57 protein-coding genes and 1 pseudogene (1 of these 58 cut by a window edge) are annotated in these 54,970 nt (G+C 70.7%); 29 read left to right on the top strand and 29 right to left on the bottom strand.

Translation table 11 applies throughout. The features are described from left to right. Positions 1-382: the 5' portion of a class I SAM-dependent methyltransferase gene (locus tag ACFY9N_RS10740; protein WP_391478540.1), read on the bottom strand. Its footprint begins 350 nt before the window's first position; 382 of the gene's 732 nt are visible here — the first part of the coding sequence; it begins with the start codon at positions 380-382; the stop codon falls past the left edge of the window. A gap of 4 nt (positions 383-386) precedes the next feature. After that, a complete protein-coding gene (locus ACFY9N_RS10735; RefSeq protein WP_391478539.1) occupies positions 387-956 on the bottom strand; it encodes a hypothetical protein in 570 nt (189 codons plus the stop codon). A 36-nt stretch (positions 957-992) separates the two neighbouring features. On the opposite strand from ACFY9N_RS10735, the gene ACFY9N_RS10730 reads away from it, so the two are divergent. After that, a complete protein-coding gene (locus ACFY9N_RS10730) occupies positions 993-2,273 on the top strand; it encodes an isochorismate synthase MenF (protein ID WP_391478538.1) in 1,281 nt (426 codons plus the stop codon). Between the two features lie 27 nt (positions 2,274-2,300). Here the strand turns inward: ACFY9N_RS10730 and ACFY9N_RS10725 are convergent, their stop codons facing one another. The 3 genes from ACFY9N_RS10725 to ACFY9N_RS10715 are packed head-to-tail and all read right to left on the bottom strand — an operon-like array spanning position 2,301 to position 5,298. After that, positions 2,301-3,143: a PPK2 family polyphosphate kinase gene (locus ACFY9N_RS10725; RefSeq protein ID WP_391478537.1), complete on the bottom strand. Its 843-nt coding sequence runs from the start codon at positions 3,141-3,143 to the stop codon at positions 2,301-2,303. 38 nt (positions 3,144-3,181) lie between these two features. Beyond that, on the bottom strand, positions 3,182-4,900 hold the full coding sequence (menD, locus tag ACFY9N_RS10720) for a 2-succinyl-5-enolpyruvyl-6-hydroxy-3-cyclohexene-1-carboxylic-acid synthase (protein ID WP_391478536.1): 1,719 nt from the start codon (positions 4,898-4,900) through the stop codon (positions 3,182-3,184). Then, complete coding sequence (locus tag ACFY9N_RS10715) at positions 4,897-5,298, bottom strand: PLD nuclease N-terminal domain-containing protein (protein WP_391478535.1); 402 nt, start codon at positions 5,296-5,298, stop codon at positions 4,897-4,899. Before ACFY9N_RS10715 ends, menD begins: the two co-directional genes overlap by 4 nt. 74 nt (positions 5,299-5,372) lie before the next feature. On the opposite strand from ACFY9N_RS10715, the gene ACFY9N_RS10710 reads away from it, so the two are divergent. Both ACFY9N_RS10710 and ACFY9N_RS10705 read left to right on the top strand, forming a co-directional pair. Next, positions 5,373-5,771, top strand: a complete 399-nt coding sequence (locus tag ACFY9N_RS10710; protein WP_391478534.1) for a hypothetical protein — start codon at positions 5,373-5,375, stop codon at positions 5,769-5,771. Between the two features lie 78 nt (positions 5,772-5,849). Beyond that, on the top strand, positions 5,850-6,533 hold the full coding sequence (locus ACFY9N_RS10705) for a DsbA family protein (RefSeq protein WP_391478533.1): 684 nt from the start codon (positions 5,850-5,852) through the stop codon (positions 6,531-6,533). An 11-nt stretch (positions 6,534-6,544) separates the two neighbouring features. Here ACFY9N_RS10705 and ACFY9N_RS10700 read toward each other — a convergent pair whose 3' ends face one another. Next, a complete protein-coding gene (locus ACFY9N_RS10700; RefSeq protein WP_391478532.1) occupies positions 6,545-7,651 on the bottom strand; it encodes a PQQ-dependent sugar dehydrogenase in 1,107 nt (368 codons plus the stop codon). A gap of 86 nt (positions 7,652-7,737) precedes the next feature. Between ACFY9N_RS10700 and ACFY9N_RS10695 the strand changes: the two genes are divergently transcribed. Beyond that, a complete protein-coding gene (locus ACFY9N_RS10695) occupies positions 7,738-9,837 on the top strand; it encodes a bifunctional lysylphosphatidylglycerol flippase/synthetase MprF (RefSeq protein WP_391478531.1) in 2,100 nt (699 codons plus the stop codon). Positions 9,838-9,959: 122 nt separating this feature from the next. Further along, on the top strand, positions 9,960-11,129 hold the full coding sequence (locus ACFY9N_RS10690; RefSeq protein WP_391478530.1) for a Vms1/Ankzf1 family peptidyl-tRNA hydrolase: 1,170 nt from the start codon (positions 9,960-9,962) through the stop codon (positions 11,127-11,129). 3 nt (positions 11,130-11,132) lie between these two features. On the opposite strand, the gene ACFY9N_RS10685 is transcribed toward ACFY9N_RS10690, so the two are convergent. The 3 genes from ACFY9N_RS10685 to ACFY9N_RS10675 all read right to left on the bottom strand — a co-directional run bounded on the left by ACFY9N_RS10685 (position 11,133) and on the right by ACFY9N_RS10675 (position 13,697). Beyond that, on the bottom strand, positions 11,133-11,852 hold the full coding sequence (locus ACFY9N_RS10685) for a DUF4870 domain-containing protein (protein ID WP_391478529.1): 720 nt from the start codon (positions 11,850-11,852) through the stop codon (positions 11,133-11,135). Positions 11,853-11,958: 106 nt separating this feature from the next. Beyond that, positions 11,959-12,399, bottom strand: a complete 441-nt coding sequence (gene arfB / locus ACFY9N_RS10680; RefSeq protein ID WP_391478528.1) for an alternative ribosome rescue aminoacyl-tRNA hydrolase ArfB — start codon at positions 12,397-12,399, stop codon at positions 11,959-11,961. A gap of 8 nt (positions 12,400-12,407) precedes the next feature. Beyond that, complete coding sequence (locus tag ACFY9N_RS10675) at positions 12,408-13,697, bottom strand: MFS transporter (protein WP_391478527.1); 1,290 nt, start codon at positions 13,695-13,697, stop codon at positions 12,408-12,410. A 70-nt stretch (positions 13,698-13,767) separates the two neighbouring features. On the opposite strand from ACFY9N_RS10675, the gene ACFY9N_RS10670 reads away from it, so the two are divergent. Genes ACFY9N_RS10670 through ACFY9N_RS10655 form a run of 4 tightly spaced genes read left to right on the top strand, consistent with a single transcriptional unit; the run spans position 13,768 to position 16,814 of the window. Beyond that, positions 13,768-14,391 (top strand): TetR/AcrR family transcriptional regulator, encoded by a 624-nt coding sequence (locus ACFY9N_RS10670; RefSeq protein ID WP_391478526.1) that lies wholly within the window; start codon positions 13,768-13,770, stop codon positions 14,389-14,391. A 22-nt stretch (positions 14,392-14,413) separates the two neighbouring features. After that, positions 14,414-15,649: an alpha/beta hydrolase family protein gene (locus tag ACFY9N_RS10665; protein WP_391478525.1), complete on the top strand. Its 1,236-nt coding sequence runs from the start codon at positions 14,414-14,416 to the stop codon at positions 15,647-15,649. Positions 15,650-15,706: 57 nt separating this feature from the next. Continuing rightward, positions 15,707-16,189: a MarR family winged helix-turn-helix transcriptional regulator gene (locus tag ACFY9N_RS10660; RefSeq protein ID WP_391478524.1), complete on the top strand. Its 483-nt coding sequence runs from the start codon at positions 15,707-15,709 to the stop codon at positions 16,187-16,189. Continuing rightward, a complete protein-coding gene (locus tag ACFY9N_RS10655) occupies positions 16,182-16,814 on the top strand; it encodes a hypothetical protein (RefSeq protein ID WP_391478523.1) in 633 nt (210 codons plus the stop codon). The genes ACFY9N_RS10660 and ACFY9N_RS10655 overlap by 8 nt, the downstream gene beginning before the upstream one ends. 32 nt (positions 16,815-16,846) lie before the next feature. Here the strand turns inward: ACFY9N_RS10655 and ACFY9N_RS10650 are convergent. The 6 genes and pseudogenes from ACFY9N_RS10650 to ACFY9N_RS10625 form a co-directional block, all read right to left on the bottom strand. Next, a pseudogene (locus tag ACFY9N_RS10650) lies at positions 16,847-16,922 on the bottom strand. 110 nt (positions 16,923-17,032) lie between these two features. Beyond that, positions 17,033-18,463 carry a DUF6716 putative glycosyltransferase gene (locus ACFY9N_RS10645; protein WP_391478522.1) on the bottom strand — a complete coding sequence of 477 codons (1,431 nt, stop codon included), beginning with the start codon at positions 18,461-18,463 and terminating at the stop codon, positions 17,033-17,035. Continuing rightward, entirely contained in the window at positions 18,460-19,332 is an 873-nt protein-coding gene (locus ACFY9N_RS10640; protein ID WP_391478521.1) for an N-acetylneuraminate synthase family protein, read from the bottom strand. Before ACFY9N_RS10640 ends, ACFY9N_RS10645 begins: the two co-directional genes overlap by 4 nt. A 118-nt stretch (positions 19,333-19,450) precedes the next feature. Continuing rightward, positions 19,451-20,701, bottom strand: coding sequence for a cytidylyltransferase domain-containing protein (locus tag ACFY9N_RS10635; RefSeq protein WP_391478519.1), 1,251 nt, complete (start codon positions 20,699-20,701; stop codon positions 19,451-19,453). Between the two features lie 4 nt (positions 20,702-20,705). Next, the gene (locus tag ACFY9N_RS10630; RefSeq protein WP_391478518.1) at positions 20,706-22,064 is read right to left on the bottom strand and encodes a polysialyltransferase family glycosyltransferase; all 1,359 of its coding nucleotides are present in this window, start codon (positions 22,062-22,064) and stop codon (positions 20,706-20,708) included. Next, positions 22,061-23,041: a glycosyltransferase family 2 protein gene (locus ACFY9N_RS10625; RefSeq protein WP_391478517.1), complete on the bottom strand. Its 981-nt coding sequence runs from the start codon at positions 23,039-23,041 to the stop codon at positions 22,061-22,063. Before ACFY9N_RS10625 ends, ACFY9N_RS10630 begins: the two co-directional genes overlap by 4 nt. A 157-nt stretch (positions 23,042-23,198) precedes the next feature. On the opposite strand from ACFY9N_RS10625, the gene ACFY9N_RS10620 reads away from it, so the two are divergent. From ACFY9N_RS10620 to ACFY9N_RS10610, 3 genes are read left to right on the top strand one after another with little or no spacing between them, the layout of a single operon-like run. Further along, complete coding sequence (locus ACFY9N_RS10620; RefSeq protein ID WP_391478516.1) at positions 23,199-24,017, top strand: hypothetical protein; 819 nt, start codon at positions 23,199-23,201, stop codon at positions 24,015-24,017. A 47-nt stretch (positions 24,018-24,064) separates the two neighbouring features. Further along, positions 24,065-24,376: a DUF4229 domain-containing protein gene (locus tag ACFY9N_RS10615; RefSeq protein WP_391478515.1), complete on the top strand. Its 312-nt coding sequence runs from the start codon at positions 24,065-24,067 to the stop codon at positions 24,374-24,376. 4 nt (positions 24,377-24,380) lie between these two features. Further along, positions 24,381-24,683: a hypothetical protein gene (locus ACFY9N_RS10610; protein ID WP_391478514.1), complete on the top strand. Its 303-nt coding sequence runs from the start codon at positions 24,381-24,383 to the stop codon at positions 24,681-24,683. A gap of 27 nt (positions 24,684-24,710) precedes the next feature. Here ACFY9N_RS10610 and ACFY9N_RS10605 read toward each other — a convergent pair whose 3' ends face one another. The 3 genes from ACFY9N_RS10605 to ACFY9N_RS10595 form a co-directional block, all read right to left on the bottom strand. Further along, positions 24,711-25,706 (bottom strand): 1,4-dihydroxy-2-naphthoate polyprenyltransferase, encoded by a 996-nt coding sequence (locus ACFY9N_RS10605; protein WP_391478513.1) that lies wholly within the window; start codon positions 25,704-25,706, stop codon positions 24,711-24,713. Between the two features lie 66 nt (positions 25,707-25,772). Next, entirely contained in the window at positions 25,773-26,063 is a 291-nt protein-coding gene (locus ACFY9N_RS10600) for a DUF4287 domain-containing protein (protein WP_391478512.1), read from the bottom strand. Positions 26,064-26,097: 34 nt separating this feature from the next. Continuing rightward, positions 26,098-26,460, bottom strand: coding sequence for a cupin domain-containing protein (locus ACFY9N_RS10595; protein WP_391478511.1), 363 nt, complete (start codon positions 26,458-26,460; stop codon positions 26,098-26,100). Between the two features lie 45 nt (positions 26,461-26,505). Between ACFY9N_RS10595 and ACFY9N_RS10590 the strand changes: the two genes are divergently transcribed. Further along, positions 26,506-27,495, top strand: a complete 990-nt coding sequence (locus ACFY9N_RS10590; protein WP_391478510.1) for a DUF5937 family protein — start codon at positions 26,506-26,508, stop codon at positions 27,493-27,495. Between the two features lie 18 nt (positions 27,496-27,513). Here ACFY9N_RS10590 and ACFY9N_RS10585 read toward each other — a convergent pair whose 3' ends face one another. After that, a complete protein-coding gene (locus tag ACFY9N_RS10585; protein WP_391478509.1) occupies positions 27,514-27,969 on the bottom strand; it encodes an Lrp/AsnC family transcriptional regulator in 456 nt (151 codons plus the stop codon). Positions 27,970-28,041: 72 nt separating this feature from the next. Here ACFY9N_RS10585 and ACFY9N_RS10580 point away from each other — a divergent pair, with 72 nt between their 5' ends. Together ACFY9N_RS10580 and ACFY9N_RS10575 are read left to right on the top strand one after the other, a co-directional pair. Then, the gene (locus ACFY9N_RS10580; RefSeq protein ID WP_391478508.1) at positions 28,042-29,481 is read left to right on the top strand and encodes a DUF6421 family protein; all 1,440 of its coding nucleotides are present in this window, start codon (positions 28,042-28,044) and stop codon (positions 29,479-29,481) included. A 130-nt stretch (positions 29,482-29,611) separates the two neighbouring features. Then, entirely contained in the window at positions 29,612-30,253 is a 642-nt protein-coding gene (locus tag ACFY9N_RS10575; protein WP_391478507.1) for an SDR family NAD(P)-dependent oxidoreductase, read from the top strand. Between the two features lie 18 nt (positions 30,254-30,271). On the opposite strand, the gene ACFY9N_RS10570 is transcribed toward ACFY9N_RS10575, so the two are convergent. Beyond that, on the bottom strand, positions 30,272-31,753 hold the full coding sequence (locus tag ACFY9N_RS10570; RefSeq protein ID WP_391478506.1) for an MFS transporter: 1,482 nt from the start codon (positions 31,751-31,753) through the stop codon (positions 30,272-30,274). 62 nt (positions 31,754-31,815) lie between these two features. Here ACFY9N_RS10570 and ACFY9N_RS10565 point away from each other — a divergent pair, with 62 nt between their 5' ends. Continuing rightward, positions 31,816-32,880 (top strand): threonine aldolase family protein, encoded by a 1,065-nt coding sequence (locus tag ACFY9N_RS10565; RefSeq protein ID WP_391478505.1) that lies wholly within the window; start codon positions 31,816-31,818, stop codon positions 32,878-32,880. Positions 32,881-32,922: 42 nt separating this feature from the next. Here the strand turns inward: ACFY9N_RS10565 and ACFY9N_RS10560 are convergent, their stop codons facing one another. Further along, positions 32,923-33,534, bottom strand: coding sequence for a DUF4916 domain-containing protein (locus ACFY9N_RS10560; protein WP_391478504.1), 612 nt, complete (start codon positions 33,532-33,534; stop codon positions 32,923-32,925). A 106-nt stretch (positions 33,535-33,640) separates the two neighbouring features. Here ACFY9N_RS10560 and ACFY9N_RS10555 point away from each other — a divergent pair, with 106 nt between their 5' ends. Then, positions 33,641-34,327, top strand: a complete 687-nt coding sequence (locus ACFY9N_RS10555) for an alpha/beta hydrolase (protein WP_391478503.1) — start codon at positions 33,641-33,643, stop codon at positions 34,325-34,327. A 28-nt stretch (positions 34,328-34,355) separates the two neighbouring features. Here the strand turns inward: ACFY9N_RS10555 and yiaA are convergent, their stop codons facing one another. After that, complete coding sequence (gene yiaA, locus ACFY9N_RS10550) at positions 34,356-34,829, bottom strand: inner membrane protein YiaA (RefSeq protein ID WP_391478502.1); 474 nt, start codon at positions 34,827-34,829, stop codon at positions 34,356-34,358. 326 nt (positions 34,830-35,155) lie between these two features. Here yiaA and ACFY9N_RS10545 point away from each other — a divergent pair, with 326 nt between their 5' ends. Next, on the top strand, positions 35,156-36,757 hold the full coding sequence (locus tag ACFY9N_RS10545) for an ABC-F family ATP-binding cassette domain-containing protein (protein WP_391478501.1): 1,602 nt from the start codon (positions 35,156-35,158) through the stop codon (positions 36,755-36,757). A 6-nt stretch (positions 36,758-36,763) separates the two neighbouring features. Here the strand turns inward: ACFY9N_RS10545 and ACFY9N_RS10540 are convergent, their stop codons facing one another. Next, positions 36,764-37,171: a DUF6157 family protein gene (locus ACFY9N_RS10540; RefSeq protein WP_391478500.1), complete on the bottom strand. Its 408-nt coding sequence runs from the start codon at positions 37,169-37,171 to the stop codon at positions 36,764-36,766. Between the two features lie 70 nt (positions 37,172-37,241). Between ACFY9N_RS10540 and ACFY9N_RS10535 the strand changes: the two genes are divergently transcribed. The 6 genes from ACFY9N_RS10535 to ACFY9N_RS10510 all read left to right on the top strand — a co-directional run bounded on the left by ACFY9N_RS10535 (position 37,242) and on the right by ACFY9N_RS10510 (position 45,576). Beyond that, positions 37,242-41,951, top strand: a complete 4,710-nt coding sequence (locus ACFY9N_RS10535; RefSeq protein WP_391478499.1) for an ATP-dependent helicase — start codon at positions 37,242-37,244, stop codon at positions 41,949-41,951. 38 nt (positions 41,952-41,989) lie between these two features. Further along, positions 41,990-42,772, top strand: a complete 783-nt coding sequence (locus tag ACFY9N_RS10530) for an EI24 domain-containing protein (protein ID WP_391478498.1) — start codon at positions 41,990-41,992, stop codon at positions 42,770-42,772. After that, positions 42,772-43,545 (top strand): DNA-formamidopyrimidine glycosylase family protein, encoded by a 774-nt coding sequence (locus ACFY9N_RS10525; RefSeq protein WP_391478497.1) that lies wholly within the window; start codon positions 42,772-42,774, stop codon positions 43,543-43,545. Before ACFY9N_RS10530 ends, ACFY9N_RS10525 begins: the two co-directional genes overlap by 1 nt. A gap of 106 nt (positions 43,546-43,651) precedes the next feature. Continuing rightward, entirely contained in the window at positions 43,652-44,059 is a 408-nt protein-coding gene (locus tag ACFY9N_RS10520) for a DapH/DapD/GlmU-related protein (RefSeq protein WP_247625234.1), read from the top strand. Between the two features lie 47 nt (positions 44,060-44,106). Further along, positions 44,107-44,850 carry a LysR substrate-binding domain-containing protein gene (locus ACFY9N_RS10515; RefSeq protein ID WP_391478496.1) on the top strand — a complete coding sequence of 248 codons (744 nt, stop codon included), beginning with the start codon at positions 44,107-44,109 and terminating at the stop codon, positions 44,848-44,850. 9 nt (positions 44,851-44,859) lie between these two features. Continuing rightward, on the top strand, positions 44,860-45,576 hold the full coding sequence (locus ACFY9N_RS10510; RefSeq protein ID WP_391478495.1) for a GMP synthase: 717 nt from the start codon (positions 44,860-44,862) through the stop codon (positions 45,574-45,576). 24 nt (positions 45,577-45,600) lie between these two features. Here the strand turns inward: ACFY9N_RS10510 and ACFY9N_RS10505 are convergent, their stop codons facing one another. Then, entirely contained in the window at positions 45,601-46,068 is a 468-nt protein-coding gene (locus ACFY9N_RS10505) for a glutaminase (RefSeq protein WP_391478494.1), read from the bottom strand. 94 nt (positions 46,069-46,162) lie between these two features. Here ACFY9N_RS10505 and purU point away from each other — a divergent pair, with 94 nt between their 5' ends. Then, positions 46,163-47,014, top strand: a complete 852-nt coding sequence (purU, locus tag ACFY9N_RS10500; protein ID WP_391478493.1) for a formyltetrahydrofolate deformylase — start codon at positions 46,163-46,165, stop codon at positions 47,012-47,014. A 6-nt stretch (positions 47,015-47,020) separates the two neighbouring features. Here the strand turns inward: purU and ACFY9N_RS10495 are convergent, their stop codons facing one another. Continuing rightward, positions 47,021-48,088 carry an NAD(P)H-dependent flavin oxidoreductase gene (locus tag ACFY9N_RS10495; protein WP_391478492.1) on the bottom strand — a complete coding sequence of 356 codons (1,068 nt, stop codon included), beginning with the start codon at positions 48,086-48,088 and terminating at the stop codon, positions 47,021-47,023. Positions 48,089-48,153: 65 nt separating this feature from the next. Between ACFY9N_RS10495 and ACFY9N_RS10490 the strand changes: the two genes are divergently transcribed. Together ACFY9N_RS10490 and ACFY9N_RS10485 are read left to right on the top strand one after the other, a co-directional pair. Then, on the top strand, positions 48,154-48,426 hold the full coding sequence (locus ACFY9N_RS10490) for a DUF6412 domain-containing protein (RefSeq protein ID WP_391478491.1): 273 nt from the start codon (positions 48,154-48,156) through the stop codon (positions 48,424-48,426). A gap of 72 nt (positions 48,427-48,498) precedes the next feature. Beyond that, positions 48,499-49,308: a YidC/Oxa1 family membrane protein insertase gene (locus tag ACFY9N_RS10485; protein WP_391478490.1), complete on the top strand. Its 810-nt coding sequence runs from the start codon at positions 48,499-48,501 to the stop codon at positions 49,306-49,308. Here ACFY9N_RS10485 and ACFY9N_RS10480 read toward each other — a convergent pair. The 3 genes from ACFY9N_RS10480 to ACFY9N_RS10470 form a co-directional block, all read right to left on the bottom strand. Next, positions 49,280-50,221 (bottom strand): DMT family transporter, encoded by a 942-nt coding sequence (locus tag ACFY9N_RS10480; protein WP_391478489.1) that lies wholly within the window; start codon positions 50,219-50,221, stop codon positions 49,280-49,282. The genes ACFY9N_RS10485 and ACFY9N_RS10480 overlap by 29 nt on opposite strands. A gap of 57 nt (positions 50,222-50,278) precedes the next feature. Next, a complete protein-coding gene (locus tag ACFY9N_RS10475) occupies positions 50,279-51,163 on the bottom strand; it encodes an SDR family oxidoreductase (RefSeq protein ID WP_391478488.1) in 885 nt (294 codons plus the stop codon). Between the two features lie 111 nt (positions 51,164-51,274). Next, the gene (locus tag ACFY9N_RS10470; RefSeq protein ID WP_391478487.1) at positions 51,275-51,622 is read right to left on the bottom strand and encodes an ATP-dependent DNA ligase; all 348 of its coding nucleotides are present in this window, start codon (positions 51,620-51,622) and stop codon (positions 51,275-51,277) included. A 238-nt stretch (positions 51,623-51,860) separates the two neighbouring features. Between ACFY9N_RS10470 and ACFY9N_RS10465 the strand changes: the two genes are divergently transcribed. Continuing rightward, positions 51,861-52,409: an FHA domain-containing protein gene (locus ACFY9N_RS10465; protein WP_391478486.1), complete on the top strand. Its 549-nt coding sequence runs from the start codon at positions 51,861-51,863 to the stop codon at positions 52,407-52,409. Here the strand turns inward: ACFY9N_RS10465 and ACFY9N_RS10460 are convergent. Continuing rightward, entirely contained in the window at positions 52,395-53,495 is a 1,101-nt protein-coding gene (locus ACFY9N_RS10460; RefSeq protein WP_391478485.1) for an alcohol dehydrogenase catalytic domain-containing protein, read from the bottom strand. The two genes, ACFY9N_RS10465 and ACFY9N_RS10460, sit on opposite strands and share 15 nt — an antisense overlap. 395 nt (positions 53,496-53,890) lie before the next feature. Here ACFY9N_RS10460 and ACFY9N_RS10455 point away from each other — a divergent pair, with 395 nt between their 5' ends. Beyond that, positions 53,891-54,376, top strand: a complete 486-nt coding sequence (locus tag ACFY9N_RS10455) for a YfbM family protein (RefSeq protein ID WP_391478484.1) — start codon at positions 53,891-53,893, stop codon at positions 54,374-54,376. Positions 54,377-54,970: the final 594 nt, after the last annotated feature.

Genomic DNA, 54,970 nt, shown 5'->3' with positions numbered 1-54,970 from the left:
CGGCGTCGAACTCGTCGTCGCCGAACGGCAGCGCGGTCGCATCGGCCTGGACGAACGAGAGGTTGCGCATCGCGCCGTGGCGGCGCTCCCCCTCGGCGAGCATCCCCGGCGAGAAATCGGCGGCGACCACCTGCGCACCGCTGCGGGCGAGGGATGCCGATGACGACGCCGTTCCCGCCCCCAGATCGAGGATGCGCTCGCCCGGCTTCGGCGCGACGGCACGCGTCGTCGCCGCGCGCCACAGCACATCATTGCCGAACGTCATGGCGGTGTTCGTGCGGTCGTAGCCGGCGGCGACCTGGTCGAACATGCCGCTCACACGGGCGGGGTCCTTGCCGAGATCGGCGCGGTTGGGCTCGCTGCGGGAGTCGTTCGAGGTCACCCGATCAGTCTAGGCGTCGGGTCTGTGCATCGAATCCGAACGATTCGAGCAGGTCGAGCCACCGATCCGCCGTCACATCGTCGAACGGGGCGGCCTGCGCCCGCACCCGCTCCTCGAGGTCGAGCGCCAGCGCCTCCAGCCGCGCCACGATCTCGGGCGGGTACCCGTAGCGCGCGCTGTGCTCCGCCCACTCGTCGCGGTCGTCGACCCAGGTGCCGCGATCGCCCTCGACGCGCACGACGTCGAGGTCCATGTCGATGCCGGTCGCGAGCAGCGGATCGTCGGTCCAGCGCACGTCCCAGCCGAGGTCGATGTAGATGCGCATCCCCTTCGCGTGCCCGCGGTTCACGGTGAGGGCGAAGTCGCCCTCGTGCGGGATCAGCGTCACGTTGGGTCCGCCCGCGAGGTAGTCGCGGCCCGGACGGCTGCTGCGCCACCCGGCGGGTTGACCGACCCAGTCGCCCCAGGCATCCGCCCCGAGGTAGACGCTCTCGTGGCGCCAGTGCGGAGAGCCGTCCCACTTGCGCCACTGCACGATCATCGGTGTTCCCACGGCGGGACGGGCATCGCTCATGCGCTCAGCCTAGGACGCAGAGATTAGGCTGGAGCCGTGAGCAGCGCGCTGGTCGTGGAGACCCGAGAGATCGATCCGATCGAAGACCTCCTGGCCGCCGCCTCCCCTTCCCGCCCCCTCGCCTGGCTGCGTCGGGGCGACGGCATCGTCGCGGTCGGTGAGCCCCTGCGCGAGCTGCGAGCGTCGGCGGGAGGGAAGGGCGCGACCGCGACCGGCCTGCGCAGCACAGCCCTCGCCACCGCGTGGCGACGGCTCGCCTCGACCGCGCGCATCGACGACCCGGTCGGCCTCCCCGGCACCGGGCTCGTCGCCTTCGGCGCCCTCGCGTTCGACGAACGCTCGGCGAGCGACAGTGTGCTCGTCATCCCCTCGCAGGTGATCGGACGCCACGGCGACCGCTTCTGGCGCACGACCATCGGCTACCAGCGCTCGGAAGACGATACGGATGCCGCGGCCCCCGGCGCCGTCACCGACCACCCCTACGGACCGCACTGGGCCGGCACCGTCGGCCCCGGCGCGCAGACGCCCCAGGGCTACCAGGAGTCGGTGCGCCAGGCACTCGGCCGGATCGCCGCGGGCGAGCTGAGCAAGGTCGTGCTCGCGCGCGACCTCACGGGCAGCATCCCTGCGGGTTCCGACCTGCGCCGCCTCGTGCGCGCGCTGTCGACGGGCTATCCCGACACGTGGGCGTTCGCCGTCGACGGCCTGATCGGTGCGAGCCCCGAGACCCTCGTCACCGTGCACGAGCGCACGGTCACCGCGCGCGTGCTCGCCGGCACCGCGGGCCGGGGAGCGGATGCCGACGCCGACACCGCCGTCTCCGCGGCTCTCGCGTCCAGCACGAAGGACCTCGACGAGCACCAGTACGCGGTGCAGAGCGTGCTCGCCTCGCTGCGCCCGCACACCCGGGCGCTCGCGGCGAGCGAGCAGCCCTTCCTGTTGAAGCTCCCGAACCTCTTCCACCTCGCGACCGACGTCGAGGGAGAGCTCGCCGAGGGCGAATCCGCACTCGATCTGGTCGGGGCGCTGCATCCGACCGCCGCCGTGGCCGGCACCCCGACGACGATCGCGATCGGCGTCATCCGCGAGCTCGAGCCCTTCGACCGCGGCCGCTACGCCGGTCCCGTCGGGTGGGTGGATGCCGCGGGCAACGGCGAATGGGCGATCGCGCTGCGGTGTGCCCAGTTCGCCGCGACCGACGACGACATCGCCGTGACCGCCTACGCCGGTGCCGGGATCGTCGCGGGCTCCGACCCCGAGTCGGAACTGCTCGAGACCCGGGTGAAGTTCCGCCCGCTGGTCGACGCCCTGGCCTGATCGCGGACCCGTCCCGAGGAAGAGCCGCTAGCTGGCCGCGAGCCGCTTCTTCTCGACCTCGACGTCGAAATCGGCGACCGGCCACTGCGGATCTATGTCCTCGAGCGCCGCGAGCAGCAGCTCCTGCACCGCCAGGCGCGCGTACCACTTACGGTTCGCGGGCACGACGTGCCAGGGCGCGACCTCGGTGGAGGTGCGTTCGAAAACGGTCTGGTAGGCCCGCATGTACTCGTGCCAGACGAGGCGCTCGTCGACGTCGCCGGGGTTGTACTTCCAGTGCTTGTCGGGCCGCTCCAGTCGCTCCATCAGCCGCGCCTTCTGCTCCTCGGGAGAGATGTGCAGCATGACCTTGACGATGCGGATGCCGTTCGCCGCGGCATCCGCCTCGAAGGCGTTGATCGCGTCGTAGCGCCGCTCGATCTCCTCCGGAGGCGCGAGAGCGCGCACGCGCCCGATCAACACGTCCTCGTAGTGCGAGCGGTCGAAGACGCCGATGAACCCCGGTTCGGGCAACCGTTTCGCGATGCGCCACAGGAAGTCGTGCGCGCGCTCCTCATCGGTCGGGGCCTTGAACGCCGCGAGTGAGACGCCCTGCGGATCGACGCCGCCCACGACGTGCCGGACGATGCCGCCCTTGCCCGCCGAGTCCATGGCCTGCAGAACCAGCAGCACGGCATCCGTCGCGGTGCCGGTGCGACTCTCGGCGAACAGTCGCTCCTGCAGGTCGTTGAGCGCGACGAGCCCCTCGGCGAGATCGCGAGCGCCGTCGGCCTTGTGCCCGTGATAGCCGGGGGTGCTGTCGGCATCGACGTCGTCGAGACGGAAGCCGTCGCCGACGCGGAGGGACTCGGTCCACTGGTGAGCGTTCATGTGCTCATGATGCCGCACTGTGCGCGGGGAACCGCTTGTCAGCGCGCGAGCGGCACCTCGATCAATTGACGTCCGCCGACGGGACGGGTGAGGACCTGATCGAGCGCGGTGCGCGTCGTCACCCGCTGGTACTCCCAGCCGTAGGCGAGGGCGAGCTGCTCGAGACGCACCTGGTGCGGCGTGTAGAACGCGCGATCGAGGTCGGCGGCCGGGGCGACCTGCGCCACCTCGAGCCCGTCGAAGATCGTGCCGCCGCCGTCGTTTCCGACGATCACCTGCAGGCGCGGCTCGGTCTCGTCGGGCGGCAACAGCAGCGCGCCGACGTCGTGCAGGAGCGTGAGGTCGCCGAGCAGCACGCGGGTCACTCCCGGCGCTCCCCCGGCCTGACTCGCGAGAGCGATGCCGGTCGCGGTCGCGATCGTGCCGTCGATGCCGGCGAGGCCGCGGTTGGCGTGCACGGGCACCTTCTTACCCCCGAGCACCGTATCGGCGACCCGCACGAGGCGCGACGACCCGAACATCAACCGGTCGTGCGGCCAGGTCGCCCGCCACACCGCGTCCACGAGCAGTCGACGATCGAGCGGCCGTCGCACGGCATCGAGTTCGGCCTTCACGGCGTCGCGTCGTGTTGCGGAATCGGTGGAGGCCAGCCCGTCGTGATCGGGAGCCTGCTCGCTGAGATCGACGGCCTGCTCCGCCGAGGCGGTGAGCCACGCGCCGAGCCAGGCGCGTTCCGAGGCACGATCCGAGGCCCGATCGTCGCCTCCCGTCGGCGCGGCGACGACGACGGATGCCGCGGTATGCGAGCGGTGGTTCAGGTCAAGTTCCTCGCCGCCGCGCCGCACCGCGATCACCTCGACATCGGGTCGGGCGAGGAGCGCCGCGACCTCTCGGCTGAGGGTGGGATGGCCGAGCACCACCGCGCGCTCGACCGCGCCGCCGAGATCCGAGCGGCGCAGCAGCGTGCGATATCCGTGCACGAGCTGACGGCCGAAACGAGCGCCCGACACGATCTCGGCGATCAGCGGCCACGACCCGGCGTGGGCGATCTCCTCGGCGTCGGCCCCGGCATCCGCTCCGGCGATCACGACGGTGCGCGGACCGCGCGCGAGCACGACGGGCTCGCCCGGCGCCGGCACGGGAGCCGCGCCGGGAGTGACGTCGACGACGACCGGTTCGCCCGACAGCGGCTCGCGCGCGGGCAGGTTCAGATGCACGGGCCCGGCGACACCGGGAAGGCCGTGCGGGGCGTCCGCGCCGAGCGATATCGCAACCGCGCGCGCGGCGAGACCCGACCAGGCGTCCGGAACGGCATCACCCGGAACCGGGGCGTCGATCCCCTCGCGCACCCACGGCGCGAACATGTCGGGCTGGGCAGTCGCCTGGTTGGCGCCGATACCGCGGAGCTCGGGCGGACGATCGGCGGTCAGCAACAGCAGCGGGACGCCGGCGTGGAACGCCTCCATCGCTGCCGGCAGCAGGTTCGCGGCGGCTGTGCCCGAGGTGCACAGCACCGCCGCAGGCACGCCGGTCTCGCGACCGAGCCCGAGAGCCGTGAACCCGGCGACCCGCTCGTCGATGCGCACGTGCACACGGAGCACACCGGTTCCGGCCAGGCGCACCGCGGCGAGCGCGAGGGCCTGCGAGCGCGAGCCCGGCGAGAGCACGAGGTCGCGCACACCGTGAGCGACCAGCTCGGCGAGGAGGGATGCCGCGGCATCCGTCGCCGGTGAGGACGCCGGAGGGGGAAGGGTCACGGGCGGGGCTCGGGCGTCGCCCCGGGAGCGGAACCGCCGCCGTCGTTGTCGCGGTCGATCTTCGCGTCGTTCTCGGCATCCGTCTCGGCGTCGAGGCGCGCGAGCTCCTCTTCGAGACGGGCGATGCGGGCGTCCTGCTCGGTCTTGCTGATGCCGCGCAGGAACATCGGGTCGTCGTCGGGGGCGACCAAGCGCGTGGGGCCGGGATCGTTCTTACGGCGCCGGCCGATCACGAACCAGAGGATTCCCCCGATGACGGGCAGGAGAACGACGATCAGGATCCAGACGCCCTTGCGCACACCGCGGTGCCGCGTCGCCGGCTGCACTGCGCAGTCGACGATGCTGAACACCCAGAACACAGCGGCCAGGAAGCCGCCGATGATCAGTAGTCTCGCCACCCCTCCAGTGTAGGCGGGTCGGCGGACGCCCGGCCCGGCCGATGCAGAGGACCGCTTGTTAGACTGCGCGCACCATGACGTCGACCCGGTCGCTGGCCACCTTCTTCACCGCGCTGGGCCTCGCCCTGCTGCTGGTCGTGGGCGCCTGGTCGACCTCGCACGGCGAGGCCGACGTGCACGCGTCGCTCTGCCTGGCATCGGGGGCGTCGGGAGCGGATGCCGGAACCGGAGCGTCGCACCACGACGAAGTCGCCCCGCTCGATTCGCCCTCGACCGGGTCATCCTCTCCCCTCGCGCTGACGGGCTTCGTCGTGCTGTCGTTCCTCACGCTCCTGGTGCTGCTCGTCCGGATGCGCTGCGATCCCGGGCTCCTGCTCCCGCGCGCACTCCTGTCCGTGACCAGCCCGCGCGCCGGCCCTCGTCCGCCGCGCGCCGCTCTGACCCTCACCGAACTCTCGATCTCCCGCACCTGAGCGGCGACGCGTCGATCCGGCCGCTGCCCGCGGCATCCTCGTCCGTCATCCGTCCCTCTCTCGTGTCTGGAGACACCCATGTCCGCAACACCCTCCCGCAACACCCGTATGACCACCCCCGTCAAGGCGACCCTGATCGCCCTCGCCGTCGCCGTCGTACTCGCCGTCGTCGGCATCGTCTACGCGATCACGCAGCAGGCGCCCGCGCCCGACGTCGCCGACGATGGGACGCTGCAGACCACCCGCGCCGATTCGCACGTACTCGACGACGGCGGGACGGATGCCGTGACGGTCGTCGAGTTCCTCGACTTCGAATGCGAGGCGTGCGGCGCCTTCTACCCGATCGTCGAAGACCTGCGCGCCGACTTCGACGGCGACATCACCTACGTCGTGCGGTACTTCCCGCTCCCGGGACACATCAACTCGACGCAGGCGGCGCTCGCGGCCGAGGCCGCCGCACAGCAGGACCGCTTCGAGGACATGTACCACCGACTGTTCGAAACCCAGCAGGAGTGGAGCCACGCGACGGGCGAGACGCCCGCGGTCTTCCGCACGATGGCCGAATCGCTCGGACTCGACATGGCGGCCTACGATGCCGCGATCGCCGATCCCGCGACCCTCGCCCGCATCCAGGCCGACAAGACCGACGGCGAGTCGCTCGGCATCACCAGCACCCCGTCGTTCTTCGTCGAGGGTCGGTACGTGCAGCTGCAGGAGTGGGACGACCTCGAGGAGGCCGTGACCCGGGCGGTCGAGGGCTAGAGGTCGAGACGTCAGCCGAGATCGAGTCGGAGGATGCGGTCGTCGCCGTCCCGCGGATCACCCCGCCCGTCGGTGTTGTTCGTCAGCACCCACACAGATCCGTCGGGCGCGACCACCGCGTCGCGGAGGCGCCCGTACCCTTCGCCGTTCTCGCCGCCGTGCATCTCGAATGCGGTCGCCGTATCGGCGAGCGGAACGATCCGCAGCCGCTCGCCTCGCAGGTTGGCGATCACGATCCGGTCGCCCGCGACCGCGATCCCGCTGGGGCTCGCGGCCGACGGCGCCCACTGCTGCACGGGATCGACGAAGCCCTCGCGGCCGGAGATGCCCTCGACCTCCGGCCACCCGTAGTTCTCGCCCGCGACGATCGCGTTGAGTTCGTCCCACGTGTCCTGCCCGAACTCGCTCGCGTACATCGTGCCGTCGTCGGTCCAGGAGATGCCCTGCGGATTGCGATGGCCGAGCGTGTACACGGGCGACCCGGGGGTCGGATTGTCGTCGGGGACCGCACCCTCGGGCGTGAGCCGGAGGATCTTGCCCGAGAGCGCGTCGGGGTCCTGCGCGCTCTCGCGATCGCCGGCATCGCCGGTCGTGGCGTAGAGCATCCCGTCGGGGCCGAAGGCGATGCGGCCGCCGTTGTGGTTGCCGGCGGCGGGGATGCCGTCGATCACCGTCTCGGCGTCGCCCAGGGCGAGCGAACCCGGCTCTCCGAGGAGGTCGCGGCGCTCGATGCGGTTCTCGACCCCACCGCCGTCGTCCGCGGTGGCGTATGTGTAGAGCATCCCGTCGTGCACCGCGAGGCCGAGGAGACCGCCCTCGCCGCCGCCGCGGACACCGTCGATGCGTCCCACCTCGCGAACGCTCCCGGTCGGGGTGATCTCGACGATCCGCGCGCTGTCGCGCTCGCTCACCAGCGCCGTCTCGCCGTGGAAGGCTATCGACCAGGGCGCATCGAGGCCCGAGGCGACGACGGTCGTGAGGGTCGCCTGGACGTCGGATGCGGCGGACTCCGGTGTCGGGACGGGGGTCGCTGTCGGCCCGGAGGACGCGCATCCGGCGGCCACGAGGACGGACGCGATCAGCGCGGCGAGCGCGGTGGTCCTGGTGGGCTTCGGCATGCATCCATCCAACCCGCTCGCGCGGATCGGCGGAAGGCCCCGCACGAGGGGCAGCCCCGCAGCGCGCCGATCGCTACGCTGAGCGCATGCACGCAGAGCGAACCGCCCCGCCGTCTCCTGTGCGCTCCTCGGCGCTCTCCGCCGCTGGATCGGTCGTACGGCGGATGCCGGCGACGCTGACCTTCGTGGCCCTGATCCTCGCTGTCGGCGTGGTGTGGCAGGGTCTCTGGACCCCCTTCGAGAAGTCGCCGCTGTTCGAGACCGTCGCCTACGGGCTCCCCAATCTGGCCGACGGCAAGTGGTGGACGCCGATCACCGGCACGTTCTTCGTCAACGAGCCCTGGGTCTACATCTTCACGATCTCCGGGTTCTGGGGCATGGGGTACCTCGAGTACCGGCGGGGATCGCGCGTCGCCCTCGCCTACTACGCGGTCGGCCAGTTGTTCGCGATCTTCGCCACCGCCCTGCTGCTGTTCGTGCTCTCGCAGTTCCCGTGGGCATGGGCGGCAGCGCAGGCGCAGGCGCTCGACGTCGGAGCATCCGGCGGCACCATGGCGTGCATCGCCGCAGCCGTCGGCCTCTTCCGCCCGCCGTGGCGCGTACGCGGCTGGCTGATCCTGCTCGGTTTCGTGTTCGTGGCGATGCTGTTCTGGGGCAAGGTCGCCGACCTCGAGCACCTGCTCGCCGTGCTGCTGATCCTCGTCGTCGACCGTTCGCTGCGCGTGCGGCGCACGACGGTGCGCGAGCAGCGGCTCATCGCGGTCATGGCGATCCTGGTGCTGGGCGCCGTCGAGATCATCACGACCCTGGTCCCGACCGACGGCCCCTTCGGTCCGACCGACCCCGCCTCGGGCGGATTCATCGACCTCGCGATCGACCTCGTCGTCATCCTCGTGCTCGTGAACGGCCTGCGTCGCGGACGGCGCTGGTCGTGGGTGCTGGCCCTTCTCCTGGGCATCTTCAACGTGCTCGTCGCCGCCCTCGTGCTGACGCTCATCACCCTCACCAGTCAGGCCGAGCTCGACATCCGCTGGGACGGCGAGACCGAGCTCGCCCTCGCCAACGGGTTCCTCTGGGTCGTCATGCTCGTCTACCTCGTGTGGGTGCGGCGGGCGTTCCGCGCCAAACGACGCTCGCCCCTCGGCATCCCCCCGACCCCGACCGTCGACGATGTGAAAGCCGAGCTGCGCGCGCACGGCGGCGGCACGCTGTCGTGGATGACGACCTGGGAGGGCAACAGCTACGCGCGGGTCGCCGGAGGAGTCGTCGCATTCCAGCGGCGCAACGGTGTCGCGCTCGCGCTCGCCGATCCGATCGGCCCTGCCGACGCGCGGGCCGAGGCGGTCGCCGACTTCATCCATCGGGCCGAGCAGGCGGGCCTGGTCCCGTGCTTCTTCAGCGCGGATGCCGCGACCCTGGCCGCCGTACCGTCGACGTGGCGGAGCATCGTCGTGGCCGACGACACGATCGTCGACCTGCCGGGGCTGGAGTTCACGGGCAAGCAGTGGGCGTCGGTGCGGACCTCGCTGAACCGCGCCGGCCGCGAGGACATGACGTTCCGGATGACACGGCTCGGCGACGAATCGTGGGGCGTGAAGCAACAGCTCCGCGGGATCTCGGAGGCGTGGGTCGGCGACAAGGACCTGCCCGAGATGCGCTTCACCCTCGGCACCCTCGAGGAGGCCGAGGACCCGGAGGTGCGGATCGCCCTGGCACTCGCCCCCAACGGCGATGTCGACGGCTTCCTCTCGTGGCTGCCGGTGTACGGCGAGGGCGGCGCGGTGCGCGGATGGACCCTCGACCTCATGCGCCGCCGCGAGGGCGGGTTCGCGCCCGTGATGGAGTATCTGATCGGCGCATCGGCGAAGCAGTTCTCCGAGGAGGGCGCCGAGATCATGTCGCTCTCAGGGGCGCCGCTCGCCCACGACTACCCACCGGACGCCGGGATGATCGCCGCGCTGAGCGACCGTCTCGCCGAAGCCCTCGAACCTGTGTACGGCTTCGGATCGCTGCACCGCTTCAAGCAGAAGTTCCACCCGCGCTACGAGACCATGTACCTGCTGTTCCGCGACGAGAGCGATCTCACCCGCATCGGTGGAGCGCTCACCCGGGCGTTCCTGCCGGATGCCACGCTGCGGCAGTTCGCCGGGGCCGGGCTGGAGCTCGTGCGCGGCGGCAAGGAGTGACCGCCGCCGAACCCTCGGGCCAGCGCGCGGCTAACGCCGGGCATCCGATTCGTCAACCCTGTCGACCTCTCCGTCGCCCTTTCCTAGCGTCGTGTGGACCGACGACCGACGAAGGAGAAGTCATGAGCGAACGCACGCTGACCGAGATCCTGCAGGGTTCGGGTCCCTGGACCACCGCCTACGTCGACGGGACCGGCGAGTTGCCGCGGGGCGAGGAAGAAGCCCGCCACCACGCCGTCCGCGACCAGTTGATCGACGAGGTCGGAGCACCCGAAGACGACGCCGAGGCCATCGAGACCGCCCTCGGCGAGCGCAACGGCCTTCCGAGCCCGTCGGCCCGTGTGGTGATCGCCCGCGACGGTGAGACAGTGCTCGATCGCAGCTTCGTCGGGGCGCGTCTCGGACCCGAGCGCCTCGAGCACGGCGCCCTCCCGTCGATCCTTCCGCTGCTGCGGCACACGGCCTCGGAGACGCGCTACCTCGTCGTCGAGACGAGCCGCGACGGCGCGGACATCCGCCTCGAGACCTCGGGGCGCGGTGGCAGCGAGCGCGAGACGGAGATCGAGGGAGACACCGAGGAGATCTCCAAGGTGCGCACCGGCGGCCTGGGAGACGCGAAGTACCAGAACTGGGTCGAGAACGTCTGGAAGCAGAACCAGAAGGACGTCGCCTCGGCGCTCAGCGCGCTGATCCGGGAGGAGCGGCCGGCATTCGTCGCCGTGTCGGGTGACGTGCGCGCACGACAGCTGCTGGCCGAAGAACTCACCGGCGACGAGCGGGCGCTGCTCGTGGAGGTCGATGCCAACACCCGCGCCGACGGCTCCGATCGTACGGCGCTCGACCAGACGATCGCCCGAGAGATCGACGAACATCGCCGTCAGGAGATCGCCGACGTGCGCGACCGCGCGGCAGCCGACGACGGCGCCGGCGGAGCCGAGGGCTTCGCCGCCGTGATCCAGGCCCTGCAGCAGGCTCGCGTCGACACGCTCGTGCTCGACGGTCGGCTCCTCGACGACGAGCGCTCGCTGATCGCGCTCGACGGCCCGCCGTGGGTCGTCACCGACGTCGCGCAGCGCCTGAACACGCAGGTGCTCGGAAGCATCCGCGCCGCCGAAGCGCTCGCGCGCGCCGCCGTACTCACCGACGCGCGGGTGTTGATCGAGGACGACGAGTACGCGGCCTCCGACGACCGCCGCGAGGAGCGGCCCGTGCGCGAGCCGCTCGCTTCGCTGCGGTGGACGGATGCCGGCGCGGCCAACGGGACGGATGCCGGAACGGATGCCGTGGGCTGAGGCTCAGACGCGGAAGAACGGGATCGCCAGGGCGGGGCGGTGGACCTTGCGTTCGGAGGTCACCGTGCCGATGATCATCGTGACCAGGCAGTAGATCCCGATCGCGAAGATCAGCAGCCCGGGGAGTGCGATCCATCCGGACGGGCTGCTGCCGTAGCTGTCGTACCCGTAGTCGTCGTACCCGTAGCTGTCGTACGAGTACGGTCTCGTCGTCGCGACGCCGATCGTGATCATGATGACGACGAGCGCGATCAGGTAGAGCGCGTAGCTCAGCGCCCAGTTCGCCGCCCACCGGGCGTTCTCGCGGATGATCGGGTGCGGCGAGCGCATCGCCGAAGCGCGCTGGACGACCGCGACGATCGGAGCCGCGACCACCCCGAGGTAGGGCACGTAGAACAGGAACAGCAGCGCCCAGTAGCGTCGACCGCTGATCGGCGGGTACCCGTACGGGCTGTAGGCGGGGGCCGGGTAACCCTGCGCGGGATAACCGGGAGCGGGATAACCGGGAGCGGGATAACCGGGAGCGGGATAACCGGCCGGGGCCTGACCGTAGGCGGGCTGCCCCGGGTAGCCGGCCGGAGCCTGATAGCCCGCAGGACCCTGACCATATGGAGCCTGACCATATGGCTGCTGGCCGTACGGCGGCTGCGCGTGCTGTGGGTACGCCGGTGACTGGTACGTGGGCGGCTGAGGCGGCTGGACGGCGTCGTTCGCGTCGGTCATGTCTGACTCCCAAGGTCGGAACCGCTCCCCTGAGCGGACCAGCGACCATCATGTCAGAGACCGGGCCCACCCGCCCGACACCTGCGGACCAACCAAAAAGGAGGACTCAGAAGTCGCGCGGCCTCTGGCGCAACTGCTTCACGTCGGTGCGGCGCTGCTTGGCCTTCAGCCGCCGCTCCTTCGATCCACGACTGGGCTTCGTTGCGCGGCGCGGCGGTGCCGGCGGCCGAATCGCCTCCGCGATGAGGTCGGTCAGCCGCTCCCGCGCCGCCTCGCGATTGCGCAGCTGAGCGCGGTGCTCGGATGCCGCGATCGTGAGGACGCCGTCCACCAGTCGGCCCGCCAGCCGCTCCTGCACCCGCGCACGCTGCACCGGGGAGAGCTGCGGGGAGTGCGCGGCATCCCACACCAACTCGACCCGGGAGTCGGCCGTGTTCACGCCCTGCCCACCCGGCCCCGAGGAGCGCGAGAACCGCCACGACAGCTCGGACTCGGGAATCGTGAGACCCGACGAGATGCGGAGGCCGGGGCGGGCGGAGGCGGACACGGCATCCATCATCCCCCGATCGGCGCCGGTTCAGCGGCATCCGTCGTCGCGATGTGCTCACCGGCCCCCTTCTTCGCGGTGTTCGCGATGTGCGCGCGGCCGATGACGATCGCGGCGACGACCATGAGTGCGACGCCCAGCCCGTACGGCGCGGCGTGACTGATGCCGGTGTAGAGCGCGGCGGCGATGAGCGGAGCGACGGTTCCCATCGCGGCATTGAGCGACTGGGTCACTCCGCCCAGCCAGCCCTGCTCGTCGTCGCCGACGGCGTTCGACATCGCGCCGTCCATCGCGGCGGTCGAGGCGCCTTGCCCTGCGGCGAGCATGAGCGCCCCGACGATGAACACCCACGGCTGCGCGAGCAGCGAGGCGACGATCGCCAGGCCGGCGAGACCGATCGCCTGCGCGACGATTCCGCTCACGATCACGCCGCGCTCGCCGATGCGGGGCAGCAGGATGCCGAGCAGCACGCCCTGGATGAGGATGTCGATGATGCCGACCGCCGCGGTGAGCAGCCCGATCTGCGTGGGCCCCCACTGGATCGCATCGAGGGCGAGCACGCTGAAGTTGTTGACGAAGAACCCGAACGGCAGGGCGAGGAGCGCGAAGCCGATGAGGAGTCCGCGCAGCTCGGGCCGGGCGAAGGCGCTGCGGAAGACGGCGAACGGCTGCACGTCGCGGGCGGTGATGCGCGCGATGCGGTTCGCGGGCGCGAGACTCTCGGGCAGCAGGAAGATGCTGAGGATCGCGATCATCAGACCGACCGCCGCGGTGACGAAGACGGGCAGCTGCAGGCTGATCGCGGCGAGGAGTCCGCCGATCGCCGGGCCGACCATCATGCCGATACCGGAGAGTGCGCCGAGCAGACCGAAGCGCTGCGCGCGCTTCTCCGGCGGAGTGATATCGGCGAGATAGGCGAAGAGCGCGGGCAGGTCGCCGGCGGTGAGCCCCTGGATGACGCGCGCGAGCACGAGCACCCACAGGGCGCCGCCGATCCCGAACAGCGCCATCGAGAGCGCCGCGCCGAAAGCGGCGGCGATGATCACGGGGCGCCGGCCGAAGCGGTCGGAGAGCCGGCCGAGGAACGGGGCGACGAGGAAGGCGCACAGCCCGTTGATCGCCTCGAGCACGCCGACCCAAATGGCGAGATCGCTCTCGTGCGAGACGTACTGCAGCACGACGAAGGGGAGCACGGGGAGCACGACCGTCATGCCGATGACGGTGAGCATCGTCAACACGATGAGCATGATCCAGGCGCGGTTCGTGGCGCGCGCGGTGAGGACAGATGGTGAAGTCATACCGAAAGTGTATCCGTACCAGTTTTGGTGTCAAGCCAGTTTTGTATCCGATTCACGGTAGGCTGATGTCATGGCAGAGACGGAACCCCTCGGGCGACGCGAGCGCAAGAAGGCCGCGACCCGCAAGAACATCTCCGACGTCGCGACGATGATGTTCCTCGAGCGCGGCTTCGACAACGTCAGCATCCGCGAGGTCGCCGACGCGGCCGACGTCTCCCCTACGACCGTCTTCGCGCACTTCCCGCAGAAGGAGGCACTGGTCTTCGACGAGGACGACGAGCAGCGCGACCGCCTCGTCGGAGCCGTGCGCGATCGCGCCGAGGGCATCACGATCAACCGCGCGATCCGCGACTTCTACGCCACCGAGATCGGCGTGAACCTCGACGAGCACGGAGAGGACGTCGCACGCATCTTCCTACGATTCCTCAACGAGACTCCGGCGCTGCGCGACTACGCCGCCAAGATGTGGCTGCGCCACGAGGACGCCCTGGCCGAGGCGATCGCCGAAGAGCTCGGGCTCCCCACCCCCACCGCCGAGATCCGCGTCTACGCGCGCTTCGTGCTGCAGCTCCAGCTGCTCGTGACCGACAGCGACGACCAGCTCGCGACGCTCGACGCCGGGTTCGTCGTGCTCGAGAACGGATGGGCTCCCGTGGAGTCGCGCCTTGTGGACGAACGGCGCGACCGCCGATAGCGGAGGGGGAAGGGAGTCCCCCATGACACACCACGCCGCCCACATCCGCGCGTTCTCCGACAGCGCCGACTTCGACTTCGAGATCCGCGGCGCGCTCGGTGCGAGCGTGGGAGGGGCGGGCGAGCCCGGCGAGATCCTCGCCGCCGTCGCCGGCATCCGACACGGCGAGCACAACGCCTGGTTCGACGCCTGGAAAGGTCTCGCCGACCGCACCACCGCGACGGCATCCGCCAGCGCGAAAGCGGAGCACCACGCCAGCGCGGCATCCGCCTACCTGCGCGCCTCGGCGTACTACGGCGTGGCCGTCAATGCGGCGAGCGCACTCGCCGAGCCGGATGCGATGGCGCCCACGTTCGCGAAGCAGGAGGCCGCCTGGCGCGGGTTCGTCACGCATACATCGACCGTGGTCGAGGACGTCACGATCCCCTGCGGAGGGGGCACACTGCCGGGATGGTTCTTCCGAGCGGATGCCGCGGCGCACGCGCCGGATCACGACGGTGCCGCGGCGCCCACGCTCGTGGCCGTCAACGGCAGCGACGGGTCGCGGGCCGCGCTCTACGCGGCCGCCGTCGTTCCCGCGTTGCAGCGCGGATACCACGTGCTCGTCTTCGACGGCCCCGGCCAGCAGTCGGAGCTGTTCGAGAAGGAGGTGCCGTTCCGCCCCGACTGGGAGCACGTGCTCACGCCGGTCTTCGACACGGTCGCGCGCCTCGACGGCGTGGATGCCATGCGCATCGCGGTCTACGGCATCAGCCAGGGCGGCTACTGGGTCGCACGCGCACTCGCCTTCGAGGACCGATTCGCGGCCGCGATCACCGACCCCGGCCTCGTCGACGTCTCGACCTCGTGGACCGGGCACCTCCCCCACGGGCTGCTGAAGCTGCTCGACGAGGGGCACGTCGAGAAGTTCGACCGCGAGATGGAACTCGGCCTCAAGCTCTCGCCGGAGACGGCGCGCACCTGGCGCTTCCGCGCCCGCCCGTACGGCACGAAGGGGTACGGCGAGACGATCCAGGAGGTGCGGAAGTACACGGTCGCCGACGTCGCGGGCGAGATCACCACGCCGCTGCTGATCCTGTCGCCCGAGAACGAGCAGTTCTGGCCGGGCCAGGCCGAGCAGCTCGCCGCGCTCACCCCGGGCGTCTCGACGCTCGTGCGCTTCACCGAGGCGGAGGGCGCCGACGGGCACTGCCAACCTCTCGGCCGCACGATCACGGCGCAGCGGATGTTCGACTGGTTGGACGAGCGGGTGGGCTGACGACCCGACGTCACATCTGTTACCTTAGGTAATAATTACCCGAGGTAAGGATAGTGAATGCTTCTGCTCGACCGCCTGCTGCTGATCGCCGACCTGTTCGAACGCGACATGGCCCGCGCTTTCGCGGGCACTCCGCTCTCGAGCGCCCGCATGGCCGTGCTCTGGACCGTGCACCACTCCGGCCCCCTCTCGCAGCAGGCCGTCGCCCACGCCCTCGATGTCTCGCCGCGCAACGTCAGCGCCCTCGTCGACGCGCTCGAGAGCGCCGGGTACGCGCGGCGTGCGGAGCACCCCACCGACCGTCGAGCGTTCCTCATCGAACTCACCGAGACCGGCACGGCCCTCATGGAGACCACGGCGCGCGAGCACGAGGAGTTGAGCGACGCACTCCTGAGCTCCGTCGACGCGGCCGATCGGGCGGCGTTGGAGCGTGGACTCGGCGCCATCAGCGAGCGGCTGTCGCAGCTCATGGCCGCGGCATCCGACGGGTCGGCATCCGACGGGTCGGCATCCGACGGGTCGGATACGGATCATGGGTGACGCGCTCCGTCGGATCGGCTCCATCGCGAAGCGCGTCCTCCTCGTCGAGCTGCGCATCTACGAGAGCATCGGTCGCGCGATCGTCCGCCGCCCGGTGATCCCCGCCGGGGCGACAGGCTTCGGCTACCACCAGCCGGTGCGCACCATCCTCATCGTCTTCATCGCGCTCTCGGCCGTCGAGATCCCCATCATCGACCTCATCGTGCACCCCTGGCCCGTCGTGCGGATCCTCTTTCTCGTGCTGGGCATCTGGGGACTCACGTGGATGATCGGACTCCTCTGCGGATTCCTCACCCGACCGCACGCCGTCGGCCCCGCCGGCATCGTCGTGCGCGAGGGACTAGAACTCTCGATCGCTCTGCCCTGGGACGACATCGCATCGGTCGCGCGCAGCCGCGTCATCGACGAGCCGAAGTCGCCGCGCGTCTCCCGAAACGACGAACGCAGCGTTCTGTCGCTGCGCATGCAGGACGAGACCAACATCGAGATCGAACTCGAGCGCCCGGTGCGCGTGACCCTGCCCGGACGGCATCCGAAGGGCGGCTCGCACGACATCGAGGCGGTGCGGCTCTGGGTGGACGACCCGGATGCCTTCCTCGGCGCCGTGCGGGTGAGCATCCCCTGAGCGCTCCGCGAAGCGTTCCGAGACTACTGACGTGGACGCGACGGCGGGAGTCGAACCCGCAACGCCGTCAGATATGAGCTGAGGCCCGGGACCGCCCGGATCGCCGCGATGGCACTGACGTTACCCGGCCGTGACCGCCGAAGCGAGGACATTCCCCGAAGTGACCTTCGACTACTTCGTATGACGTCATCGGGGTATGACGTCATCGGGGCGCGACGTCAGCGCCGGATCGAGTCGCGCAGCGGGCTCGGCTCGAGGGTGAAGTCGGTCGAGGCATCCGCCCACGTCCGCCCCCCGCCCCGCCCGCCGCCCTGGGCACGCCCCCGGCGCAGCATCGAGATCACCCGGGTCGCCGGAACGCCGATCGCCAGCGCGATCGCACCGCTCACCGCACGATCCTCGTGGCCGAGCACGCTCGCCCGGTGCCACCCCTCGTGCAGCCTGCCGCCTCGGGGCGCGGGCACGCGCCGGGCCGGAAGCCCTCCCGCCCGCCGCAGCGCGACGAGCTCCTCGACCCGCTCCCACCACGTCGACTCGCGCGCGGGGTGGAAGTAGTTGTCGCGCAGCCAGTCGGGATGCGGCTGACGGAACCGGCCGCCCACCACCTCGCGTCCGCCGCCGAGCAGGCCACTGCCGACGAAAACCGTGTTCAGCAGCGGCTTGCTGACCCCGTAGGAGTCGAGAGCGATCACGGGAACGCCCTGCGCGACGGCTTCGATCGCGGCGGTCGAGCTGACCGTGACGAGGCCCGCGGCGGTCGCGAGCGCCTCGGCCATGGAGACGTAGGAGATGACGAGGTTCGACGGCATCCGACCCGCGAGCAGCTCGGGGTACGAATCGCGCTCGAGGTGCGTCTCGACCTCGCCCGGCCGCGAGCGCAGCTTGACGACGACGCGTCGGGCGGGATCGACCTCGGCGGCGCGAATGAGCATGTCGGCGATCTTCTCGCGCTCCGCCCGCTCGGCGGGAACCATCGCCTGCGCCGCGAACACGATGTCGGTCGCCGACGGGCGGTGGGCGACCGGCTCGGCCGTCCGAGGGCGCTCCGCGAGAGCGACGGCTCCCGTACCCGCAGCGAGCACCCGCTCGCGGTCGCCCGCCAGCATCCGCTCCCGACCGCGCGCGAACGGCAGCGTCGCGAGCGCCATCGGGATCTGCACCCCGATCCGGCGACCGAGTTCGGCGAAGGCCCGCCGCTCGCGGTGCGAGTGCACCACCAGCAGGTCGGTGTGGCGCCGGTAGTCGAGCGCGCCACGCTGCGCCGGGATCGCCATCCCGGGCAGGCCCGACACGGTGACGGGCCGCTGGGGCAGCCGGTCGATCACGCGCCCCATCAGACGCACGAACGGCCCCCGCCCGGCGAGCACGACCACATCCGGCTCGTGCCGGGCGAGCCAGGCCTCGGCGTCGCGGAAGGCGACGCGCGCGACGTCCGGGTCGCTCATCCGGGAATCACGGATGCCGGTGCCCGCCAGTGCCGTGCGCTCCTGGGCCGCGCTCGCGGTGAGCGGGGTGCGCACCAGCAGCAGCCGGGGACGGATGCCGGGCACCGCCGCGAGCAGCGAGGCCGACCACTTCACGAAGGAATCGGCGTCGGCGATCGCGACGACCCGCAGTCCTCCGGAGGCGCCGGCGTGCGGATCGGTCATGCGGGAACGCGGCGCAGCTTCGCCATGGGGGCGAGCTCGCTGTCGAAGACGCGCTTGACGCCGTCGCCGAGCGCCTTCTCGATCACGCGGATGTCGCGCACGAGGTGCTCGAGGCCGGTCGGCTCGAGGGAGGCGGCGTGGTCGGAGCCCCACATCGTGCGGTCGAGGGTGATGTGGCGCTCGACGGCGACGGCCCCGATGGCGACGGCGGCCAGCGAGATCTGCAGGCCGCGCTCGTGTCCGGAGTAGCCGACGGGGATGCCGGCATAGCGGTCGCGCAGCGTGGCGATCGACCGCAGGTTCGCCTCCTCCGGCTCGAGCGGGTAGGTGGAGGTGGCGTGCATGAGCACGACGCGGTCGGTGCCGAGCGTGTCGAGCGCACGGTCGATCTGCTCGATCGTCGACATGCCGGTCGACAGGATGACGGGCTTGCCGGTCTCGCGCAGGGCGACGAGCAGCTCGGTGTCGGTGAGGCTCGCCGAGGCGACCTTGTGCGCGACGACGTTCAGGTCTTCGAGGAAGGCGACGCTCGGCACGTCCCACGGCGAGGCGAACCAGTCGAGGCCGAGCATCGTGGCGTGGTCGCCGATCTCGATGTACTCGTCGCGCCCGAACTCGACGCGGCGGCGGTAGTCGAGGTAGCTCATCGTGCCCCACGGCGTCTCCCGCGGCACGTCGCGCATGTGCGCGGGCGTGGAGATCTCGGGGGTGCGCTTCTGGAACTTCACGGCGTCGGCGCCGGCCTTCGCCGCGACGTCGATGAGGCGCTTCGCGATCTCGACGTCGCCGTTGTGGTTGAGGCCGATCTCGGCGATCACGTAAGCGGGGCGACCGCCGCCGATCACACGCGATCCGATGCTGACGGTCATGGTTCCTCCGGTGGTCGAGCGGAGCTCGGGTCGTGCGCGAGCGGTGTGGAAATCCCCCACACCTCCTGGCTACGCCTCCCCGGTGAACACCCGACGACGCCCGGGTTACCGGCACCGGTCAGGCGGGCAACACCCGTTCGATGAGTTCGCGCACGGCCCCGTTCCCGCCGGTACGGGTGAGCACCACGCGTGCCTCGGCGAGCACGCGCGGGTGCGCGTTCGCCACAGCGACCGGCCACCCGACGATGCGCATCGCCGGCAGGTCGTTGACGTCGTTGCCGAGGTACGCGATGTCATCGAGACCGATGCCGGCGCCGGCCGCCCATGTGCGCAGCGCCTGCTCCTTGTCGTCGATGCCGTGCAGCACCGGCACGCGCAGCTTCTCGGCGCGGGCGCGGACCACCGGGTTCTGCTCGGTCGACAGGATGAGCATCGGGATGCCGGCGCGCCGGAGCAGCGCGACCCCCATGCCATCCTCCCGACTCACCCGCACCCGCTCCCCGCCGTCGGCGTCGATGATCGCCGTGTCATCGGTGTGCACACCGTCGAAGTCGGTGACGACGGCCTGCACGGAGACACGTCCGGGGGCATCCTCGGCCTGGCCGTGCACTGCGGCGAGCGCATCGGCGATCCGGAGCTGCGGCTCGTCGTCGATCTCGATCGCCGTCCACTCCGGCACCTCCGCGATGCGGGTCCGGCCGAAGAATCGATGCCGGTGGCGACGGAAGGCCGCGGCACGGAAGACGTAGAAGGCACCGGTCTCGAGGTGGTGCGGTTCGCGATCCTGGCGACGCGGTCGGTGAGCGGCCTCGTGGTTGATCGCGGTCGCCTGGTCGCCATCGCCGGTATCACCGCCGCCCCGTCGCCACAGGAACCCGTAGGTCTCGTACGCCGAGAACACGCTGTCGGCACGGTCGGCTCGCACCTCGGCGACGGCTCCGGCGAGGGCGGCGCTGGGAATGAACGGCGAGGTGGCCTGCAGGAACGCGATGATCCCGACCCGCTCGCCCGCAGACCCCGCCTCGCCTCCGAACCCCGCCTCGATCTCGTCGACCGCGTGCAGGAGCGCGCTCTCCGAGGAGGCGGTGTCGCCGGAGAGTTCCGGAGGCCTGCGGATCACGCGCGCGCCCGCGGCCGCGCTCACCGCGGCGATCTCCTCGTCGTCGGTCGAGACGACCACGACGTCGATGCGCTCGGCGTGCTGTGCCGCTCGGATCGCCCGCACGACCAGCGGCACTCCCCCGACGGTGCGCAGATTCTTGCGCGGCACCCCCTTCGATCCGCCCCGCGCGGGGATGATCGCGACGGTCAGGCCGTCGATCGCTGCACTCGCGTCATCGCTCATGTGACCGCTCGTCTCCTGACTCATGTCATCATCCTCGAATCACTCGCCAGGCTCGTCCCGCACGCCGGCGCGCGCCGATCGCCGTCAGCCGCAGCTCCTCCACGCGTCCCGTGCCGCCGTCCGATCGCAGCATCCGACTCACCCCGCTCTCGGCGGGCGCGCCGGGCAGCCGCAGCTCGCGCAGCCGCTCGGCGGCGAAGTACCGGTCCCGCTCCACCGTCGGCAGGTCGCGCAGCAGCAGTTCCGCACGCTCACGCAGGTGACCGGCGATCTCGGGCTGCATGGCGTACCCGACCCCGTCGACCAGCAGCTGGAGCCTCCCCGGCTCGCGGTAGGGCGAATCCTCGCGGGTGAGCGCATCGACGATCGTGAGCGGCACCCGGTTGCTGTTCTCGAAGGGGCGCAGCCGGCGCAGCAGCATCGCAGCCCCCGCCGAGTCGATCGCCGTGCCGCGGAGAGCGTGCACCGTGGGCAGCGCGGTCGAGAACGCCGCGACGACCGCGCGCGCGTCGATTCGGCCGACGAGCAGCTCGGCGGCGAGCGGGCCGCGGTGGACGGCGAACTCGACGCCGTGGGAAAGAGCGCGTTCGCGCACGGCATCCGTCTGCAGCGGCGGAGCCGCCGGGTGCGGCTTGAAGACGATCCGCTCGACAGCGAACGCCGCCGCCCGGTCGACGAGATCCCGCTGCAGGGCGATCTCCTCGCGCGGCGTCAGCAGGCCCAGCGCCGAGAGGTATTGCCCGAGCACGATCGCCGTCGGAGTGCCGTCGTCGATCGCATGGCCCGCCGTGTCGATGAGCGGCTCCCCGAGGTCGGTCTCACCGAGCGCACGACCGAAAGCGGCGACGGGGATGGGGACGGATGCCGCCACGGGCGATCCGACCAGAGGCACGACCCCCGGCACGACGTCGGCGTGCAGCACCCGGGTGATCCGGCTGCGCACGGCATGGTCGAGGGGCACCCGCATCGGTGAGTACGTCATGAGGCCGTCGCCGACGATCGTGATCCGCGCGCGCGGGAAGAGCGACATCAACGTGCGCGCCGGGGCGACCTGCGGACTCTGCACGAACAGCTCGAGGTCATCGGCGTCGAGGTTCCAGGCACGGGTGAGCAGACGCTCGAGCAACGGAAGATCGGCGGCGTCCGGCTCCCACCCGCTCGGATGCAACGGGCCGAGCAACGCATCGAGATCCTCGATTCGGTCGAAGCGCGCGCGCAACGCGGCGAGCGCCGGATCGGTGCCGATCCCGGTCACGATCTCGGGCACCCGTGCCGAGACGAACGGAACCAGCACCCTGTCGCTGTTCTCTTCCACGACATTCTCGTCGATCGCGGCGGCCGCGGTCGCGAGCCCGTAGGCGCTGTGCAGCGCGAAGATCTGGGTCATGCGCCGTGTCCCGCCCGTCTCAGCACGCGCGCCAGCACGCGGCGCCGCGGTCCCGAAAGTTCACGCACGGCCGCCCGCACTTCGGCGTCGGGCAGCGCACGCAGCAGATCGACGATGCCCGCACGCATCTCGGCGCGCAGCGCCCGCGGCATCCGCCGGGCGCGCACGAGATGGTGCGAGCTGAGCGCCAGGCACGAGAGCGTGATCTTCGGCAGGAACCGGGCGGCGTCGGCATCCGCCTCGACGATCGCCACGGTCTCGGCCATCGCGCGGGCGAAGTCCAGCTGCCGGCGATCGCGCACCTGCGTGAGCGAGGTCGACACCCCTCGGCGGTAGAGCAGAGCCGGCGCGTCGACCACGGCGAACGACGCGTCCGACAGGTGCAGCCGCCAGATCCAGGGCCGATCCTCGGCCGTGTGCAGCCCCTCCGCGAAGGCAGCGAGCCCCCGATCGATCATCCGTCGGTCGAAGATGCCCGCCCACGCGAACGGGTAGTCGACCATCGTGGTCTCGGTCGCCGGCAGGATCGCGGCGCGCGCGGGCACGACCGCCTCCCGCCACGGGTGCGGGGCGCGCACGAGCGCGCGGTCGGCATCCGTCACCGTCACGTGGTCGGTGCGCAGGAAGTCGGCTTCCGACTCGCGCAGGCGGCGCGCGAGCACGTCGAGCCGCCGCGGTTGCATCCAGTCGTCGCCGTCGAGGAAGCAGAACGCCTCGCCCTCGACGTGCGCGAGGCCCTGGTTGCGCGCGCTCGCGAGGCCGCGAGCCGCGTCGTTGCGGATGACCTCGGCGTGCGGGAAGCGCTCCGCATAGCGGCGCATGAGCGTGCCCGTGTCGTCGCCGGATCCGTCGTCGATCGCGACGAGCTTGAGAGCTGCCGGGTCGTCGAACTGGCGGGTGAGCGTTTCGAGCGCGGTCTCGATGTAGGCGCCGGCGTCCTTCGCGGGAAGGATGACGGTGACGAGCGGACTGCGCACGGGGCTCCCGGGGATGATCGGTCGGTCGGGAATCGTCTCAGGCGTTGTTGGCCGACCGGCGACGCGCGGGTGAACGCGGGGTGTCCTGGCGCACCGGCCCGGTGGGATCGGTCACGATGGACGCATGGCATGGTCAGGGCGATCGAGGGGACGGCGGATGCTCCGGCGCCGCCGCGAGACGACCGATCTGCGCTGGTTGTCGGCGCGCGCCTGGACGAACCGGTGGTACCCGCAGGGCATCGACACCGGCGTGCTCCGCGGGCGACGGGCACTCGCGGTGACCTGGTTCCAGCAGGATCGCGCTCGGACCCACCTGGCCAGCCGTGTGGTCTTCATCGACCAGGAACGGGCCCGGCACATCGACGTCGCGCTCCTGGTCCCGGCCGACGACGGCGCGCTGCTGCCCGCGGCGATCCACGCGGGCGGGCTGGCGTGGTTCGAGGATCGCCTGTTCGTCGCCGCGACCCACGCGGGCATCTGGGAGTTCGACCTCTCTCGGATCCGCCGGGTACGACGGGGATGGCGCACGTCGCTCGCCATCGTGCGCACGCGCGTGCATCCGATCGACCTGCGGTGCTCGTTCATCGGACGTGCGTTCGACGCCGACGGGTCTCCGTTGCGGCGCGTACTCATCGGCGAGTTCCGGCGCGACGGCGAGGGGCGAATCGGCGAGTTCACGATCCCCGAGACGGAAGACGACGGGTTCGTCGCGCACGGCAGCACCGTCGTCGGAATCCCCGAGATGCAGGGGGCGGTTCGCTGGGGAGACCGATATTTCGTGTCGCAGTCCGACGGCACACGACCGGGCACGCTGTGGACGGGCGGCCTCGACGCTCTGAGCCCGCACGATGTCGCCCTGCCCTCCGGGTGCGAGGACCTCGCGCTCGCTCCCGAGGAGCGGATGCTGTGGACTCTCGGCGAGCATCCGAGGCACCGCGTCGTGCGCGGCATCCCGTTCGCCCGCCTCGCACTCTGAGCACGGCCGCACGGGGCCTCCCCCGGGAACGCTCGTAGACTTGTCGGGTGAAGCGTGCACCTTTCTTCGTCTACTCCGTACTGCGGCTGCTGGCGTTCCTCGTCCCGCTCGCGATCCTCTGGTTCTTCTTCCCGATCTTCCGGGAGTTCTGGTGGCTCGCCGCGATCTTCGCCGCGCTGATCGGCACGAGCATCTCGATGCTGTTCCTGCGCCGCCCGCTCACCGAGGCGTCGGCGGCGATCGTCGAGCGCCGCGAGCGCGTCTCGGGCCGCCAGGAAGACGCGGATGCCGAGGACGCGGTGGTCGACGGAACCGACGCCGACGCGCCGGCCGGACCGGACGCCCGCGAGGAGCGCTGACGGCATGGGCCTCGTGTCGTGGTGGCGCGTCCGGCGGATGACGGATCCCGTGCGCGGACAGTTGACCGTGCGGGCCTGCGCACAACCCGACACTGCCCCCGACTCGCTGTCGTACTCGGCCCTCATCCTGGGTACCGTCGCCGGAGACGGCTTCGGCCCCGTTGCGGTCGAGCATTCGACGGGGGTGCCGGCGAAGCGCTGCCCGCGCTCCGGACAGAAGGTACCGGTGATCGTCGATCGCGCGGATCCGCGCCGACTCACGATCCTCTGGAAAGAGGTTCCGCTGCGCGCCCGCCTCGGCGGGTGATGTCGAGGTCGGCGGAACCGAATTCCCTCAGCCGGCGAACGCCCAGAACAGCGCGCCGGCGTAGAGCAGCGACGTCAGCGAGGTCAGCGCGAGGGCGATGACGAGTTCCTTGGGCTGGCGGTAGGTCCAGACGATCAGGATCGCCGGAAGCCCGGCGAGCAGGGCGAGCAGCGAGAGCCACGCGATCGGGAACAGCAGCGCCAGCACGATCGCGATCGCGAACGGCGCGAGCACGAACAGCGTGAACAGCACCTGCGTGGCACGGCGGCCGATGAGCACCGTGAGGGTGCGCTTGCCGACGAGGCGATCCTGGTCGATGTCGCGCAGGTTGTTGGCGAGCAGCACCGCGCAGGCGAACAGACCCACCGCGATCGCGCCCAGCCAGGCCTGCTGCGGCAGGTCGAAGATCTGCACCCAGGTCGTGCCGAGGGTCGCGACGAGCCCGAAGAAGACGAACACGAACACCTCGCCGAGGCCCGCGTAACCGTAGGGTCGCTTGCCGCCGGTGTAGAACCAGGCGGCGACGATGCACGCGGCGCCGACGGCCAGCATCCACCACTGCTCCGTGCGCACCACGATCGCGACGCCGGCGAGGGCTGCGAGCGCGAAGAACGCCAACCCGACGATCAGCACCGTGCGCGGCTTCACCCGGCCCGATGCGGTCAGGCGGGCGGGGCCGACGCGCACGGCATCCGTCCCGCGCACGCCGTCGCTGTAGTCGTTCGTGAAGTTGACGCCGATCTGCAGGAAGACGGCGACGGCGAGGCAGGCGAGAGCGATCACCCAGTGGAATTCGGGGCCCGTGCTGCGCGCCGCTCCCGTGCCGATCAGCACGGGGGCGATCGCGAGGGGCAGCGTGCGCAGGCGGGCCGCCCCGATCCAGTCGCCGAGGGTGACGGGCCCGGCATCGAGAACGGTCTGACGGGCGGGATCGCCGCTCGCCCGCTTCGCCGGGTTGCCGCTCACACGGGTCTGGTTCGCCTTGCGGGGCGCGGAGGTCTTGCGCTTCGAGGATGCTGCCACGCAGGGAATCCTACTGTGCGCACCGATGACGCCCGAGACGCCGGACCCGAGCTCGGGCGGGCTGGCTCAGGGGTTCGGGTTCGAGTCCTTGCCGTCGAGCCACAGGGTGTCGCTCTTGTCGCCGTGCGCTCCGCCCTTACCGACGTGCTTGTCGCTGATCTTCGGCCCCTTGAGGATCACGTGCACCATCGCCTGCGCGTGCCCGTGCCCGAGCCCGTAGGTCTCCTTGAGCCAGTTCAGCACGACGGTCGACTTCGTCGTCCCGTCGAAGCCCTGCTCCTTCGCGAGCTCGATGAACTGCCGTGGCGTGAGCCCGGTCTGGGTCTCGACCTTGTCGAGGTAGGCCTGGAACGACATCGTGTCTCCTGTTCTGCGCGTGCGGCGCGGGTGGTCAGTCCTCGTCGAGGAAGGTCTGGACGATGGTCGGTGACGCGTGAATGCAGAGTATCCGCAACGACCCTTCTCCAGCGTTCACGAAGCGATGCGGCACGAAGGCGGCGACCGTCGCGGTGTCGCCCGCGGCGGCATCGAAGGTCTCCGCACCGCGGGTGATGCGGGCGGTTCCCTCGAGCACGACCCAGGTCTCGGAGTAGGGGTGCCAGTGCATCCCCGGCCCCTCGCCCGGCTGATTCTCAACGAAGAAGTACGAGATATCGGCCCGGTGCTCGGCGCCGACGAAGCGGCGGCTGCGACCGGTGCCGATGCCGATCTCCGCGGCGGCGACGACGCCGACCGGTCTGCGCGAGGTGTTCATGCGTCCAGTCTCGACAGCCACTCTCCCCCGCCCTAGAGTTTCGATGTGGGTCGAAACTTCGTGGACTTCCACCTGAGCCCCGGCGACATCCAAGCCGTGCGCTTCGGCGTGTCACCGGGCCACGAGCTGGCGCATGCGGTGCGCATCCTGCTGCGTCCGGCACAGCATCCGCTGCAATGGGGATGGCTGCGCGCCGTGCGCGACCGGCTGCCGCGCGAATCGTTCGCGCTGCTCGCCCAGGTCATCGGCGCCGACGGCTACCTGCCCGACTTCCTCACCGCCGCACCCCGGTGGGATCTCACGCCCGACGACGAACTCGACGCCCTGCGCTCCGCCTCGCTCGCCGGAATGCGCGTCGACCTCGGAAAGATGGTGCTGCGGTCGTCGGGCACGCGGCAAGAGATGCTGCGCGAGATGCAGACGACCCCCGCGCGGGCACGGGAGCGAATCGCGGATGCCTGGTCTGAGGTGTGGGACGTCGCTCTCGCCCCGGTGTGGCCGCAGCTCGAGCGGCTGCTGCGCGCCGACGTCGCCGTGCGCTCGCGCACGATCGCGACCGACGGCATCGGCCGCATGGCCGACGGGCTGCACCCCGCGGTGAGCTGGGGCGAAGGGGCGGTACGGGTCGAACTGCGCAAGCACTCCGAGCGCGTCGACTGCCGAGGCAGCGGACTCGTGCTCGTGCCGTCGGTCATGGCCTCGTGGGGATGCATGGTGCTCACCGAACCTCCGGCGCAACCCACGCTCTTCTATCCCGCACGCGGTGTGACCGCGGGGTGGGCGAGTTCGACGGCCGACGTCGCCGCCGCGCTCGGAGCACTGGTCGGGCCGGCGCGTGCGGCGATCCTGCTCGACGCCTCGACCGCGCGCACGACATCCCAGGTCGCGCGCGAGAGCGGTATCGCCGTCTCGACGGCCTCGCACCACCTCACGGTGCTGCGCGACGCCGGATTGATCGCGAGCGAACGAGATGGCGCACGGATGCTCCATCTGCGCACCCCGCTCGGCGAGGCGATGGTCGGGGCGGTTCTCTGAGGGGGCGACGGTGCGTGGCTACTCGGCGGCGAGCGGGATAATCGGCCGGTGCTCGTAGTAGGTCTGCAGCACCACGGTCGTGCGGGTGTTCACGGATGCGGCGAGCCGGATGTCGCGCACGAGCTCCTCGAGCGCCCGGGGCGAGGCCACGCGCACGAACAGCATGTAGCTCGCATCGCCGGCGATCGAGTGGCACGCCTCGATCGCGTCGAGGTGCTCGAGCTGCTCGGGGGCGATGTCGGGCTGAGCGGGATCGAGCGGCGTGATCTCGATGAACGCGGAGAGCGGTGTGCCCACCTTCTCCGGGTCGAGGAGCGCGCGGTACCCGGTGATCACACCGCGGGTCTCGAGGCGACGCAGCCGCGACTGGACGGCCGAGACCGACAGCCCGACGGCATCCGACAGCTGCGAGAGCGTGGCGCGCCCCTCGCGGGAGATCTCGGCAAGGATCGCGCGGTCGACAGAGTCATCCATGCGTGTAAGAATATCGTTAGCTTCCCGTTTACGCAGGAAAGTTTCCGTCTATTTCTCCGATCGGAGGTCCCGATGTCCATCATTTCTGCCAACAGTTCCGCTGTTCAGGCCATCGTCGGCGAACCCGAGGTCGTCGAGGACGCTTCGATCGTCGAGCACAGCGCCGCGTGGGCGCAACTCAAGGACGCCGCGATCGCGATCCGCGAGATGCAGATCAAGGACGGATCCATCCCCGACGCCGCGCACCACGCGGCGGCCCGGGAGCTCGTCGGCGCGATCACTGCCGGCATCCGCGCCCTCACCCCCGCCTTCCCACACGACGCCGCCTATCTCGCAGCATCCGTGGTGGATTTCGACCGCTGGGCCGCCGAGGACTTCGGCGTGCCGGACTTCCTCGACTCGCTCGTGGCCTTCCAACCGCAGGAGCACCGCGTCGACGGCATCCGTCACCTCGTCGTCTTCCCGATGTACACGCAGAACGGCTCGAGCGATCGCCTCGTCGAGGCCCTGATCGTCGAGACGATCTGGCCGGAGTTCATCGGTGCGCTCGAGGCCGGCGACTACGGCAACAAGCTTTTCGTCTCGCTGCGTCTGGTCGACTTCACGCCCGGATACGACACGAACTCCGCGGTGCTGTTCCCCGAGACGGTCGCGATGCGCGAGATCCCCGCCTTCACGTGGGGCGCGATCTTCCAGGATCGCGAGGCCGCCCGCTACCGTCGCGTCACGCGCGCGGCATCCGAGATCACCAAGCTCGACCTGCCCGCACGCGCCGCCGAGATGCTCGACGACCAGGCGCTCACCGAGCGGGTGTTCGTGATGTGGGACATCATCCACGACCGCACGCACATGCGCGGCGACCTGCCGTTCGACCCGTTCATGATCAAGCAGCGGATGCCGTTCTTCCTCTACTCGCTCGAGGAGATGCGCTGCGACCTGACCGCGTTCCGCGAGTCGGTGAAGATCGAGCGCGCGCTCACCGCGCGCAGCGAGGTCGGGGAGGACCTCACCGACTCCGAGCGCGAGATGCTCGAGCACGCACCGCTCGTGCAGTACGCGGTGATCTTCGACCGCATCTTCCGTTTTGCGATCACGGGGTCGCGCGTGCGCAACTACGACGGACTCGGCGGGCAGCTGCTGTTCGCGTGGCTGCACCAGCGCGGCGTGCTGCACTGGACCGACACCGCACTCGCGTTCGACTGGGCGGGCGTGCCCGACGCGGTCGTCGCGCTCGGCGACGCGATCGACGACCTGTATTGGCACTCGATCGACCGCCCGAAGACCGCGCACTGGCTCGCCGCGTACGACCTCGTGCGCTCGGTGCTGACGCCGCACCCGGCGTCCCAGTGGGCTCGCGGCCTGTCCGACGAGATCCTCGCCGGAGCGCCCAAGGGATACACCGATGCCGTGCTCGATGACGAGTTCCCGTTGTCGATGTTCTTCGAGGCGCTCGACAAGAAGATGAAGACCGTGATCGAGTCGACCGTGGGAATCCGCGGCACCGACGACTGATCCACCGGCTGCCGCCGCAGGCGGTGAAGATGTGACGCTGGGGCGCCCTGCTTCCGCGGTCGGCGCGGGTTCTGCGGACGACTCCGCCCGCACCGGCCGCGGAAGCCTTCTTTTCGTGGAGAGTGGAACTATGAAGACGATCGTTCTCGCCGGAGCCACCAGCGTCTCAGGCCTCGCCGTGGCTCGCGATCTCCTCGCGGCCGGAATGCGTGTCGTCGCGACCGGACGCTCGGCCGATCGGCTCCGGGCGCTGGCGGATGCCGGGGCGCGGGTCGAGGTGGCCGACGCGACCGAGCTCAATGACATGACCGCGCTGGCCGAGCGACTTGTGACCGATCTCGGCGGGGTGGATGCCGTGATCCCCCTCGTCGGGGGCTGGCGCGGCGGAGGCGGGCTCGCCGGACAGAGTGACGAGGACTTCGCGGCACTGCTGCCGGCATTCGATGCCGTGCGAGCCACGAGCCGCGCCTTCGACGGAGCCCTTCGGGCGTCCGACGCCGGACGCTTCGCCATCGTCTCGTCGAACGCCGTCGCGCGGCCTCTGGCGGGTGGGGCGACCTACGCCGCGGTGAAGGCGGCGAGCGAGGCGTGGGCGCGCGCCGTCGCCCAGGGGTTCGCGAAGTCGGCCCGGGACGCCGGGGAACCGCTGCGCGCGGCATCCGTGGTGTTCCGCGCGAAGGCTCTCGACCCGGCGCTACTGGCACCGCGCATCGCCGGCCTGTGGGACACGGACGCCGCCGAACTGAACGACCGGGTCATCGACCTGGAGTGACGAAACAGCGTGCGCTGATCAGAACTGCGAGGCGCCGGGAATGATCGGGGGCGCATCGGGCGCGCGGCCTTTCCCCTGCGCGTCCGCATGCTCAGCACCATCGCCGCCGCTACCGGTGAGAGACGCCTCGCCGTCGCCCTTGCCCTCACCCTCGCCCTCGCCCCCGTCCTCGCCGGGGATCTTCTGCTCGGGCGCCTCGGCGTAGAGCACCGTGAGCTTGCGGTACGACTTCGTGAAGAACGCGAGCGTCGCCGCGACCACCATGATGAGCCCGGCGAACAGGCAGATCAGGGCGATGCCTCGGGCCTCGCCCTCACCGAGCAACCAGCCCCACTGCTGCTGGCCCTCGCGGCTGTCCATGTACGGGATGATGAGGAACTCGGCGAGCGGGGCGATGAGGAACGCCGTGATCGGCGCCGCCGCGGCCTCCATGGCCGCCGCAACACCGAAGACCCGTCCCTGTCGCTCGAAGGGCACGACCTTCTGGATCACCGTCTGCTCGGCGGCCTCGACCGGTGGCACGAGGGCCATGTAGACCCACATGCCGAGCACGTAGAGCCACCACCACTCGCGCAGCATGAAGACCGCCCCGAGTAGCCCCATCGCGATCACGACGAGCAGCATGGTGCGCATCGGTTTCTTGCCCAGGCCGAACTTGGCCACCAGCCCGCCGCCGATGAGGAAACCGGTCGAGGCGAACGCCAGGGCGAAGCCCCACGTCTGCGCGTCGAAGAGCGTCAGCCCATAGGGGTCCATGAGCGCCATGTAGACGCCGCCGATGAGGTTGTTGAAGGTCGAGAAGATGATCAGCGCGAAGAGGCCGGGCGCTTGCCGGATCGCCCGCACGCTGCCCCGGAAGTCGACCGCACTCTTCGACTCGAGGTCGACCTGCGGCTCGCTCTCGGGGATGCGGATGAAGAGCAGGTGCGCGAACGTGAGCGCCATCGCCGCGATCGCGATCGCGAGGGTCCACCCCATGCCGAGGAACCCGATCGACAGCCCTGAGAACACGCTCGTGACGAGGAACGCGATGCCCTGCACGGTGCCGACCAGACCGTTGGCGTTGGCGCGCTTCTCTTCGGGCACGAGCAGCGTGACGGTGGTCGAGAGAGCGATGTTGCGCAGCTGTTCGATCACGCCGCCGAACAGGATCACACCAGAGAACAGCCAGAACCACGGCCCGCCCAGATCGAGCAGGGCCGCTTCGGGCTGCCAGAGGTAGAGCACGCCGGCGACGAGGAAGGCGACCGCCGAGATCACGCTCGAGAGCACCATGACCGCGTGCTTGCGGTGCCGGTCGACGATCGTGCCGAACATCATCGCGAAGAACGCGACGAACAGCATGTACGCACCACCGATGACTCCGGTGGCGAGCACCGACTGGGTTTCGATGTAGACCCAGAAAGTGAGCGCGAACCAGAGGAAGCTGGTCGTCACATTGGCGATCAGCGTGTTGACGAGGACGTTGAGGAACGCCCGATTCGCTGCGGTTCGCTGCATGGGTTCGAGGGTACTCAGGGCCACCGACATCCGATACGGGTAGGGGCGAATAGGCTGGGTCGGTGACCATTCAGCACGACCCCGCGATCCGGGGCTTCGCCAGTGACAACTACTCCGGCATCCACCCCGAGGTGCTCGCCGCGATCGCGACCGCCAACGACGGCCACCAGGGCGCCTACGGCAGCGATGCCTACACCGCGCGCCTGCAGGAGGTCGTTCGCTCCCACTTCGGTGAGCGCGCCGAGGCCTTCCCCGTGTTCAACGGCACGGGCGCGAACGTCACCGGCCTCCAGTCGATGCTCCCCCGCTGGGGCGCGGTGATCGCGGCGACGACCGCGCACATCAACGTCGACGAAGGTGGAGCGCCCGAGAAGATCGGCGGGTTCAAGCTGCTGACGGTGCCCACCGACGACGGCAAGCTCACCCCCGAGCTCATCGACCGCGAGGCCTGGGGCTGGGGCGACGAGCACCGCGCGCAACCGCTGGTGGTCTCGATCACCCAGTCGACCGAGCTCGGCACCCTCTACACGGCCGACGAGATCCGCACGATCGCCGATCACGCGCACGAGCGCGGCATGAAGCTCCACCTCGACGGCGCCCGCCTCTCCAACGCCGCCGCGGCCCTCGACCTCCCGCTCGCCGCCTTCACCACGGATGCCGGTGTCGACGTGCTCAGCTTCGGCGGCACGAAGAACGGTGCAATGCTCGGCGAAGCCGTGGTGGTGCTGAACCCCGAGGCATCCGACGGCCTGGTCTACTCGCGCAAGTTCAACATGCAGCTCTCGTCGAAGATGCGCTTCGTGTCGGCGCAGCTGATCGCTCTCCTCGAGGACGACCTGTGGCTGCGCAACGCGCGCCACGCGAACGCCATGGCGGCTCGCCTTCGCGGCGAGATCGAACAGGGCATCGCCGCAGGTTCGATCACCGGCGTCGCATTCACGCAGCCGACGCAGTCGAACGGCGTGTTCGCGACGCTTCCCGATGGCGTCGCCGACGCGCTGCGCGAGTCGTTCCGCTTCTACGACTGGGATGCCGCACGCAACGAGGTCCGCTGGATGTGCAGCTTCGATACGCACGAGGACGACGTCGACGCCTTCGTCACGGAGCTCGCGCGCCTCACGGCCTGAGAACTCAGGGTCCGCACCCGGCGGAGCTTCGGCGAAACGCTGTCAGCGCAGCAGGCCGAGGCTCGCGAGCGCCTGGCGGATGAGCGTGCCGCGACCGCCCTCCATCTCCGACCACACCGCGTCGGAGCCCGCAGCCTCGGGCGAGAACCAGGTGACCTCGAGCGCGTCCTGACGCGGCTCGCAGGTGCCGGTGACGGGCACCACGAAGGCCAGCGACACGGCGTGCTGCCGGTCGTCGTGATAGGCGCTGACGCCCGGGATCGGGAAGTACTCGGCCACCGTGAACGGCAGCGGCTGCGGCGGAAGCAGAGGGAACGCCATCGGCCCGAGGTCGTTCTCGACGTGGCGGAACAGCGCGTCGCGGATCGTCTCGCCGAAGCGCACGCGGCCGGAGACGATCGTGCGCGTCATCTCGCCCATCGGCGTGGAGCGGAGCAGGATGCCGATCTCGCTCACCTGGCCCGCACCGTCGGTGCGCACCGGGATCGCTTCGACGTAGAGCATCGGCAGGTGCCGACGCGCCTCTGCGAGCTCGAAGTCACTGAGCCACCCGGGGTTCGCGTCGGGTGTCGGGGGCTGAGGTGCACCGTCGCCGAAGCCGCCGAGGCCGTCGTCGTCGGGCTCGGGGTCGGGATCAGGTGTGCGCACCGCCATGTGTCCTTTCTACCAGCAGCATCCGACATCCCCTATGGCCGGACCCGTCGTACGTACGCACGCGCAGCCGGCCCCGGTGTCGGCGCCCCCTGGCAGGATGGACGGCATGAGCGAGGAGCTGACGATCGACGACGCCGCGACCCGGTGGATGCCGGGCGATCGCGAAGGCAAGCCGCTGCTGGTGCTGCTGCACGGGTACGGCGCCGACGAGCACGACCTCATCGGCCTGACGCCGTATCTGCCCACGGGCATCGCCGTGGCATCCGTCGCCGCGCCGCTCGACCCGCCGTTCCCGACGCCGGGCCGGTCGTGGTACCCGATCGAGGGACTGAACGGCCGCCGATCCGAAGACGTGACGGTCGCGGCGACGGCGTTCCTGCGGTGGCTCGACGGCGCCGCCGACGACGCACCGTCGGTGGCCCTCCTCGGCTTCTCTCAAGGCGCGGCGGTCGCCCTCCAGACCCTGCGCCTCGCGCCCGAGCGGCTCGGCGCCGTCGTCGCCCTGAGCGGGTACGTCACCCCCGGCGACCTCCCCGACGACGAGGCGCTGCGCGAGCTGCGGACGCCGGTGTTCTGGGGCCGCGGATCGGCGGACGACGTGATCCCCGAGGCGTTGATCACGCACACCTCGCAGTGGCTCCCCGACCACTCCACGCTCTCGGGTCGGGTGTACACGGGACTCACGCACAGCATCTCCGAAGACGAACTCGGCGACGTGCACCAGTTCCTCGCGCATTGGCTCGACGGCCTCGAGGGCGCGAGGCCGAACGCGACCGAGGGGCGGACGGCCTGAGCCGCCCACCCCTCATCACTCGCCTCGCTCAGACCTGCGGGGGCGGCGGGAACAGCGGCGCCATGCGGCGCTCCCGCGCGGGCTGCGCCTCGCGGAACGCGGCGAGATCGCGCACGTTCTTCTGCACCGCGACCACAGAGAACAGACTCATCGTGAATCCGATCCCGTAGAAGCCTTTCTCCGACAGCAGGAGATCCGCATTCCACAGTCCGACGGTCATCAGCGTGAGTGCCGCGAGGAGCATGCCCCAGGACACACCGAGGTACACGCCGGTCACCGGCACGTCTTCCGCCCGGTCGCGCACCGCTTTCTGCACCGAGATCGCCGCGAAGATGCCGAGCAGGAAGACCGTGAACAGGAATCCCTTCTCGGCGAGGACCATGTGGGCGTTGTAGAGCCCGATGAAGAAGAGCGACGCCCCGATGCCGAGCGCCACCCAGGACGCTCCGACGAATGCTGCGGTGGGCCGCCCGAGCACCACCTGCTGGTTCTGCTGATCCATGATGTACCCCTCCGGTTTATGCAGTATGTCTGCGTGGCAATGAACATAGACCCTGCTGCATTCCGCGAACGGCATGCGTACCGGATGCGACACGCCCGGGTTGCACGGCGGCATCCGTCGGGGGTATCGTCTTCACGTCCTGTCCGCCGTGTCTGGAAGTCCTTTGATCTGATCCGTCGCCTCCGCGCTCCTCTTTCCGCGCGCTGACCCGACGATCGCCGACTTCTCACGGCCGCTCTCCTCCCGCCCTCGATGGCGTCGCAGAGGAGACCCGCCGTGCAAGGCCCGGTGTCAGTGCACCCTCGCACTCGACAGGAGACACCACCGTGTCAACACCCTCCCTTCACTCGTCGGTCGTCCTCGACCGCCTCACCTTCACCTGGCCGGATGGCTCGACCGCGCTCGACGCCGTCTCCGGCGCCTTCGGCTCGGGTCGCACCGGGCTGGTCGGTCGCAACGGCGCCGGCAAGTCCACGCTGCTCCGCCTCATCGCCGGCGACCTCACGCAGACCGCCGGAACGATGACCGTGACCGGCGAGGTCGCGTATCTGCCACAGCAGTTGACGCTCGACGTCGAACGGCGCGTCGCCGACCTCCTCGGGATCGCGACGGCGCTCGATGCCGTCCGCGCGATCGCCGCCGGAGACGTCGACCCCGCCCACTTCGACGCCGTCGGCGACGACTGGGACATCGAGGCGCGGGCCGCGGCATCCCTCGCCGAGGCCGGCCTCTCACCCGAGTTCCTCGACCGTCGCGTCGGGGAACTCTCGGGCGGCGAGGCCGTGCTCGTGGCGATCGCCGGCATCCGTCTGCGACGCGCTCCGATCACTCTGCTCGACGAGCCCACCAACAACCTCGACCGCGACGCCCGCGCGAAGCTCGCCGCGATGATGACCTCCTGGAAGGGCACCCTGATCGTCGTCAGTCACGACATCTCACTGCTCGAGCTGATGGACGACACCGCCGAACTCTTCGGCCGCGCGCTGAGCGTGTTCGGTGGGCCGTATTCGGAGTGGCGCGCGTGGCTGGATGCCGAGCAGGATGCCGCGCGACAGGCCGAGCGCGACGCCGCCCAGGCCGTGCGCAAGGAGAAACGACAGCGCATCGAGGCCGAGACCAAGCTCGCGCACCGCGCGCGCACGGCGCACAAGGCCGAAGTCGAGAAGCGCGTCCCGAAGATCATCGCTCATGGCCGGAAGATGGCAGCAGAGGTGTCGGCCGGCAAGCTGCGGACCGAGGTCGGGGCGAAGGAGGATGCCGCGCGCGCCGCGCTCGACGAAGCCGGCCGCCGCGTGCGCTCCGAGGCGTCGATGAGGATCGAGCTGCCGGATCCGCAGGTCTCGCGCACCCGCCGCATCGCCACGATCGGCGACGCGGAGCGATCGTGGGTCGTGCAGGGCCCGGAGCGGGTCGCACTGATCGGCCGCAACGGTGCCGGCAAGACGACGCTCCTCGAGCGTCTGGTCTCGGGAGCTGCGCCGCAGGACGACCGAGCGGATGCCGAGGCGCACGTCGATCACGTCGGCTACCTGCCGCAGCGGGTCGACGGCCTCGATGAGACGCGCACGGTGTTCGAGAACATCGCCACAGCCGCCCCGCACGTGCCCGAGAAGGAATTGAGGAACCGACTCGCGCGCTTCCTCATCCGTGGCGCGACCGCGGACCGACCGGTGGCCGCGCTCTCGGGCGGGGAGCGTTTCCGGGTGGCGCTGGCGACGCTGCTGCTGGCGGATCCCGCACCGCAACTGGTGGTGCTCGACGAGCCGACGAACAATCTCGACCTCGACACGGTCGATCAGCTCGTCGATGCGCTCACGGCCTATCGCGGCGCCGTGCTCGTCGTGAGCCACGACGACGCTTTCCTGGGGCGTCTCGATCTCGATCTCATGCTCGAAATCGATGGCGAGGGGATGCTGCAGCAGGTGTGAGGGCGCTCAGGCCCGCTTGCTCCGCATCGCCCGGGTGTGCGCGATGTCGGGGTCGGCGGCGCGCAGCGCGTACTCGTCGGACTCGCGGGCGACGAGCGCGACGCGGCCCTGATCGTCGTGGTGCAGGCCCCAGCCGTAGCGCTTGCCGAGCGGGGAGGAGCGCAGGCAGGGGCGGCCCATGGAGAAGAACAGGGCGCGCTCGAGCGCATCGTCGACGGCGACCCCCGCGCGCAGGGCGTACGTCTCGAAGATCACGTCGTCTGACGTGCGGGAGTACGGCTGTTCGGCGATCAATCGATAGTGCAGGGCCGCGATCGACGGAGACTCCGCGATCGGCGGTTCCTGCGCGTGCTCCGTCGGGCAGTCCTCCGCAACCTCGATGAAAGTGTCGAAGTAGTTCGTCGTGTGCGCCATGGATACAGCATCTCCCTTACCTCCGACAAGCGTCGAGCCCCATGTCGGTGGCCTCCACCAAGATGGACGTATGAGTGACGTGCTCGAGCGCTTCACCCCGCCCACACAGGATTGGTTCCGGGGCGCGTTCCCCGCGCCCACACCCGCTCAGGCAGGGGCCTGGGACGCGATCTCGGCGGGGAAGCACGCGCTCGTGGTCGCGCCCACCGGCTCGGGCAAGACCCTGTCGGCGTTCCTCTGGGCGATCGACAGCGTCTTCCGCGAGCGCATGGCCGAAGCGTCGGCGACGGATGCGAAGAAGGCGGATGCCGCGAAGAAGGCGGATGCCGCGAAGAAGGCGAAGAAAGACGACACTCCGCGCACGCGCATCCTCTACATCTCGCCGCTCAAGGCGCTCGGCGTCGACGTCGAGCGCAACCTGCGCTCCCCGCTCGTCGGTATCGGGCAGTCGGCCCGCCGACTCGGGGCTCCCTCGCCCGCAGTGACGGTCGGGGTCCGATCGGGCGACACCACCTCGAGCGACCGTCGCAAGCTGGTCTCCGATCCGCCCGACATCCTCATCACGACACCCGAATCGCTCTATCTGATGCTCACGAGCCGCGCCGGCGAGACGCTGCGCGGCGTGCACACGGTCATCATCGACGAGGTGCACGCGGTCGCCGCCACCAAGCGCGGGGCCCACCTCGCGGTGAGCCTCGAGCGCCTCGACGCGCTGCGGTCGTCGTACGGCGCCGAGTCACCGGCGCAGCGCATCGGCCTGTCGGCGACCGTGCGTCCGATCGACGAGGTCGCCCGCTTCCTCGGCGGTTCGGCTCCGGTCGAGATCGTGGCGCCCCGGGCGTCGAAGACGTTCGAACTGGGCGTCGTCGTGCCGATGGACGACATGACGAACCCGCCTCCGCCTCCGGGCACTTCGGCAGGCTCAGCAACCGGGGCCGGAGACACGGCGGATGCCGAGTACACCGAGGTGACGGGATCGGTCTGGCCGCACGTCGAAGAGGCGATCGTCGATCGCATCCTGCAGAACAACTCGACGATCGTGTTCGCGAACTCGCGCCGACTCGCCGAGCGCCTGACCGGCCGCTTGAACGAGATCTACTCCGACCGCATCGGCGTCGAACTGCCCGATCCGACCGTGCCTGCCCAGATGATGGCGCAGGCGGGTGCCACCGCGGGCGCCGATCCAGTGCTGGCGAAGGCCCACCACGGCTCGGTCTCGAAGGAGCAACGCGCCCTCGTCGAGGAGGAGCTCAAGTCGGGCGTTCTCCGCTGCGTCGTCGCGACGAGCAGCCTCGAGCTCGGCATCGACATGGGAGCCGTCGACCTCGTGATCCAGGTCGAGGCCCCGCCCTCGGCGGCGTCCGGGCTGCAGCGGGTCGGTCGCGCCGGGCACCAGGTCGGCGAGATCAGCCGCGCAGCGCTCTTCCCCAAGCACCGGGGCGACGTGCTGCACACCGCGATCGTGACCGAGCGGATGCTCGCCGGCAAGATCGAGGCGATCCAGGTGCCGCGCAACCCGCTCGACATCCTCGCGCAGCAGACCGTCGCGGCGAGCGCGCTGGGTGCGATCAGCGTCGAGGAGTGGTTCGAGACCGTTCGCCGTTCGGCGCCGTTCCAGTCGCTCCCGCGCTCGGCCTACGAGGCGACGCTCGACCTGCTCGCCGGACGCTTCCCGTCCGATGAGTTCGCCGAACTGCGCCCGCGGCTGGTCTGGGACCGCGACGCCGGCACCCTCACGGGTCGCCCCGGAGCGCAGCGCATCGCCGTCACGAGCGGCGGGACGATCCCCGACCGCGGACTGTTCGGGGTGTTCGTGGCGGGCGAGTCGACCGGGGCGCGGGTCGGCGAGCTCGACGAGGAGATGGTCTACGAGTCTCGCGTGGGCGACGTCTTCACGCTCGGCACGACCAGTTGGCGGATCGCCGAGATCACGCACGACCGCGTGAACGTGATCCCCGCGTACGGTCAGCCCGGCAAGGTGCCGTTCTGGCACGGTGACGGCATCGGCCGCCCCTTCGAATTGGGCGAAGCGCTCGGTGCGTTCTCCCGGGAGGTGTCGGCCGCGTCGCCCGAGAAGGCCGCGCAGCGCCTGATCGACGCGGGGCTCGACGAGCAGGCCCGAGCCAACCTTCTCGCCCACCTCAGCGAGCAGCGCGAGGCGACCGGCACCCTCCCGACGGATCGCACACTCACGGTAGAGCGCGGCCGAGACGAGGTCGGCGACTGGCGAGTGATCCTGCACTCCCCCTACGGCATGAAGGTGCACGCCCCGTGGGCTCTCGCGATCAATGCCCGCGTGCGCGAACGCCTCGGCGTGGAGGGCTCTGCGGTCGCGAGCGACGACGGCATCATCGTGCGCATCCCGGATGCCGAGGCCGAACCGCCCGGCGCCGAGCTGTTCGTCTTCGATCCCGACGAACTCGAACACCTCGTCACCGAGGAGGTCGGCGGCTCGGCGCTCTTCGCCTCGCGCTTCCGCGAGTGCGCCGCCCGCGCGCTGCTCATGCCGCGCACGAACCCGAACCGCCGCACCCCGCTCTGGCAGCAGCGCCAGCGCTCCGCGCAGTTGCTCGAGGTCGCGCGGCGGCATCCGACGTTCCCGGTGATCCTCGAGACGCTCCGCGAGGTGCTGCAGGACGTCTACGACCTGCCCTCGCTGCGGCGGCTGGCGACCTCGATCGCCGACCGGCGCATCCGCCTGGTCGAGACGCAGCCTGCTCAGCCCTCGCCGTTCGCCCGCGATCTGCTGTTCGGCTATGTGGGCGCATTCATGTACGAGGGCGACTCTCCGCTCGCCGAACGCCGAGCCGCCGCACTCTCGGTCGACCCGGCGCTGCTGGGCGAACTGCTCGGCACCGTCGAGCTGCGCGAGCTGCTCGATCCCGAGGTCATCGCCCAGTTCGAACGCGAGGCCCAGCGGCTCGATCCCGAGCGCCGCGCGCGCGGTCTCGAGGGCACCGCCGATCTCCTGCGACTTCTCGGGCCGCTCGATGCCGCCGAGGTCGCCGCCCGACTCGCACCGGACGATGATCAAGAACCCGATGAGAGCATCGCCGCGGCGCACCTCGAGGCCCTCGTGCAGGCCCGGCGCGCGATCCCCGTGACGATCGCCGGCGTCCAGCGCATCGCGGCGATCGAGGATGCCGGGCGCCTGCGCGATGCGCTCGGCGCGGCGCTTCCCACGGGCATCCCGGTCGCGTTCCTCGAGCCGCTCGCCGATCCGCTCGGCGACCTCGTCGCGCGGCACGCGCGCACGCACGGCCCCTTCACGACGGATGCCGTCGCCACCCGCTTCGGCATCGGCGCAGCCGTCGCCCGGCACACGCTCCAGCGCCTCGAGAACGCAGGCCGCCTCACGAGCGGGTACTTCCTACCCGAGGCATCGGCCCCGACGGGGAGTTCGACCGCAGCGGCGCCCGGAGCGCGCGACGACATCGAGTGGTGCGACACCGAGGTGCTGCGCCGCCTGCGCATGCGCTCTCTCGCCGCCATCCGCGGCAGCGTCGAACCGGTCTCCCCCGAGGCGTACGCGCGCTTCCTGCCCGACTGGCAGCATCTCGCCCGGCCGCTCGAAGGCATCGACGGCGTGCTCGCCGTGATCGAGCAGTTCGCGGGGGTGCCGATTCCCGCGAGCGCCTGGGAGTCGCTGGTGCTGCCCTCCCGCGTGCGCGACTACACGCCGGGCATGCTCGACGAGCTCACCTCCTCGGGTGAGGTCATCTGGTCGGGGCACGGCACGCTCCCCGGACGCGACGGGTGGGTGTCCCTGCACCCCGCCGACCTCGCGCCGTTCACCCTGCCCGAACCCGACACCGAGATCGCGACCGACTCGCTCGAGGCCCGCCTGCTGGGGGCACTCGGCGGGCCGGGCACACGCGAGGGCGGCGCGTACTTCGCCGCACAGCTGAAGGAGATGACCGGAGCCGAGAACGAACAGTTGGTGCTCGAGGCGCTCTGGGCGCTCACCTGGTCGGGACAGGTCACCAACGACACGTTCGCCCCGATCCGCTCGCTCCTCGCCGGTGGCTCTCAGGCGCATCGGGTGACCCGCCGGGCTCCGCGCACGCGCACCTACCGGGGCGTCTCGCTGGGACGCACCCCCGCACGTCCCACCGCGATCGGCGGACGCTGGTCGCTGCTGCCCGCCGCCGAGACCGACCCCGCACGCCGCGCGACGGTGACCGCCGGGCTCCTCCTCGACCGCTACGGCGTCGTGACGCGCGGCGCCGTGCAGGCGGAGGGCGTGCCGGGCGGATTCGCCCAGGCCTACCGCGTGCTCGCCGGCTTCGAGGAGGCCGGGCACTGCCGGCGCGGCTACGTGATCGAGAAACTCGGGGCGGCGCAGTTCGCGGCATCCGCCACCGTCGACCGCCTGCGCACCTTCGCCGGCCTCGCCGACCCGCCTCCCCGCAAGACGGTCACCCTCGCCGCGACCGATCCCGCCAGCCCCTACGGTGCCGCACTCGGGTGGCCCCGCCGCGACGGCGTCTCGCATCGCCCCGGGCGCAAGGCCGGCGGGCTCGTGGTCATCGTAGACGGCGCGCTCGTGCTCTACCTCGAACGCGGCGGACGCACGGTCCTCTCCTTCACCGACGACGCCGAGGTGCTCGCCGCGGCCGCCGCCGACCTCGCCGCCACCGCCCGTGCGCGCCGACTCGACACCCTCACGGTCGAGAAGATCGACGGCGAGGGCGTCTACGGCACCCCGCTCGCCCTCGCCCTGCAGGAGGCCGGGTTCGTCGCCACCCCGCGCGGCTTCACGCTCCGCAAGGCGGTGTGAGAGCCCGCCCCTCTGCCCGCCCCTTTACTGTGAGAGTCATGATCCGAGAGTTCAGTACCGGTGTCGGCCTTCTGCTGCGCGGGTTCTCGGTGTGGCGCACCCGTCCCGGCCTCATGGCGCTGGGACTCGTACCGGCGGTCATCGCGCTCGTGCTGCTCGTCGCCGCGATCCTCCCGCTCGTGCTGGGCATGGGATCGATCACGGCCTGGGCCACGCCGTTCGCCGACGGATGGGTGGAGCCCTGGCGTTCGCTGTTCCGCACCGCGGTCGGGTTCGTGATCGTCGCCGCGGCGATCTTCCTCGCGAGCGCGGTGTTCACGGCCCTGACCCTCACGATCGGCGACCCGTTCTATCAGCGCATCTGGCAGGCGGTCGAGGTCGACCTCGGCGACCCTCCGCCCGCCGACGGCGGCAGCTTCTGGACCACCATCGCCGAAGGCCTGCGCCTCGTCGTGCTGGGTGTGCTCATCGCCATCGTCGTGCTCCTCGCCGGATTCCTGCCGCTCGTGGGCGGTTTCGTCGGCCCCGTGCTGGGTGTGATCCTGTCGGGTCGCCTCCTCGCCCGCGAGCTCACCGGGCGCGCGTTCGACGCCCGAGACCTCTCCCCCGCCGACCGTGCCGCGCTGTTCGCGGGAAGCCGCGCGCGCGTTCTCGGGTTCGGCATCGCCACCCAGCTCTGCTTCCTCGTGCCCGGTGGCGCCGTCGCGGTGATGCCCGCCGCGGTCGCCGGATCGACGATGCTCGGCCGCAGCATGCAGGAACGCAGCCGCAGCATGCAGGAACGCAGCAGGGCCGTGTCCGTGCGCCCGGGGCCGCGCTGATGCCCGAGGGCGACACCGTCTTCCGTACGGCGCGGCGCCTCGACGAGGCACTGGCCGGCGGCACCGTGACCCGGTTCGACCTGCGGGTCCCGCGCTTCGCGACCGCCGACCTGACCGGCCAGACGGTGCACGGGGCGGCGCCCCGCGGCAAACACCTGCTGCTGCGCATCGGTGACAGCACCCTGCATTCCCATCTGCGCATGGACGGCGCGTGGTTCGTCTATCGACCGGGCGAGAAGTGGCGGCATCCGGCCTTCAAGGTGCGGGCGATCGTCGGCACCGCCGAGCGCGAGGCCGTCGGCGTCGACATCGCCGAGATCGAGCTGGTGCCCACGCGTGACGAAGAAGAGCTCGTCGGCTACCTCGGCCCCGACCCGCTCGCAAGCGACTGGGATCGGGTCGAGGCCGTGCGCCGTCTCTCGTCCGACACTCGCAGCATCCACGTCGCGCTCCTCGACCAGCGCAACGTGGCGGGTTTCGGCAACCATTACGCCGCCGAACTCCTGTTCCTGCGGGGCACGCTGCCGACCACGCCGACGGCCGAGGTCGACGTCGCCGCGCTGATCGATCTCGGCGTGCGCACCATTCGCGCGAATCGCGACCGTCGCAACCGCACGTTCACCGGCATCGACCGCCCGGGCCAGGGCTCCTGGGTCTACGGTCGCGCCGGGCGCCCGTGCCGACGGTGCGGAACACCGATCCGCGAGGGCTCCCAGGGCGCCGACCCGACCCGCGAGCGCATCACGTTCTGGTGCCCCTCCTGCCAGCGCTGACACATCGACGGGGCACGCCCTCCGGGATCTCCATACCGGGGAATGAATCCCGTAGGTGCGTGGTTATTCCTATCACTGGGGAGATCCCCGGTACACGGGAGGAATCGTGGGCAAGAACTACGTCGACATCGAGAACGACCGAGGCGACACGCTGCGCTACCGCAAGCACGCCAACGGCCGCGGACTCGTCGCGCACGGCGCGAAGGTGCACCCGAAGGCGCACATCGAGGCCGGCGCGTACATCGAACCCGGCGCACGCATCGGCGCCGGAGCCACCATCGCGCGCGGCGCGTGGATCGAACCGGATGCCGTGATCGGCGACGGAGCGCACATCGAGGCGCACGCGCACATCGGAGAGGGCGCGGCCGTCGGTGATGGCGCGCACATCGGCGTCCGCACCGAGATCGGCGCCGGCGCGCGCATCGTGCGCGGCGCACGCATCGGCGACGACGAGACGGTCGCCGCCGGCCTCACGGTCGCGACCAACCGCAAGGGGCTCTGGCTCGCCGCCTGAGAGGCTCTCGCCACCGGGGAGAACCCGCGCCGGATACCCTTGATCGCATGGCGACTCAGGGACGGCGACCGCAACGGCGCCCGCACAAGACGACGAAGCCGCCGCAGCAGAAGCGCCTCCCCGGACAGCCGAAGCAGAAGAAGCAGCCGCAGAAGGTCGTCTTCGACGCCCCGGCATCCGTTCCGGAGGAACCGCGCACGTTCCGCCTCGGCGTCGTGCCCGGTGCGACGCCCGGCAAATGGATCGACATCTGGAAGAAGCGGATGCCGCACGTCGGCCTCGAGGTCGTCTCCGTCGAGGTGGCCGATCAAGATGCCGCGATCGACGCCGTTGACGCCGCCCTCGTGCGCCTGCCGCTCGACGAACGGACCGTCGACGCGCTGCACGTGATCGCGCTGTACGACGAGATCCCCGTGGTCGTGGCGCCGATCGACTCGCACCTGCTCGCCGCGGACGAACTGCGCCTCGACGATCTCACCGGCGAAGTACTCATCGCGCTGACGGACGAGACCCTGCCCGCGATCGACGCGCCGGGCACGGTCGCGCCGCGCTTCGCGCCGATGTCCACCGCCGACGCCGTCGCCACGGCCGCGACCGGCACCGGCGTCGTCGTCGTGCCGATGTCGCTCGCCCGACTGCACCACCGCAAGGACGTCGACTACCGCCCGCTCGTCGACGGCCCGACCTCGACGGTCGCCCTCGCCTGGCCGCGCGAGCGCACGACGCCCGACGTCGAGACGTTCGTCGGCATCGTCCGCGGGCGCACGGCCCAGTCGTCCCGCGCTCGTTAGAATCTTCTGATGTCCTCGCTTCTCTACGTCTGCGTGCGCCCCGAGATCGGCGCCGCGGATGCCGAGCACGCCTCGTTCCGGCGAGCGCTCGGCGTCGACGTGGTGGATCGCATCGACCTGCTCGATGAGCCCCTCGACGAGAAGCGCCTGCAGGGGTACCGGGGGATCGTCGTCGGCGGCTCCCCGTTCAACGTCTCCGACGCCGAGAAGTCCGCCGTGCAGCTGCGGGTCGAGGCCGACCTCGAGCGCATCGCGCACCGCGCGATCGCCGCCGAGGTCGCCGTGTTCTTCACCTGCTTCAGCATCGGCGTCGTCACCCGTCTGCTCGGGGGCGAGGTCGTCACCTCGACGCCGGAGTCGGCGAGCGCGACCGTGATCCGCACGACGGATGCCGGCGCCACAGACCCCGTGTTCGGTCCGAGCGCTCCGGCGCTCACCGTCTTCACGGCGCACAAGGAGAGTGCCGCCGCCGTCCCCGCGGGAGCCGAGCTGCTCGCGACGAATGATGCCTGTCCGGTGCAGGCGTACCGCGTGGGCACGCACCTGTACGCCGCGCAGTTCCACCCGGAGCCCACGCCGCGCGACTTCGCCGACCGCATGACGTTCTACCGCACGACCGGGTACTTCGACCCGGCGGAGTTCGATCTCGTGCAGGGGCAGGTGCTGTCGGCATCCGTCACCGAGGGAGCGGCGCTGCTGCGCCGGTTCGCCGAGACGTTCGCCTGACCGTCTCGCGGTCGATGCCGCCGATCAGTCCGTCGCGCGCAGGAGCTCGACGCGTTCGTGCAGGTACGTCTCCAGGGGCATGAATCCCCCGGCGGCGCTCCACCGCACCGAGGGGATGCCGTCGATCAGCGACAGCGGGCCGGATGAGCCCCCGGCATCCACACCGTCGACGTCGATCACGCTCCACCCGACATGCACGACCTCGCCCTCGTCGAAGCCGCCCTTGAGGGCTTCGGCGCGGCGCTCCGCCCGCGCGCGGGCGGACTCGGCCGTGTATCCGCGGCGGCCGGGGTCGGCGGCGCGCAGCACTTCGGCGGTCGCGAGCGCATGCGTGTCGGTGAGCAGCAGCACGCCGAGGTGCCAGGCCTCGCCGACGCGCACGATCCGCTTGCCGCGCCAGCGGGAGTCGCGTTCCTCGCCTAGGCCCTCCTTCGGGGCGCCCGAGAGGTCGGCGACCGCGCGGGTCAGCAGGTCGGAAGCGGTCGGATGCATCCCTCCAGGCTAGCGAGCGGCGGCACGTGACGGGCGCGATTCGCCGGGAGGGCCGCTCGCACGGCAGAATCGATGCACACCCCGAGGAGACTCCATGTCACAGCCCGATACCGCTCGCCTTCTGATCGCCTGCGACGACCAGCCCGGCATCGTCGCGGCCGTCGCGAACGTGCTGGCCGAGCACGGAGCGAACATCATCTCGCTCGATCAGCATTCGACGGACTCCGAGGGCGGACGCTTCTTCCAGCGCACCGTGATCCACCTGCCCGGCCTCGCGGCGGCGCGCCCGGCGCTCGAGGCGAGCATCGCGCAGGTCGCGGAGCGCTTCGCGATGGAGTGGTCGCTGCACGACGTCTCCCGTCGCAAGCGCGTGGCGATCTTCGTGTCGAAGTACGACCACTGCCTCATGGAGCTGCTCTGGCGTACGCAGCGCGGCCAGCTCGACATCGACATCACGATGGTCATCTCGAACCACCCCGACCTCGCGGAGTCGGTGCGATCGTTCGGCGTTCCCTTCGTGCACATCCCCTCGGGCGACAAGGCTGCGATGGAGTCCCGCCAGCTCGAGCTACTGCAGGGCAATGTCGATCTGGTGGTGCTCGCGCGTTACATGCAGATCCTCACCGACGACTTCATCGAGCGCGTCGGCGCCCCGGTCATCAACATCCACCACTCGTTCCTGCCGGCGTTCATCGGCGCGAACCCCTACGCCCGGGCGAAGGATCGCGGCGTGAAGCTGATCGGTGCCACGGCGCACTACGCCACGGCCGACCTCGACGAGGGACCGATCATCGAGCAGGACGTCACGCGCGTGACGCACGGCGAGTCCGCCGCCGACCTGCAGAGCCGCGGCGCCGAGGTCGAGCGCCTCGTGCTCGCTCGCGCGGTGCAGTGGCACGCCGAGGACCGCGTGATCGTGCACGGCCGCTCGACGGTCATCCTCTAGGGATTCTCACACCCGCGGCAGTCCCGCCCGGAGCTCGGCGAACACCTCGCCCGCGGTGTCGAGGCGCACGAGCGGCGCGGCCTGCCCCATCCACAGAGACTGCAGTTCGCCGAAACCCTGCTCCCCCGCCGCAGTACGGAACTTCCCGGTCAGCCAGTTCTGCATGGGGAACGGCGCGATGGTACCGCTCGCCTCGATCGCACGGACGGCGCGGTTCCGCGCGCCGCGGGCCAATCGTCCACTCATCGCGCGGGTGAGCACCGTCTCGTCGGCGGTCGTCGCGTGGATCGCCGTCCGGTGCGCATCGGTGACGGCCGATTCGTCGGTGGCGAGGAACGCGGTGCCCACCTGCACGCCGCTCGCTCCCAGCGCGAACGCCGCCGCCACCCCGCGGCGATCCGCGACGCCGCCCGCGGCGATCACAGGAACCGAGACGGCGTCGACCACCTGCGGCACGAGTGCGAACGTTCCCACGAGAGAATCCTCGGCGGGCGGCAGGAACGATACCCGGTGGCCGGCCGCCTCCATGCCGGTCGCGACGATCGCATCGACGCCGCCCGCCTCGAGCGCCACGGCCTCGGCGACGGTCGTGGCCGTTCCGACGACGCGGATGCCGCGGCGATGCGCCTCGTCGATCACCGCGGCGCTCGGCACCCCGAACACCACGCTGAGCACGGCGGGCGCGACCTCCCAGATCGCGTCGAGTTGCTCATCGAGCGGGGCGAGGTACCGCTCGGGCCGGGCCGGGGTCTCGATGCCCACCGCATCGTAGAAGGGCTGCAGCGCCTGGGCGAAGATCATGTGCTGCGCGTTCGGCTCGACCTCGTCGCCGGTCGGCAGCCAGACGTTGAGTGCGAACGGCCGCGTCGTCGCCGCGCGCAGCTCGGCGCCGACCGCACCGATGCGATCCCCGTCGTAGCCGTAGAGGCCGAACGACCCGAGTCCCCCCGCCTCGCTCACCGCTGCCGCGAGCGCGACCGACGACAGCCCGCCGAACGGCCCCTGCACGATCGGATGCTCGACACCGACGAGCTCACGAAGGCTCTGTGGACCACGACCACGCAGATCACTCATGCTCCGAGCCTATTCCCGCCCTCCCTTCCCGGGCCCTCCCCCGTTCCCGGTGCTACCCTCGCAACATGGGTGAGTGGATCGAACGGATGCTGAGCGCGCTGCTCGCGACCCTCGGTCTCGTCGTGGTGTCGGATGCCGCTGCCCTCGGTGTGGCCATCGCCCTCATCGCCGTGACCGCCCTCGTACTGGCCGTCGCGCTGAGCATCCGAACGACCGTCGACACGCGCTCCCCGCATCCGTGGCGCGCCATCGATGCGTCCGCGCTGCTCGCACAGAGCGATCCCGATGCGGCCGGTCACCCGCGCCCGCGAGCGCCGGGAGTCGCGATCTCCGCGTAGTCCTCCGCCCGAGAACGGGACGGGACCGCGCGGCTTCGCCGACCCCTCCCGACCTCTCGAACGGACACTCCGATGGATCTCTTCGCCTTCCCGCCCCTCGCCGCCCTCCTCGACGCCGCCTACGGCGCGCTCGCCGGGCTCTCCACCCTGCTCGAACCCCTCGCCGGGGCATCCGCCGCCGCCCTGGCGGTCGTCCTCGTCACCCTGCTCGTGCGCTCGCTGCTCATCCCGGTCGGCTTCTCGACCGCCAAGGCCGAGCAGACGCGTGCACGCCTCGCGCCGAAGCTGCGCGAACTGCAGCGCCGCCACAAGAAGAACCCCGAGCGGCTCCAGAAGGAGATGCTCGCGCTGTATCGCGACGAGAAGACCTCTCCGTTCGCGGGCATGCTCCCGGTGCTCGCGCAGGCGCCGGTCGTCGGCATCCTGTACACGCTGTTCATCCGCCCGGAGATCGCCGGGCATCCGAACGACCTGCTCACCCACGACCTGTTCGGTGCGCCGCTGGGCACGAGCCTCGTCTCCGCCGTGTTCGGGGGCACCGCAACGCCGGCGACGTTCCTCGTGTTCGGGGCACTGCTGCTCGTGATCGTCGCGACCGCGGAGGTCACACGCCGGGTGTTCCGGCCCGCGCCTATCGAAGCGGACTCGTCGATGGGCGCCGCGATGAACTCGCCGGCGATGCAGCGCGTGTTCGGCTCGCTTCACTATTTGACGGCCGTGTTCGCGCTGTTCGTGCCGCTCGCCGCCGCGCTCTACCTGACCGTCACGGTCGTGTGGACGCTGGTCCAGCGGATGCTGCTGCGTCGCCGCTACCCGCTGCCGGCGACCGGCGCGCAGGGCTCCACGACGGGAGTCAGTCGGGCAGCGGTATCGGCGCGGTGAAGACGCCGGTATCCGGGTCGCTTCGTGGGTCTGCGTCCTGCGCACGCTGCCTGGCGCGACGGATGCCGAGTGTTGTACCGATGCTCGCGGCGACCACGAGCGCGATCGCCAGAAGGCGCAACGGCGAGGCATCCTGACCGAGGATGAGCCAGCCCGCGAGCGTCGCGAACGCGGGCTCCAGACTCAGCAGCACTCCGAACACCCGCTGCGGCAGGCGCCGGAGCGCGGCGAGCTCGAAGCTGTAGGGGATCACCGAGGAGAGCACCGCGGTGATCCCCGCCAGCAGCAGGAGCTGCGGGTCGGCGGCGATCACGGTCGCGGTCGGGATGCCGACGGGAAGCAGCAGCACGGCGGCGACCACGAGTCCCATCGCGAGTCCGCCGCTGCCGGGGATCAGTGCCCCGACCTTGGCACTGGTGCGGATGTACATGGCCCAGAACCCGGCGGCGATGAGGATGAACACCACGCCGAGCGGATCGAGCGGTTCGGCGCCGACGATCCCGTCGATGAACAGCAGCCCCATGCCGATCACGGCCACACCGACCCACACGGCATCCGGGAGTCTGCGCGTGAGCACCGCGGCGAGCACGAGGGGTCCCAGGAACTCGATCGCGACCGCCGGCCCCAGCGGGATGCGGTCGATCGCGGCGTAGAAGAAGCCGTTCATCGCGGCGAGCGAGAGCCCGAACAGCAGCGCCGCCGTCCACTGCTGCCGTGTCCAGCGCCGGGGGCGCGGGCGGACGATGACGAGCAGCAGCAGGGCGGCGATCGCCACGCGGAGCGAGGTCACGCCCCACGGGCCGAGGACCGGGAAGAGCTGCGCCGCGACGGCCGCCCCGAAGGGCAACGACAGGCAGGACCCGATGACGAGGGCGACGCCCGTCAGAGTCCGGGACGACGCGGATTTCTGCACTCCTCCAGCGTAGCTCCGCGGGTCCCTGCTCCGTCTCCGTCGGGGGTGCGAGCGAACTCAGAGGTGCTTGCCCCCGGTGACCGGCAGCACGATGCCCGAGGTGTACGACGACTCCGACGAAGCGAGGTAGACGTAGGCACCCGCGAGCTCCGCGGGTTGGCCCGCGCGACCGAGCGGGGTGTCCCGCCCGAAGGTCGCGAGGCGCTCCTCGTCCCAGCCGGTGGCGGGGATCAGCGGCGTCCAGATCGGTCCGGGCGCGACGGCGTTCACGCGGATGCCGCGGGGCCCCGCCTCCTCGGCGAGCGCCTGCACGAACGCGACCTGCGCGGCCTTCGTCATCGCATAGTCGATGAGTCCGGGCGAGGGGTTGTATGCCTGCACCGAGGCGGTGACGATGATGCTCGCTCCGGGCTCGAGGTCCGGGAAGGCGGCGCGAGCGGTGAGTACCGTCGACTCGATGTTCGTCTCGAACACCCGCCGCATGCGGTCCGGATCGAGAGACGCGAAGTCCTCGATGTCGTGCTGGTACGAGGCGTTGAGCACCAGCACGTCGAGTCCGCCGAGCGCCGCTCGCGTCTGCGACACGATCTCGGTCGCGAAGGCATCGTCGCGCAGATCGCCGGCGAGACTGACGCCCGTGCGCCCCGCTTCGCGGATCAGGCGGAGCGTGTCGTCGGCATCCGCCTGTTCCTCCGGCTGATGCGCGATCGCGACGTCCGCGCCCTCTCGCGCGAACGCGATGGCGGCCGCCCGGCCGATACCGGAGTCGCCGCCGGTGATGAGCGCCCGGCGGCCGTCGAGACGGCCGTGGCCGACGTAGCTCGACTCCCCGTGATCGGGGGTGGGCATCGTGAGTGCTGTGAGGCCCGGCTGGTCTTGCTGTTGGGCCGGGAAGCCCTCCTCGCGATGCGCGTGCCGGGGGTCGGTCGTCGGGTCGGTCATCTCGTCACCTGCGTTCCGTATCGTCGGTCTCGTTCTGGAGGTACCGACGATTCCGTCGCGGCCCGCCCGGTTCCAGGGGGTTGACAGGCGGATGCGCGGGTTCGGGTGCGATCAGTTGTGCGGTGCTGCCGGGATCTCGGTCGTCGACGGAGCCTCGCCGTTCTCGGCGGGTTCGGGCACGAGGTACAGACCGCTCGGCGCGTTGGCGGTGAAGGCGAGCGCTTCGATCCACGCACGGTTGATCGAGGGCTGGCGACTGCCGAAGTACTTGAAGACCAGCGAACTCGCGGGCTGGATCCAGACGGTCGTGCGTCCGCCGCCGACGCTGGCGTCCTCGCGCCAGCTGAACGGGAACGGCTCACCGCGGCGCAACTTGGCGGTGATGACGAGCTGCAGGTGCGTGAGCGCCCTGTCCTCGATCTCGGTCTTGACGCCGCCTTCGTAGACGAACTTTCCCATCAGGTGCTCCTCGGTGCGATGCTTCGGTTCTCCGACCCGGCCGGCGGGATCACCCCATGAGAGTAAGCGTATGCCCTCGATGCTGAGGGGATGGACCGGAATGACGACACGCGCACACGGGAGGACATCTCACGCAACACGATCCACTGACACCCCGCGCGGGTGAAGTCAAGCCCCTCCGGCGGGTATCGCCCCGACCGTAGAGTCGAGATCCGACCTGCCGAGGAGGCGATGACCGATGACCGATCCGGGTACTGCTTCAGGAACCGAGGGCTACACCCCGACCACGACCCACGCCGAGTGGGGGGCAGGCGAGCCGAAGCTACGCGTCTCACGCGATGACGAGCGCACCGAGTTCCTCCTCGACGTAGACGTCGTGCGCATCGGCTCGGCGGCGGGCAACGAGCTGCGCCTCGCCGACACCGATCCCGTGCACGCCACGATCACCCACGACGAGCGCGACGAGTACGTGCTCGAGCTCCACGGCGAGGGCGAGCGCAATGCGAGCGACAGCGCCGACGGCACCCACTCCGCGCCGAACACCGAAACCCTCCGCACGGGAGCTCGGTTCACCGCCGGCCCGTGGACCTTCGTCTACCACCGCGAGGAGTTCGCCGACCACGGCCGCCCCTTCGGCGGGCGCAAGGGCGGCGAGTACGACGACCAGCCCTTGCAGGCGCCGCGGCCGGATTACGCCCACGACGGGGCGGCCGCGGGCCCCGATGACGCGGCGGCCCCCGACGGGCCCGCTCCCGGGACGCCAGGCCCGGACTCAGCGACCCGGTAGCAGCCCCATGCGCAGGGGCGCGCCCGGGGCGGATGCCTCGGCGAGCGCCTCGTCGATCGCGGCGAGAGGCCGCACCGCGCCGACAGCATCCGCGAACGGGTAGGCGCGCCCCCGCCCCGCGAGGAACGCGACCGCCTCGGCGAGCTCGGCCCCCGTGGAGTTGTGCACACCGGCGATCGTGACCAGCCGGCGCACGATGCTCTCGGCATCGAGCGGCACCCGGTCTGCGGGGAAGACACTGCCTACGAGCACGACGATGCCGCCGACGGCCACTCCGTCGAGAGCCGCGGCGACCGCATGGCCGGATGACTCGATCACGATGTCGGGTTCGGCACCGAGAGCATCCGCGGTCGCTACGGCGCCGAACTCCTGGGAGCGGGCGCGACGCGCATCGTCGGGATCGAGAACTTCGACCTGGGCGCCGTGCTCCGCGGCGATCGCCGCGGCCGACAGGCCTACGAGACCGGCGCCGTGGATGCGCACCTGCGCCCCTTCCAGATCGCGGTGGCGCCGAGCGCGGGCCACGGCTGCCCACGCGGTGGCGGTCGCGCACGACGCCGGGGCGAGGACGGATGCCGGGAGCGTCTCGGGCACCCGTACGATCGTCGTCCCCTCGCGCAACTGCACGTGACTCCCGAAGGCGCCGGTCAGTTCACCGTGCACACCGATGCGATCGCGCCCGTAGGTGCCGAGCGTGCGGCACTTCTGCGGCATTCCGCACAGGCATCGGTCGCAGCTGCGGCACGACACCGTGATCGACCACACGACGCGGTCGCCGATCCGCAGCGGTACGCCATCGGTCGCCGTCGCCCCGGCATCGCCGAGCGCGATGACGCGACCGACGCTCTCGTGACCGAGGACGAGCGGCACCGGCGCGGGGCGATGCGCCTGCGCGGTGTGGACGTCGGAGTCGCAGATCGTCGACAGCTCGACCGCGACCAGCACGTCGCCGTCGGCGAGCGCGACGCCCGGCACAGCGATCGTCTCGTGCGGTTGCCCCTCGCCGATGAACACCATCGCGGTCGCCGCGGGGCGCAGGGTCACGTCACGCCGGTGCCCGGGTGGGCGGGTCAGCATCGTTCCCATGTGGCTCTCCCCCGTGCTCACTGCGCGTGCTCGTGCCCCGACTCTTTCAGCACGAGATCGGGCGGAACGAGCGGACCCACGAGAGTTCAACGGGTGTTCACCTCGCATCCGTGCGTGGCAGCGGTTGCTGCGTCGGGTCCTGCGTCGGTCCGGCGTCTGTTCTGCGTCGGTTCTGCGTCGGTTCTGCGCCGGTCCTGGGTCAGCCCTGCGTCTGTTTTGCATCGGTCCTGGGTCAGCCCTGCGTCTGTTCTGCGTCGGCCCGGGGTCGGTTCCGGCATCCGTTCTTCGCATCCGTTCCTCGCATGCGTTCCCGCGTCGACGCATGGCTCGGCGGCGCCCGGCCGACCCCTAGGCTGGGAGCGGTACCGCGACGAACGGGGAGGGTTCGGATGGGCATGAGGGCTGCATACACGCTGATCGATGAGGGGACGCTCGATCGGTTGGTGTCGCTGTCGCCCGAGGTCCTGCTGTCGACGCTCGAAGAGCTCGAAGCAGCGGGAGCGCCGACGGTCTATGTCGACAAGATGTGGGACGGCCTGCACTTCCTGCTCACGGGGGTGTCGGCCTCGGCTCCGCGGGAGGATGACCCTCTGAGCGAAGCCGTCGTGGGCGTGCACGCGTTCGGCGGCGAGGACTTCGTCGGCTGCACCGAGACCGACGAGCTCGAGCCGATCATCGCAGCACTCGATGCGGTCGATCTCGACGGGGCGCTCGCGCAGGTCGACTTCGCCGCGTTCACCGCGGCGCGCGTCTACCCGAACATCTGGACGGACGATCCCACGCAGCTCCGGGCCGAGCTGACGAATGCTTTCGCCGAACTGCGGCGGGTTCACCAGCAGGCCGCGGATGCCGAGCACCACCTGGTGATCAGCATCTACTGAGGACCGGGGTCGCGGGGCATCGGGGTCGCAGAACACCACCCGAGCAGCGGGCTCACTCGGGCGCCGGGGCTCACTCGGGTACCGGGGTTCGTCGAACATCGGGACACGTCGAACATCGGGACACGTCGAACATCGGGGCTCGCCCGAGCTGAATGCGTGCGGGCAGTCGGGAACATGTGGTCGAGCGATCAAAACGGTCGCCGCGCCTGCGCAGCGGACGCCACGCCTGCGCAGCGGCCGCCACCGTTGCACAGCGGCCGCCACCGTTTGCACAGCGGCCGCGGGGGTCGCCATGCGCGGCGATCGCGCGGTCGTGCAACGGTCGTCGCGGTCGCGTGGTCGTGCAGCGGTCGTCGTGGTCGCGTGGTCGCGTGCAGCGGTCGTCGCGGTCGTAAGCGGTCGTACAGCGGTCGTCGCGGTCATACAGCGGTCGCGCACCGTCATGCGTGGATCGGCCGATGGGCGGGAGGTTTGCTGGCACTGATAGTGGCGGCGGCGGTGGTGCTGGTGCTCGTGCGTACCCGGTGCCTCTTCGATGGTGTGGTGGGTCGTGTGGTGGGTTGGGGTGTTCTCCAGCGTTGGTGGGGGTCCCAC

This window comes from Microbacterium sp. NPDC008134 (assembly GCF_042957055.1).
GTDB lineage: Bacteria > Actinomycetota > Actinomycetes > Actinomycetales > Microbacteriaceae > Microbacterium.
This window is presented reverse-complemented; position numbering and strand designations above follow the sequence as displayed.

Bases quoted from the DNA above. Each gene is read 5' to 3' on its own strand.
- ACFY9N_RS10735 (WP_391478539.1), bottom strand. From the start codon at position 956: ATGAGCGATGCCCGTCCCGCCGTGGGAACACCGATGATCGTGCAGTGG.
- ACFY9N_RS10725 (WP_391478537.1), bottom strand. From the start codon at position 3,143: ATGAACGCTCACCAGTGGACCGAGTCCCTCCGCGTCGGCGACGGCTTC.
- ACFY9N_RS10710 (WP_391478534.1), top strand. From the start codon at position 5,373: ATGACGTCGACCCGGTCGCTGGCCACCTTCTTCACCGCGCTGGGCCTC.
- ACFY9N_RS10705 (WP_391478533.1), top strand. From the start codon at position 5,850: ATGTCCGCAACACCCTCCCGCAACACCCGTATGACCACCCCCGTCAAG.
- ACFY9N_RS10700 (WP_391478532.1), bottom strand. From the start codon at position 7,651: ATGCCGAAGCCCACCAGGACCACCGCGCTCGCCGCGCTGATCGCGTCC.
- ACFY9N_RS10695 (WP_391478531.1), top strand. From the start codon at position 7,738: ATGCACGCAGAGCGAACCGCCCCGCCGTCTCCTGTGCGCTCCTCGGCG.
- ACFY9N_RS10690 (WP_391478530.1), top strand. From the start codon at position 9,960: ATGAGCGAACGCACGCTGACCGAGATCCTGCAGGGTTCGGGTCCCTGG.
- ACFY9N_RS10685 (WP_391478529.1), bottom strand. From the start codon at position 11,852: ATGACCGACGCGAACGACGCCGTCCAGCCGCCTCAGCCGCCCACGTAC.
- ACFY9N_RS10675 (WP_391478527.1), bottom strand. From the start codon at position 13,697: ATGACTTCACCATCTGTCCTCACCGCGCGCGCCACGAACCGCGCCTGG.
- ACFY9N_RS10670 (WP_391478526.1), top strand. From the start codon at position 13,768: ATGGCAGAGACGGAACCCCTCGGGCGACGCGAGCGCAAGAAGGCCGCG.
- ACFY9N_RS10665 (WP_391478525.1), top strand. From the start codon at position 14,414: ATGACACACCACGCCGCCCACATCCGCGCGTTCTCCGACAGCGCCGAC.
- ACFY9N_RS10660 (WP_391478524.1), top strand. From the start codon at position 15,707: ATGCTTCTGCTCGACCGCCTGCTGCTGATCGCCGACCTGTTCGAACGC.
- ACFY9N_RS10655 (WP_391478523.1), top strand. From the start codon at position 16,182: ATGGGTGACGCGCTCCGTCGGATCGGCTCCATCGCGAAGCGCGTCCTC.
- ACFY9N_RS10645 (WP_391478522.1), bottom strand. From the start codon at position 18,463: ATGACCGATCCGCACGCCGGCGCCTCCGGAGGACTGCGGGTCGTCGCG.
- ACFY9N_RS10640 (WP_391478521.1), bottom strand. From the start codon at position 19,332: ATGACCGTCAGCATCGGATCGCGTGTGATCGGCGGCGGTCGCCCCGCT.
- ACFY9N_RS10635 (WP_391478519.1), bottom strand. From the start codon at position 20,701: ATGAGTCAGGAGACGAGCGGTCACATGAGCGATGACGCGAGTGCAGCG.
- ACFY9N_RS10630 (WP_391478518.1), bottom strand. From the start codon at position 22,064: ATGACCCAGATCTTCGCGCTGCACAGCGCCTACGGGCTCGCGACCGCG.
- ACFY9N_RS10620 (WP_391478516.1), top strand. From the start codon at position 23,199: ATGCTCCGGCGCCGCCGCGAGACGACCGATCTGCGCTGGTTGTCGGCG.
- ACFY9N_RS10610 (WP_391478514.1), top strand. From the start codon at position 24,381: ATGGGCCTCGTGTCGTGGTGGCGCGTCCGGCGGATGACGGATCCCGTG.
- ACFY9N_RS10600 (WP_391478512.1), bottom strand. From the start codon at position 26,063: ATGTCGTTCCAGGCCTACCTCGACAAGGTCGAGACCCAGACCGGGCTC.
- ACFY9N_RS10595 (WP_391478511.1), bottom strand. From the start codon at position 26,460: ATGAACACCTCGCGCAGACCGGTCGGCGTCGTCGCCGCCGCGGAGATC.
- ACFY9N_RS10585 (WP_391478509.1), bottom strand. From the start codon at position 27,969: ATGGATGACTCTGTCGACCGCGCGATCCTTGCCGAGATCTCCCGCGAG.
- ACFY9N_RS10580 (WP_391478508.1), top strand. From the start codon at position 28,042: ATGTCCATCATTTCTGCCAACAGTTCCGCTGTTCAGGCCATCGTCGGC.
- ACFY9N_RS10575 (WP_391478507.1), top strand. From the start codon at position 29,612: ATGAAGACGATCGTTCTCGCCGGAGCCACCAGCGTCTCAGGCCTCGCC.
- ACFY9N_RS10570 (WP_391478506.1), bottom strand. From the start codon at position 31,753: ATGCAGCGAACCGCAGCGAATCGGGCGTTCCTCAACGTCCTCGTCAAC.
- ACFY9N_RS10560 (WP_391478504.1), bottom strand. From the start codon at position 33,534: ATGGCGGTGCGCACACCTGATCCCGACCCCGAGCCCGACGACGACGGC.
- ACFY9N_RS10555 (WP_391478503.1), top strand. From the start codon at position 33,641: ATGAGCGAGGAGCTGACGATCGACGACGCCGCGACCCGGTGGATGCCG.
- yiaA (WP_391478502.1), bottom strand. From the start codon at position 34,829: ATGGATCAGCAGAACCAGCAGGTGGTGCTCGGGCGGCCCACCGCAGCA.
- ACFY9N_RS10540 (WP_391478500.1), bottom strand. From the start codon at position 37,171: ATGGCGCACACGACGAACTACTTCGACACTTTCATCGAGGTTGCGGAG.
- ACFY9N_RS10535 (WP_391478499.1), top strand. From the start codon at position 37,242: ATGAGTGACGTGCTCGAGCGCTTCACCCCGCCCACACAGGATTGGTTC.
- ACFY9N_RS10530 (WP_391478498.1), top strand. From the start codon at position 41,990: ATGATCCGAGAGTTCAGTACCGGTGTCGGCCTTCTGCTGCGCGGGTTC.
- ACFY9N_RS10525 (WP_391478497.1), top strand. From the start codon at position 42,772: ATGCCCGAGGGCGACACCGTCTTCCGTACGGCGCGGCGCCTCGACGAG.
- ACFY9N_RS10515 (WP_391478496.1), top strand. From the start codon at position 44,107: ATGGCGACTCAGGGACGGCGACCGCAACGGCGCCCGCACAAGACGACG.
- ACFY9N_RS10510 (WP_391478495.1), top strand. From the start codon at position 44,860: ATGTCCTCGCTTCTCTACGTCTGCGTGCGCCCCGAGATCGGCGCCGCG.
- ACFY9N_RS10505 (WP_391478494.1), bottom strand. From the start codon at position 46,068: ATGCATCCGACCGCTTCCGACCTGCTGACCCGCGCGGTCGCCGACCTC.
- purU (WP_391478493.1), top strand. From the start codon at position 46,163: ATGTCACAGCCCGATACCGCTCGCCTTCTGATCGCCTGCGACGACCAG.
- ACFY9N_RS10495 (WP_391478492.1), bottom strand. From the start codon at position 48,088: ATGAGTGATCTGCGTGGTCGTGGTCCACAGAGCCTTCGTGAGCTCGTC.
- ACFY9N_RS10490 (WP_391478491.1), top strand. From the start codon at position 48,154: ATGGGTGAGTGGATCGAACGGATGCTGAGCGCGCTGCTCGCGACCCTC.
- ACFY9N_RS10485 (WP_391478490.1), top strand. From the start codon at position 48,499: ATGGATCTCTTCGCCTTCCCGCCCCTCGCCGCCCTCCTCGACGCCGCC.
- ACFY9N_RS10475 (WP_391478488.1), bottom strand. From the start codon at position 51,163: ATGACCGACCCGACGACCGACCCCCGGCACGCGCATCGCGAGGAGGGC.
- ACFY9N_RS10470 (WP_391478487.1), bottom strand. From the start codon at position 51,622: ATGGGAAAGTTCGTCTACGAAGGCGGCGTCAAGACCGAGATCGAGGAC.
- ACFY9N_RS10465 (WP_391478486.1), top strand. From the start codon at position 51,861: ATGACCGATCCGGGTACTGCTTCAGGAACCGAGGGCTACACCCCGACC.
- ACFY9N_RS10460 (WP_391478485.1), bottom strand. From the start codon at position 53,495: ATGGGAACGATGCTGACCCGCCCACCCGGGCACCGGCGTGACGTGACC.
- ACFY9N_RS10455 (WP_391478484.1), top strand. From the start codon at position 53,891: ATGAGGGCTGCATACACGCTGATCGATGAGGGGACGCTCGATCGGTTG.